Source organism: Rahnella selenatireducens, assembly GCF_046449555.1.
Classification (GTDB): Bacteria; Pseudomonadota; Gammaproteobacteria; order Enterobacterales; family Enterobacteriaceae; genus Rahnella; species Rahnella selenatireducens.
Genome location: NZ_JBKEZJ010000003.1, coordinates 171526 through 229196, shown reverse-complemented (window position 1 = coordinate 229196; position 57671 = coordinate 171526). Strand labels below are relative to the sequence as shown.

The following is a 57671-nucleotide window of genomic DNA, read 5'->3' as shown; positions in this document are numbered from 1 at the left end:
CTGCCGTACGGATCAGCGTCACACCCTGGGTGTTACGACCAACGGTACTGACTTCAGAAACACGGGTACGCACCAGCGTACCGGCGTCGGTGATCATCATGATCTGATCCGCTTCATCTACCTGAATCGCGCCAACAACCGGTCCGTTACGCTCGCTCACTTTGATGGAGATAACGCCCTGCGTTGCACGGGATTTGGTTGGATATTCGGTGGATTCAGTACGTTTACCGAAACCGTTTTGCGTCACAGTCAGAATACAACCGTCGCCGCGCGGGATAATCAGGGACACAACGCTGTCGCCTTCGCCCAGACGGATACCGCGAACACCGGTCGCTGTACGGCCCATCGAGCGGACGGCTTCTTCAGAGAAGCGCACCACTTTACCGGCTGCAGAGAACAGCATGACTTCGTCTTTACCGTCGGTCAGGTCAACACCAATCAGCTCATCACCCTCGTTCAGGTTGATGGCGATGATGCCGGCACTGCGCGGACGGCTGAAATCGGTCAGAGCCGTTTTCTTCACGGTACCGCTGGCGGTTGCCATAAACACATGGCGGCCTTCTTCGTACTCGCGTACTGGCAGAATGGCGGTAATACGTTCGTTCGGCTCAAGCGGCAGTAAGTTGACGATCGGACGGCCACGGGCACCGCGGCTGGCTTCCGGCAACTGATAGACTTTCATCCAGTACAGACGTCCGCGACTTGAGAACATCAGAATGGTGTCATGTGTGTTAGCCACCAGCAGACGGTCGATAAAGTCTTCTTCTTTAATACGTGCGGCTGACTTGCCTTTACCACCGCGACGCTGCGCTTCATAGTCGGTCAGAGGCTGATATTTCACATAACCCTGATGCGACAAGGTCACCACAACGTCTTCCTGATTGATCAGATCTTCGATATTGATGTCAGAAGAGTTTGCGGTAATTTCGGTACGACGCGGATCATTATACTGATCGCGGATCGCTTCCAGCTCTTCACGAATGACTTCCATCAGACGGTCAGGGTTGTTAAGGATGTACAAAAGCTCGGCGATTTGTACCAGCAGCTCTTTGTATTCATCCAGCAGTTTTTCGTGCTCAAGGCCGGTCAGTTTCTGCAAACGCAGATCCAGAATCGCCTGAGCCTGCTGTTCAGTCAGGAAGTATTTTCCGTCGTGAATACCAAACTCAGGTTCAAGCCATTCAGGACGTGCCGCATCATCACCGGCGCTTGCCAGCATTGCAGCAACGTTACCCAGATCCCATGAACGCGCAATCAGGCCCGCTTTCGCTTCAGCCGGAGATTGTGCAGCACGGATCAGTTCGATAATAGGATCGATGTTTGCCAGCGCGATCGCCAGTGCTTCAAGGATATGCGCACGGTCACGGGCTTTACGCAGTTCGAAAATAGTACGACGCGTCACCACTTCACGGCGGTGACGAACAAACGCGGACAGGATTTCTTTCAGACCGAGAATTTTCGGCTGACCTTGGTGCAATGCCACCATGTTGATGCCGAAAGAAGTCTGTAGCTGAGTCAGTGAATAGAGGTTGTTCAGAACCACTTCACCGACGGCGTCGCGTTTGATTTCAATGACGATACGCATACCGTCTTTGTCGGACTCATCACGCAGTGCACTGATGCCTTCGACACGTTTTTCTTTCACCAGCTCGGCGATCTTTTCGATCAGACGGGCTTTGTTCACCTGATACGGGATCTCGTGAACAATGATGGTTTCGCGACCGGTTTTGGCATCTGCTTCCACTTCAGCGCGGGCACGGATGGAGATTTTGCCACGGCCAGTACGGTAAGCTTCTTCAATACCACGACGACCGTTGATGATCGCCGCCGTCGGGAAATCAGGCCCTGGGATGTGTTCCATCAGCCCTTCAATGCTGATGTTTTCATCTTCGATGTACGCCAGACAGCCGTTGATCACCTCAGTGAGGTTGTGCGGCGGAATGTTGGTCGCCATACCGACCGCGATACCTGACGAGCCGTTAACCAGCAGGTTAGGAATACGCGTTGGCATTACCGCAGGAATTTGTTCGGTGCCGTCATAGTTTGGCACGAAATCGACAGTTTCTTTTTCTAAGTCTGCCAGCAATTCGTGTGCAATTTTTGACATGCGGATTTCGGTATAACGCATGGCGGCGGCGGAGTCGCCATCCACAGAACCGAAGTTACCCTGCCCGTCCACCAGCATGTAGCGAAGTGAGAATGGCTGAGCCATACGAACGATGGTGTCATAAACTGCGGTATCACCGTGTGGGTGATATTTACCGATAACGTCACCGACCACACGGGCCGATTTTTTGTAGGCTTTATTCCAGTCGTTACCGAGGACATTCATTGCGAAAAGTACGCGGCGGTGCACCGGTTTCAAACCATCGCGCACATCTGGTAACGCACGCCCGACAATAACGGACATCGCATAATCCAGGTAAGAGTTTTTCAGCTCTTCTTCGATGTTAATCGGTGTGATTTCTCTGGCAAGGTCGCTCATGGAGCTGCTATCCCTCTACTGATTATTCATGGCCGCTGCCCACGTAGGCATATATAGCGCAAAGGTGTAAAACTATACCACAAACCAGCCAAACGTGGAAAACAACCGCCCCCTTTTGCGCAGTATTATCCAACATGATTCAAACCTTTGCGCAAAGCGTGTGAATTCGTACAAAGATTAGCCAGCGGCGACAAAACTGAACCAAACCGGACGGAATATGTATAATCCGCTCATCAGGACATAAGGAGTTCATCACGCTCATGACAACCACACCGGCCGCTAAGGCACAGAATATTGACCACGAAGAAATCGCCAAGTTTGAGGCCGTCGCCTCGCGCTGGTGGGATCTGGAAGGCGAATTCAAACCCCTTCACCGCATTAATCCACTTCGTCTTAATTACATTCTTGAGCGCGCCGACGGCCTGTTCGGGAAGAAGGTTCTCGACGTCGGCTGCGGCGGCGGAATTTTAAGTGAAAGCATGGCGGTGGCCGGCGCAGACGTGACCGGTCTGGACATGGGCGGCGAGCCGTTGCAGGTCGCGCGTCTGCATGCGCTGGAAAGCGGTGTGAAAGTCACTTACGTGCAGGAAACGGTTGAAGCCCACGCCGAAGCCCATCCGCAGCAATACGATGTGGTCACCTGTATGGAAATGCTGGAGCACGTACCGGATCCGGCGTCTGTGGTTGCTTCCTGCGCCCGTCTTGTCAAACCTGGTGGTCATGTTTTCTTCTCGACCATCAATCGCAATAACAAAGCCTGGCTGATGGCGATTTTCGGCGCGGAATATGTGCTGAAGATGGTGCCTAAGGGCACGCATGACATCAAAAAGTTCATCAAGCCGTCTGAGCTGCTGAACATGATTGACCGCACGCCGCTGTTTGAACGCCATATCATGGGGCTGCATTACAACCCGCTGACCGACCATTTCAAGCTCGGGCCAAACGTCGATGTGAATTACATGATTCATACCCAGGCTGAAAATAACAGCGCAAGCTGAGTGCGCGAAATCCGCCCGCGTCAAGCCCGGAAGATGCATTCCGGGCTGAAATCTTCAGAGTTCTCCCGAACATCCCTGCTCTTAATGTCACTTAAACCTTAGTTTTTAGGGCGTTGGTTCACCCGGCAGACGCAACATGTTTTTTTAGAATAATTATCCAGATCAATATAGCGTTTTTTTCTAACGTTTAATAAACCGGCAGTCGATCACCTTTCGCAAAAATATAAGAAAATCGTATCTCAGATATTGACAGGTTTGTCGCGCCAGCAATGACGGACTCCTCAGCCGTGGCGCAAAAATTTCTCCCCAACTTATCCACAAAACTGACCATTTTGTTCACTTGCCAAAGGGTCATTCAGTCACTATCTTGTCATCAGAAAATAACAAACCCACAATATATTGTGTTTATATCCTGACCAGCACACAAGGGACTCTTTGTGCTGTCGCGCGTGTTTTCACGGCCAGGTCAGACCCTTTATAAACCTTTAAGGTATCGCACCCAATGAACCAAAGTCTGCTTGTTACTAAACGTGATGGCCGCACAGAACGCATCAACCTTGATAAAATCCACCGTGTCATTGACTGGGCAGCGGAAGGTCTTCAAAACGTATCAGTTTCTCAAGTAGAACTTCGTTCACACATCCAGTTCTATGACGGGATTAAAACCGCTGATATTCATGAAACGATTATCAAAGCGGCTGCCGATCTGATCTCTAAAGATGCCCCGGATTACCAATATCTGGCTGCCCGCCTGGCGATTTTCCACCTGCGCAAAAAAGCCTACGGCCAGTTTGAACCGCCAAAACTGATCGACCAGGTCACCCGCATGGTTGAAATGGGTAAATACGACAAACATCTGCTGGAAGACTACACGGCTGAAGAGTTCGAGCAGATGGACAGTTTTATTGACCACTGGCGCGACATGAATTTCTCCTACGCAGCGGTTAAACAGCTCGAAGGGAAATACCTGGCGCAGAACCGTGTGACCGGCGATATCTACGAGAGCGCACAGTTCCTCTATATTCTGGTTGCCGCGTGCCTGTTCTCCGGCTACCCGCGTGAAACCCGTCTGGACTACATCAAACGTTTTTACGACGCGATTTCTACGTTCAAAATTTCCCTGCCTACGCCGATCATGTCTGGCGTGCGTACCCCAACCCGTCAGTTCAGCTCCTGCGTTCTGATTGAATGTGGCGACAGCCTGGATTCCATCAACGCGACGTCCAGCGCCATCGTTAAATACGTTTCCCAACGTGCCGGTATCGGCATCAACGCCGGTCGCATTCGTGCGCTGGGTAGCCCGATCCGTGGCGGTGAAGCGTTCCACACCGGTTGTATCCCATTCTATAAACACTTCCAGACTGCGGTGAAATCCTGCTCTCAGGGTGGCGTTCGTGGCGGCGCAGCGACGCTGTTCTACCCGATGTGGCATCTGGAAGTAGAAAGCCTGCTGGTACTGAAAAATAACCGTGGTGTTGAAGGCAACCGCGTCCGTCATATGGACTACGGCGTGCAGATCAACAAACTGATGTATCAGCGACTGGTGAAAGGCGGCGATATCACGCTGTTCAGCCCGTCCGACGTGCCTGGCCTGTACGACGCGTTCTTCGCCGATCAGGACGAGTTCGAGCGTCTGTATGAGAAATACGAGCAAGACAGCAACATCCGTAAGCAGAAAGTGAAAGCGGTTGAGCTGTTCTCACTGATGATGCAGGAACGTGCCTCTACCGGCCGTATTTACATTCAGCACGTTGACCACTGCAACACCCACAGCCCGTTTGATCCGTCTATCGCACCTGTTCGCCAGTCCAACCTGTGCCTGGAAATCGCGCTGCCAACCAAACCGCTTGACGACGTTAACGATGAAAACGGTGAGATTGCGTTGTGTACGCTGTCTGCCTTTAACCTCGGCGCGATTGAAAGCCTGGACGATCTGGAAGAGCTGGCGGTTCTGGCCGTTCGTGCGCTCGACGCCCTGCTCGATTATCAGGATTACCCGATCAAGGCCGCAAAACGCGGTGCGATGGGTCGCCGTACTCTGGGTATCGGCGTGATCAACTACGCTTACTATCTGGCGAAAAACGGTGTGCGTTATTCTGACGGCAGCGCCAACAACCTGACGCACAAAACGTTCGAAGCCATTCAGTATTACCTGCTGAAAGCCTCCAACGAACTGGCGAAAGAACAAGGTGCTTGCCAGTGGTTCAACGAAACTACTTACTCGCAAGGCATCATGCCGGTCGATACGTACAAGAAAGATCTTGATGCAATTTGCGACGAGCCGCTGCATTTGGACTGGGATTCCCTGCGTGAAAGCATCAAAACTCACGGCCTGCGTAACTCCACGCTGTCCGCGCTGATGCCTTCCGAGACGTCTTCGCAAATCTCCAATGCCACCAACGGCATCGAGCCACCGCGCGGTCACATCAGCATTAAAGCTTCGAAAGACGGAATCCTGCGTCAGGTTGTGCCTGAGTATGAGCGTCTGAAAGATCAGTACGAATTGCTGTGGGACATGCCAAACAACGACGGTTATCTGCAACTGGTTGGCGTGATGCAAAAATTCATCGACCAGGCGATTTCGTCGAACACCAACTACGACCCGTCGCGCTTCCCGAACAGCAAAGTGCCGATGAAACAGTTGTTGAAAGACCTGCTAACGGCCTACAAATTCGGCGTAAAAACGCTGTACTATCAGAACACCCGCGACGGTGCTGACGATGTGCAGGAAGACATGAAAGCGGAAGTGGCTGACGACTGCGAAAGCGGTGCCTGCAAAATCTAATCGTTTGTTTTGATTTATCATTTTAAACAAAGCCCCTTAACCGGGGCTTTTGTCCGAGGACAATATGGCTTATAGCACTTTCTCTCAGAACAAAAATAACCAACTGCTGGAACCGATGTTTTTCGGCCAGTCAGTCAACGTTGCCCGTTTCGATCAGCAGAAACATGAAATCTTTGAGAAGCTGATCGAAAAGCAGCTGTCCTTCTTCTGGCGTCCTGAAGAGATTGATGTGTCCCGCGACCGTATCGATTTTCAGGCCCTTCCGGATCACGAAAAACACATCTTCCTGAGCAACTTGAAATACCAGACGTTGCTCGATTCCATTCAGGGACGCAGCCCGAACGTGGCGCTGTTACCGCTGATCTCCATTCCTGAGCTGGAAACCTGGGTAGAAACCTGGGCGTTTTCCGAAACCATTCACTCCCGCTCTTATACGCACATCATCCGTAACATCGTGAACGATCCGGCGATTGTGTTTGACGATATCGTGACCAATGAAGAAATCCTCAAGCGCGCGAAAGACATCTCCGGTTACTACGACACGCTGATCGAAATGACCAGCTACTATCATCTGCTGGGTGAAGGCACGCATCAGGTAAACGGCAAAACCGTCGTGGTAAACCTGCGTGAACTTAAGAAAAAACTCTACATCTGTTTGATGAGCGTCAACGCGCTGGAAGCCGTGCGTTTCTACGTCAGCTTCGCCTGTTCCTTCGCCTTTGCGGAACGCGAGCTGATGGAAGGGAATGCGAAAATCATCAAGATGATCGCCCGCGACGAAGCGCTGCATCTGACCGGCACCCAGCACGCACTGAACCTGCTGCGTTCAGGTCAGGATGACCCGGAAATGGTTGAGATTGCCAAAGAGTGTGAGCAGGAATGCCATGATCTCTTCGTGCTGGCCGCGCAACAGGAAAAAGACTGGGCAGAATACCTGTTCAAAGACGGTTCCATGATCGGCCTGAACAAAGACATTCTGTGTCAGTACGTGGAATACATCACCAACATCCGCATGCAGGCTGTGGGCCTGACCGCACCATTCAAAACCCGCTCTAACCCGATCCCATGGATCAATGCGTGGCTGGTTTCTGACAACGTGCAGGTGGCTCCGCAGGAAGTGGAAGTCAGCTCCTATCTGGTGGGGCAGATTGACTCTGAAGTTCACGCCGACGATTTGAGTGATTTCGAGCTTTAAATGACGGACAGGACGATCACACTTTCAGCAAGCGGCCAGCAACTGGCCTGCAAATCCGGCCACCGGAATTTGCTGGAAGTGTTTGAGCATCATCAGGTTGAAGTGGAATATCAGTGCCGGGAAGGTTATTGCGGATCATGCCGCATGAAGCTCGTTCGCGGGACGGTTGAGTACAGTGAAAAACCGCTGGCGTTTGTGGCGGAAGGAGATGTCCTTCCATGCTGCTGCTTGCCGGTGGGGGATATTGAAGTTGAATTTTAGCGGGCTGCTGCCCGTACCCGCTGTTCAGATTGGCTTCCGGTTTAAATTCTAAATCAAAATCAAAATCAAGGTCGTGGGCATCGGCTCACACCGACCAAAGGGCGCGCGCGTTAACGCGCCCTTTGGGCCAGTTTGGGTGGCAACCCAAGGTCTTGATCTTAGCTTTGCAAAGCTAGACCTTCGCCACTCGATCCAACCACGGATAATCCGCCACCACTTCCCATCCGTTCAGATAACGCCTCAGCATATCCATCGCGACCATCGCCATCGTCTCCTGCCGTAACGTCAGACCATGCCGCGTGGCGGTATAACGAATCGTTAATCCGCTCGTACCGGACGGCGTATGCAAGGCAAGGCTAAGCTGATCGCCGGATATTGCGCCGACGGCCAGCGCGAGTTGTGCGCCGGTTTTTTCCGCCAGACCCTGTGCACGCGCCAGCAGGCATTCGAGGGATTTCTCCGGCGAAGCTTCTTCGCTGTGTGCCAGCAGTTCTCCTTCGGCCAGCGGAACGCCTGCGCTTTGCAGCCGCCAGTTCAGCAGGCCGCCGGTGAAACTTTCACTCACCGCAAGACGCAGGTTTTGTGCCAGAAGACGCTCAGCCAGACGATCCGGCAAACTCCCCAGACCTTCAAAAATTGTGCTCTCACCCGCCACTTCGCGGACGCGTTCGAAAGCTTTATGCATCGCCGCTTCCTGCGAACGCGGGCCGGTGACTTTCAGTTCGATAATCGGTGACGATGAGCGATAGCCCATTACCACACCTTCTGGAAGCTCGAGTTTATCCAGTTCGGTGGCGAGATCGCTTTCGCCACGTCCGAAAGTGGTCAGACGCAGACACAACGGTGCTTCGAGTGCGGGGAATTGTTTGTGAAGACGCGGCACAATTTGCTGTTCAACCATCACTTTGAATTCAGAAGGGACGCCCGGCGTGAAGAAAATCTGGCAGCGGTTGAGCCTGACGCTGAATCCGCAGGCCGTGCCGACCGGGTTATCCAGCAGTTCGGCATTGGCCGGGATCTGCGCCTGTTTGCGGTTGGATTCCGCCATCGGGCGGCCACGTTCGTTGAAGAATGCCTCCATGGTTTTGATCCAACCGGCATCTTCCACCAGCTCAACGCCGCAGGCTTTGGCGGCAGCCAGCGCACTCAGGTCATCCGTTGTCGGTCCTAAACCCCCGTTTACGATCAGCACATCGGCGATATGGCTGCGTTCTTTGAGAACGGCTACCAGCGCTTCCAGACTGTCGCCGACGGTTTCGCGGCTGGTCATCGGCAGACCCTGTTCGAACAGATAATTCGCCAGCCACGCGGAATTGGTATCCACAATCTGGCCGTGCAGCACTTCATCACCCGTACTCAGCATCTCAACCCTAAGCATCTCGTTCTCCTTCTGTTTTTTGTCACTCCACTGTAGAAAGGCTCAGGCCGAAACACAATTGCTAAAGCACAAAGTGAGAGTGCGGAAGTGAGCATCAAGACGAAAAAAAAGCCCGCTAAGCAGGCTTTATCAGGCGGTTCCTCGAAAGATGAAGAGGAATTAGAAATTAACAGCGCCGCCGAGATACGCGCCATCGGCTACGATGTTGTCTCGGTTGCCGTCTTTACCGTCCAGCGCCATATAACGGTAACCCACGCTCACGGTCACCAACGGAATCGCCGTCAGACGCACGCCCGCGTTGGCTTCTTTATAGTTGCCAATGCCGCTGGACAGTGAATCCGGAGAGTAATAGTAGTCGCCGTACAGGGTGAAGAGTTTAGCGATGGGTAATTGCAGACCGCCGCCAACTGCCGCTGCGTAACCTTCGTCGCCGTCTTTCGGGTTGGTGTAAAGCCCTTTACCGCCGACGGTGGCCATGAACGGACCCAACGGGATGTTGTAGCCCAGACCCAGACCCGCGACATCGCCATCGTCATCGTTATGCGTCCAGTCACCGCTTAACGCCAGACCCGGAGAAGTGGTGCCGAAGCCCGCGCCCAAATGAGTGTAATGCTCGCCAACTTCACCATTCACGCTGATTGCATTTGCAGAAGCAGCCGCGAACATCAGGCTGGCAGCAATACCAGCGACAAGAAACTTTTTCATTATTTATCCTAAATAATTGCTAAACGACAATAATTCTTCCGCGTGAAGTCTAAAGCAATTCACTCAGTTGTAACAACTTTTTGGAACTTTAAAACATTCGCTAAAAGGCGGTAAATTGTAAGAAACATCGATTTCATTCATGAAACGATGATTTGTTATTGGAATGATAACTCCAGCCAATTTGCCCCTGATCAATATAGGGTTTATTACTAATGGGTAACCTGAATTTCGCTTAGGAAAGCACCCCTCAGACATGGAATGTAAAAAGGCTTACTACACACCTTTTGTCCCACACCCGTTTTAAAACTGGAAGGAATTGTCATGACGAAGAAAGGATTAACAACAGCCGCTGGCGCACCCGTCGTCGATAATAACAATGTCATCACCGCTGGCCGACGTGGCCCGCTGCTTTTGCAGGATGTCTGGTTTCTTGAGAAATTAGCCCACTTCGACCGCGAAGTGATCCCTGAGCGTCGCATGCATGCAAAAGGTTCCGGCGCGCATGGGACGTTCACCGTGACGCACGATATTACGCAATACACCCGCGCGAAAATCTTCTCCGAAATCGGCAAGCAAACCGACATGTTTATCCGTTTCTCTACCGTGGCCGGTGAACGCGGCGCGGCGGATGCGGAACGTGACATTCGTGGTTTCTCCATGAAGTTTTACACCGAAGAAGGCAACTGGGATTTGGTCGGTAATAACACACCGGTGTTTTACCTGCGTGACCCGCTGAAATTCCCGGATCTGAACCACGTCGTGAAACGCGACCCGCGCACTAACCTGCGTAACCCGGCGTATAAATGGGATTTCTTCTCGCACCTGCCGGAAGCGCTGCATCAGTTGACGATCGACGTCAGTGACCGCGGTCTGCCAACGTCTTACCGTCACATTCACGGTTTCGGCAGCCACACGTTCAGTTTTATCAATGCAGAAAACGAGCGTTTCTGGGTGAAATTCCATTTCCGCTGCCAGCAGGGTATTGAAAACCTGATGGACGATGAAGCCGAAAAGCTGGTCGGCACCGACCGCGAAAGTTCACAGCGTGATCTGTATGACGCCATTGAACGCGGCGATTTCCCGCGCTGGAAACTGTTCGTGCAAATCATGCCGGAAGCGGAAGCCTCCCAACTGCCGTACAACCCGTTTGACCTGACCAAAGTCTGGTTGCACAGCGATTACCCGCTGATTGAAGTCGGTGAATTCGAGCTGAACCGTAATCCGGAAAACTACTTTGCCGACGTTGAGCAGGTGGCGATGAGCCCGGCGAACGTGGTGCCGGGCATCGGCTTCTCGCCGGACAGAATGTTGCAGGGCCGCCTGTTCTCTTACGGCGACGCGCATCGTTATCGTCTGGGCGTGAACCATCATCAGATCCCGGTGAACGCACCGAAATGCCCGTTCCACAATTATCACCGCGACGGCGCAATGCGCGTTGACGGCAACAGCGGCAACGGCGTGACGTATGAGCCGAACAGCGCAGGTTTATTCCAGGAACAGCCTGATTACAGCGAACCACCGCTGACGATTGAAGGCGCGGCAGACCACTGGAACCACCACGAAGATAACGATTACTACACGCAGCCGCGCCTGCTGTTCAACCTGCTTGGCGCCGAAGAACATCAGCGTATGTTTGCGCGCATCGCGGGTGAACTCAAACATGCATCGCCTGAAACGCAACAACGCCAGCTCGACCTGTTCTACAATGTCGATCCGGCGTATGGCGCAGGCGTTGAAGAAGCACTAAAAGCCTGATCCGATTTACACCTTAAGCACTGATAAGGGCCGCGCGATGCGGCCCTTTTTACGTCTACGCGTTCAGCGTTTCAACCCACTGCCGGATGCGCAGCCGGGAGATTTTGATACCACCCTGCGCCAGCGTTTCGGGCAGCGCGTGATACGCCACCGGCAATTGGAAATGCGGCAATTTCCGGCTCAGCCAGAGATTCAGTTCCGCATAAACCAGCCCGGCCTGTGCGTCGAGAACCGCCACCGGACGATGTCCGAACTGTTCATCAGCCACGGGAACCACAAAAGCCTGCGAAACCTGAGGATGGCTGACCAGCACCTTTTCGATATCTTCCGGCTGAATGCCTTCGCCACCGCTGAAAAACAGATTATCCAGACGCCCTGCAATAAACAGCTCTTCGCCCTGCCATTCGCCGCGATCACGAGTATGCAGCCAGCCATCGCCATCCGTCAGCGGCATCAGATCACCGTTTTTCCAGTAACCGGCCGCCAGACTGTCGGCACGGATCAGGATTTCTTCGTCAGCAATACGGACGTCTTTTCCAGCCAGCGGCATGCCCACGCCCGCCGACGCATCAGCGCGTTTGGCCGTCACCGTGGACGCCGTTTCCGTCATACCGTAACCGCACCAGCACTGAACGCCAGCCTTTTCGGCCTGCGTGGTCAGCTCCAGCGGGATTTGCGCACCGCCGAGCAGTACGTGTCGCAGGGACGCCGGGAATGCCGGTTGTTGCAGTAAACGCCAGAGCTGCGTCGGTACCAGTGACGCGTGGCTGCATTCCGTCAGCGCGGCCGCGATATTTTTATCCGCAGCCAGCACCAGCGTGGCACCGGCGGTAAGCCATCGCCAGATAATCCCCTGCCCCGAAACATGAAACTGCGGCAGCGAAAGCAGCCAGCTATCGTTGTGCGTAAACGGAATCAGACCCAGAACGCCGCGCGCACTGGCAAGATGAGCAGAAAGGGTATGCGCCGCGGCTTTCGGCAACCCGCTGGAACCGGAAGTGAGCGTCATTGTCGCAATGCGCTCCGGCTGCCATGAAACGCAGCTGACGGAAAACGCGTTACGCAAATTCAGCAACGTCTGGCTCAGGGACAGCGGCTTTCCAGTCAGATCGAGAACAAAACGGATGTCGAGCTGAGGTAATAATTCTTCGCAAAGACTCTGCGGCAACTGCGGATTCAGCGGCAGTAAACGCGCGCCAGCCTGCAACAGCGCCAGATAACTGAGCAGCGCATCCAGACTGTTTTTACTGCGCAGCACAACACCCGCGCCTTCACTGACGCCTTGTTGAATAAATCCGGCGGCCAGTGAATCGACACGATGTTGTAAATCACGCCAGCACCAGGTGATATCCCCGGCTTTCAGCGCCACGGCAAACGGTGAACGTTTTGCCCATTCACGCCACGGCCAGTCGTTGATCATTGGCTCTGCCATACCCTGTCCAGTTGAGAAACATCCATCAGCGGCAGTGCGGAACCCGGCCATTGCCGGACCAGCTGTGCCTGCATCAGATCCAGCGTATCAAGCCCCGGCACGGCATCCGGCGTCAGCCATTGCGCGATACGCGCCAGCTGCGTCAGCCCGAGGCTGGATTCAATTGATGAACTGATGACCGCTTCCAGACCCGCCGAGTGGGCCTGCGCAATCAGCTGGCGGCAGCGCAACAAGGTTCCCGTCAGCGTAGGTTTGATGATGATCGCCGCCAGACCGGGTTCGGCCTGAACGGTAAAACCAGGTTCGCGCACGCTTTCGTCCCAGGCAATGTTGATGCCAGTGGTACGTGAAAAGTCGCGGGATTGTTCACGTGTCAGGCAGGGTTCTTCGATAAACGCGATACGCGAACGCAGCTCTTGTGCGACGTGACGGGCAAACCCTTCGGCTTTGACCGGCGTCCAGCTGCGGTTAGCGTCGAGGCGTAAACGTAGCTCCGGCAAAGCTTCCAGCAACATGCTGACATTCAGCCCGTCGCCTACCGATTCATACAAACCGACTTTCACTTTGGCGACTTTCTTGCCAAATAAATCACCCGGCAGTTCACCCAGACGCGCATAGAGTTCATTCGGATCGCCATGACACAGCGGCGCACAGCGCAAACTCATGACTTCCGGCAAGTCACCGCGCAATTCCGCGTCGGCGCAACTGAGGCCAAACGCCACGGAAGGCAAACTGCTGAACGCTGAGGCCACCGCCCTCAGCGAGGCGCCCTGCACCCACTGGCTCAGTCCGTGCTGAACGGCGTCCTGCGCCTGCGGCAACGCTTCCTGACTAAAACCGGGCAGCGGCGCAATTTCGCCCCAACCGATTTTATCGTCCTGCCACAGTGATACCAGCAAACCATCACGCGTTTTCAGACGCTGATTGCGCAGCACCACGCCCGCCTCCATCGGCAGGCTATACCGGTACACCGTGGCGCGGCGCATTACGGATTACGCTTAAATTTGCTGAAGTCCGGCTGGCGTTTTTCGTTAAACGCGTTGCGGCCTTCCTGACCTTCGTCGGTCATGTAGAACAGCATGGTGGCGTTACCCGCCAGTTCCTGCAACCCGGCCTGACCGTCGCAGTCTGCATTGAGTGCAGCTTTCAGGCAACGCAGCGCCATCGGGCTGTTTTCCAGCATTTCACGGCACCAGCGCACGGTTTCTTTTTCCAGATCGGCCAGCGGAACCACGGTGTTGACCAGACCCATTTCCAGCGCGGCTTTGGCGTCGTACTGACGGCACAGGAACCAGATTTCGCGGGCTTTTTTCTGACCCACGATACGCGCCATGTAAGAAGCCCCCCAGCCGCCGTCGAAGGAACCGACTTTCGGTCCGGTCTGACCGAAGATGGCGTTATCCGCAGCAATCGTCAGATCGCACATCATATGCAGAACGTGTCCGCCGCCGATGGAGAAACCGGCCACCATCGCCACAACAGGTTTCGGGCAGGTACGGATCTGACGCTGGAAATCCAGCACGTTCAGATGGTGCACGCCGCTGGCATCCTGATAGCCGCCGTAATCGCCGCGGACTTTCTGATCGCCGCCTGCGCAGAAGGCTTTCTCGCCTTCGCCGGTCAGTACGATCACGCCAATGCCTTCGTCGTTGCGGGCATCATCAAGCGCACGGATCATTTCTTTCACGGTCAGCGGGCGAAACGCATTACGCACCTGCGGGCGGTTGATGGTGATTTTAGCAATGCCGTCGATCGATTTGTGATAGCGGATATCTTCGAATTCGCCGGTACAGTCTCGCCATTCAACCGGCGCATAGAGTTCTTTTTCATCAGGATAAATCATGCTCAACTTCCTTTAAGACAGGTGAATTAATGAACGCCAGCGCCTGACGGGCAAATTCCGTCGGATTGTCACGATGGGCGTTATGCCCGGCATTGGCGACGGTGCGCAGTTCGAAACCGGACTGCTGTGCGAGATGGATAAATTTGGTGTCGGCACTGCCACACAGCCATGCCAGCGGGCGGGGAAGCAGATGCAAATCCGGACGCAAATCCGGCTGCACCGATAGCGACGTGGCAGCCAGCATCGCGGCAACGGCGCGGGGATTATTGCTTTCGCGCAATAACACCAGCTGTGCGCGCTGTTCGTCCGTCAGGCCGGAAAACACCGGCTGCTGATACCAGCTGGCGAGTGTCTGCGGCCAGGACGCTTGCGTGAAACGGGCAGCCCATTGCTGATCGTGATGACGGCGCTGCGCGCGCTCAGCCTGACAGGTCAGCCCGGGATGGGCGCCTTCCACCAGCACGCCCTGCAAGCCGGATGTATCACCGTGACAGGCGTGATACAGGCTGATGCGGCCGCCCAGTGAGTAACCGATCAGCCAGTAAGACGTAATGCCTTGCTCATGCAACGTATCAGTCAGCAACTGGCTGACGTCGGCGAAACCGGCGGAGGTAATATCGGCGGAATGTCCGTGCCCCGGCAAATCCACCCGTAAGCACGACCATCCGGTCAGTGAAGGTAACAGCGGCTGCCAGTCTTCAGCGCTGCCTAACAGGCCGTGGAGAAAGACCAGCCACGGACGCCCTTCGGCTTCGCCACTGAGTCGCGTGCAGGCCAGCGTCATGATGCGCTGACCTCTCTGACTAAATCACGCAGACACTCCGCGCCTTCCGTTTCACTGACTTTCAGCTCGATAAGTTTTACCCCGCCCTGCTGCCAGCATTGGCTGACGGTGTCGCGCAACTCGCTCATGGAATCCGGGCAGGCGTAGTCCAGACCAAACATCGCAGCCGCGTGGCTGAATTCGACATTCTGCGGCATGCAGTAGAAACGCTGACGCTCGGCTTCCGGCGTCGGCAACAAAGAGAAAATCTGCCCACCGTTGTTATTCACCACAATGATGACCGTCGGGGCGGAACACTGACGCATCAGCGCCAGTGCATTTAAATCGTAAAGTGCGGAGATATCTCCGAGAAGCACCAGCGTGGGTTTGCAGGTTGCGCGCTGTACACCGGCGGCGGTCGAGAGCAGGCCGTCAATTCCGCTGGCGCCGCGATTGGCGAAGACCGGATAACCGGCGGGCAACTGCGCGAAAGCGTCCACGAGGCGGACAATCAGGCTGTTGCCGAGGAAGAGCTGGCCATGTTCCGGCAATAAAGCCGGTAACAGCCACGCCGCTGCGGCCTCGCCAAAGGTACCTTCCAGACAATTTTCTACGGCGTTTAACGCGCGCTGAGAACAATGCTCCAGTTCTTCCGCCCAGTCTGGCTGAGGCTGCGCAGGATGCGCCTGCAACCAGCCAGCCACGTCGGCCTGAATGCGACGGCCACGGTGCTGCGCCGGATCCTGTCTGCCCGGCAAGGCGTCGATCAGCCAATATTCATCCGGCTGGCACGCGGCCTGCCATTGCAGTAACCGTTTCCCCGTCAACCCGCCGCCAAACTGAATCACCAGTTGCGAACGCGCCAATACTGCCTGCGCCTGCGGCGATGCCAGCCACAAGTCTGCGCACGGCAGCGGATTGCCGGTTGACGCCTGAACGTCACTGATCAGCGGCCAGCCGAGTTGTTCAGCCCACTGCGCCAGCAACTCACTTTCGCGGGCAGAAATGCGTCCGGCGATGATCACGCCGCGTTTTTGCCGCCATGAAAACCAGTCAGGCTGCACTGCCAGATGCTGTACCAGCGAATAAGACAGCCACGGCTGATTTCCCTGCCACCAGTCACCCAGCGTTTGCAGCCAGTCCTGATGCTCACCGTTATCTTCGCCATAAAGCGGCTCAGCAAACGGACAATTGACATGTAGAGCGCCGTGCGTTTGCTGAGCCAGTGCGTTATCGAGTGCCGACACCAGCCAGCGGGCACTGATTTCCGGCGTCGGGCGCGGCAAATCCAGCGTTTCAACGGGATGGCTGGCAAACATGCCGGTCTGGCGGATGGCCTGATTCGCGCCGCAGTCGATGAGCTCTGCCGGACGATCGGCACTGAGCAACACCAGTTTTTCACCGGTCAGCCCGGCTTCAATCAGCGCAGGATAGAGATTCGCCACGGCGGTGCCGGACGTCACGATCACCGCCACACGTTGCCCACTGGCTTTTGCCAGACCGAGCGCCAGGTGGCCGAGACCGCGTTCATCAAAATGGGTATGGCTGATAAGGTGCGAATGCGCCGCGGCCGCAAGGGTCAGCGGCGTGGAACGGGAGCCGGGGGCGATACAGACGTGCTGCACCTGATGGCGGGTCAGTGTTTCAAGGATCAGCGTCGCCCAGCGACGGTTAAAGACGGCAACAGACATGATGAACTCACTCCGGCAAAGAATTATCCGGCCTGAACGGCAGGCGTGTAATGCTCTTCCAACAAAGTCCGCAATCCTGCGGCCTTGTTTTCAATTTCCTGCCATTCCTCTGCAGCGTCTGAACCGGCGACAATCCCCGCCCCGGCGTAAAGTTCAAGCTGATGTCCTTTTACCACCGCAGAGCGAAGTGCCACGGTAAATTCACTTTGTTCAGTACTGAGATATCCGGCAGAACCGGCATACCACTGGCGGTCAAACGGCTCATAACTGGCGATAAATGCACGCGCGGCCTGGCGCGGTAATCCGGCCACCGCCGCTGTCGGTTGCAGACGTTGCAGGCATCCGGCGTCATCGGCTTCGGCGAGCTCGCCGTGGATGCTGCGGCGCAGATGCTGCACTTTGCGTAAGCGCAAAATCTCAGCGGGCATCACGTCCAGAGAATGCGCCCCGCCCTGCAAACGCTGGCAAATATCATCAACCACCAGCAGGTTTTCACGCTGGTTTTTACCGTCATTCAGCAGCCATTCACCGAGCGTTTGTGCCTCATCATCATCAGGATGATTGGCGACGGTGCCCGCCAGCGCTTCGGTGAATAATTCAGTATGATCGCGCAGGAACAGACGTTCCGGGCTGGAGCCCAGAAAAGCCTGTTGCGGCGTAAACGCCAGCATGAAGTGATAACAGCGATGATTGACTTCGCGGCTGGCGGCGAGAAAAGCGCAGGCGTTCAGCGGCTGGCTGAGCGTTAAGGTCGTTTTACGGGCGAGAACGACTTTGTCGAATTGCTGCTGTTCAATGCAGGTCAGCGCCTGTGAAATCAGTTCGTTCCACTGCGGTTGTGCGGGCAAATGCTGGTGCTGGATGACGCGGGAAGTGATCGGCGGCAAATCCCGGCTGGCGACCAGAGAACGCAGGAACAACCGGGTGCGACGTGCTTCATCGCACAATGAGCGGGTGCTGAAAACGGTACAGCGCAGCCAGTAAGTGGTGCCTTTACGGCAGAGTTCAATGCGTGGCAGAAAGAGTGCGTTGGCGGCAAATGCGGCGTCATCGTTGTCCGCATTGAAGGCGTTCAGCCCCCAGATATGCAGATCGGGAATATGCTGGTGTTCGCGGATAAAATCCTGCGCCTGCGGCAGGTTGCCAAACGCATAGGCATCGCCACACACAGCGGCTTCTTCATTGCCATCTCGCTGCTGCCAGTAGAATTTCGGATAGCACGGTTGTGCGGATAACCATTCAAGCAGGCCGGTGTCAGGCTGTTTTTGCAGGGAATAACTAAACTGCCGGATGCCTGCGGTATCAGGCCATTCGCCTGCAAGCGCTGTATCAAGCTGTTCAATGATTGCTGATATTTGTTTCACCGCTACCTCGGGCCATACCGGATGTTTTGTGACGGGTAGAAATACCCTTCTGGATCAAAAAACGGGTTGGATCAGTTACGGATGAATTATGCGGCGATACGAAAAATGAAAATATGCGACAGATCAAGCCTAAGTGAGTGGCGTTAGCTAAGAAGGAGTATAGGAGGAGAGAAAGGAGTAATCAAACGTGAGGCAGCAGGAGCAGCGAAAACCGCTCCTGCTCAGCGGGATTAGCGACGCAGAAGGAGGCCAACCACCAGACCTACGGCCGCGCCAACACCGACGCCGTGCCATGGATTGTCGCGCACATAGCTGTCAGTTTGTTCTGCAACTTTGCGGGCTTTTTTACAGTAAGAGCGAGCCTGCGGATCAATGCGCGATTTGATATCTTTCAGTGCATTTTCTGCACGCGCTTTGATTTGGACATACTTCTCATCGGCTTTATCACCGGAAGATTTCAGCACTTCTTCCAGAGTTTCAGTCAGCATACGCAAATCGTCATCTAACGAGTTCTGCTGTGTCTCAAATTGGTCAGCCATGTTTATCTCCTTAGGATGTGAAAGTTCACACTGCCTATAACCCTAGCGCAGAACGGGAGTAATTGCCCGCCGGATCCGCATAAACTGCCGTAAATTCGGGAGTTTTAAGAACCTTCTGACCCTTCGGTTTTCGCAAAAACGGCAGATTTTTCCGGCTGCGCACGCGGTTTTTCACGCTGTTTCGCCAGCCATAATCCGCTGTTTTTCATCGCATAACCGAACACCAGACCGACCAGCAGCGAAACGACTACCTGACGCCAGTCGCCCTGCGCGGCAAAGGTCGCACACGCGCCGATGAAGGTGCCTGGCACAAAAGCCAACCATTGTTGCCAGGCCTGAATACACATGAAGAAAGCGACAACGCCGGTCAGCATGTAGCCGAGAATGCTCAGTTCCGGGCGCATCGCACTGCCCGCGATAATGACGACCGCCCAGAAGACGCCGCTCATGCAGGTCAGCGTGCTGATCACGAGCCCGCGCAACCCGCCCTGCGGGCAGGCGAAATACGCCGTGCAGCCCAGAAAACCTGCCCAGCCGATCAGCCCCAGACTGACGGCCACCCAGCCCCAGAGACCGGAGAGGATCCCGGTGGTAATCGCGATCATCACTAAAACATTCATGTTTAAAACCTGCACAAATTTGAACAAGCGCGCAGTTTACGCATTGATGGGAAGAATGGAATGGGTAAGATCACAAATTTGATGTAATGATTCGTTGAACGTACATATAAATGTGATTCACATCACATAATTAAAGCTTATCGATTAAAAAAGCCGCTCAGGTGAGCGGCTTCGTCATTTATTGCGCGGGCTGTCAGAGCAACGGTTGGGCCATCTGCACCAGCGAAATCAGCGGTTGCGGGAAGATACCCAGCAACAACACCAGAATCGCGGAAATCAGAACCACCACGCCGCCTGCCGTTAACGCCCAGTTGTTCGGGGTGTCACGAACCAGCGTTTCCGGCGCACTGAGATACAGGCTCACGGTCACGCGCAGGTAGTAGTAAAGACCAATCGCAGAACCGACAACCACAGCGCCGGTCAGCCACCACAGATGCGCGGTCACACCGGTTGCAATCACGTAGAACTTACCGATAAAGCCGAGCGTCATCGGAATACCGGCTAGTGACAACATCATCACAGTCATTACCGCGGACAGGATCGGTTTATGCCAGAACAGACCACGGTAAGAGAACAGCGATTCTGCGTCCGGGCCTTTGTACGGGCTGGACATTAGGCTGACCACACCAAACGCGCCGAGGCTGCTGAACAGGTAACCGGCCAGATACACACCGACAGTTTCCATCGACAGCTGATGCGTTTGCACGGCAATCAGCGCCACCAGCAGATAACCCAGGTGAGCGATTGACGAGTAACCCAGCAGACGCTTGATGTTGCTCTGGCTGATAGCCATCAGGTTACCGATCAGAATCGAACAGAAGGCGATAATGCCCAGCACAATGCGGATGGCTTCGCTGTCAGCCACCGGTGCGTACAGGAACAAACGCATGACCACGGCAAAGATGGCGATTTTGCTGGCGGTCGCCAGGAAAGTCGAAACCGGTGCGGGTGCGCCCTGATACACGTCTGGCGTCCACAGGTGGAACGGAACCAGTGACAGTTTGAAGCCCAGGCCAACAATCATCATGCCCAGACCGGCCATCAGCAGCGGCTGATGCAGCATCTGTCCGTCGCCCAGATTCTTGCCCAATGACGCGAAGGACAAATCACCGGACTGTGCGTACAGCAGCGCCATACCGAACAGCAGGAATGAAGATGCAGCTGCAGACAGCAGCATGTATTTGATAGCGGCTTCGAGTGAACGTTTCTGGCGATAGGCGTAACCGATCAGGCCAAACAATGGCAGAGAAATCAGTTCGATCCCCAGGAACATTGATGCCAGATGGTTAGAGCAGGCCAGCAGAATGCCCCCCATGGCCGCGATGAGAACTAACAGGTAGAACTCTTCGCGGTTGTCCGGATAACCGGCCAGCCACGGGTAAGCAAACGTACTGGTTGCCAGACTGGCCAGCAACACCAGCCCGATGTAGAACATCGAATAACCGTCAACACGCAGCAGCGGTGTGACGTCCTGCGGCCCGACCTGCCCGACGTAATAAAGGGAAAGTAAGGCAACGTTCAGCCCGATGACTGTCAGTGTGGCATTGAGAAAATGGTCGCGTCGCCACGCAATGGACAGCATCACCACCACCACCGTCAATCCGACGATCATCAGCGGTAATAGTGCGATCAGATTTTGAAGTGTAAATGTCATGGCGAGTTACGGCCTTGTCGTTGAAATAGTGGAAACTGAAGACCCGAACCAGTGCTGAATGTTGCTCATCGCTGCACCCGAAGTATCCAGAATTGGCTGCGGGAACAGGCCCAGCGCCACCAGTAATACCACCAGCAACAGGATGATCGACAGTTCGCGTGAGGTCATGCCTTGCAGCGGCTCATCAGATTTTGCTTTGCCGTAATAAGCGCGCTGCATCATCACCAGGGAGTACACCGAAGCGAACACCAGGCCGAAGGTCGAGATGACAGTGATTACCGGAACAACCGGGAAGCTGCCAAACAAGATCATGAATTCACCCACAAAGTTACCGGTACCCGGCATCCCTAAGGTCGCCACGGCAAAGAACAGCGACAACGCTGGCAGGTATTTAATGCGTCCCCACAATCCGCCCATCTGGCGCATATCGCGGGTATGCAGACGTTCGTACAGTTGACCACAGATGATGAACATACCGGCGGCGGACAGACCATGTGCAATCATCTGAATCACTGCGCCCTGATACGCCAGCTGGCTGCCGGTGTAAATCGCAATCAGCACGAAGCCCATGTGCGAAACCGAGGTGTAAGCAATCAGACGTTTGATGTCGGTCTGGCAGAACGCCATCCACGCACCGTAGAAGATACCAATCACACCGAGCCACATGGCAATCGGCGCGAACTGATGAGAGGCTTCCGGGAACAGTGGCAGACAAAAACGTAACATCCCGTAGGCCGCAGTTTTCAGCAAGATACCCGCTAAGTCAACGGAACCGGCGGTAGGTGCCTGGCTGTGAGCATCTGGCAACCAGCCGTGCAATGGCACAACCGGCATTTTCACCGCGAAGGCGATGAAGAAGCCCAGCATCAGCAGATATTCAACGTTATGCGACATCGGCGTTTTCAACAGATCGGCATAGTTGAATGTCCACACGCCGGTGGCGTTGTAGTGCACAAACACCAGTCCGAGGATGGCAATCAACATCACCAGACCGCTGGACTGCGTATAGATGAAGAATTTGGTTGCTGCGCTGATACGCGTTTTACCGTCTGACGCTTTGTGGCCCCACAAGGCAATCAGGAAGTACATCGGCACCAGCATCATTTCCCAGAAGAAGAAGAACAGGAACATGTCGATGGCAAGGAACACGCCGATAACGCCGCCGAGGATCCACAGCAGGTTCAGGTGGAAGAAGCCCTGATATTTCTGGATTTCACGCCAAGAACAGAGTATCGCCAGCACGCCCAGCAGGCCGGTCAGCACCACCATCAGCAGGGACAAACCGTCCAGCGCCAGATGGAAGCTGATGCCAAAGCGTGGGATCCACGGCACCGAAAACTCGGACTGCCACTGTGGAATACCCGCAGGCGTCGTTAATGAATATCCTCCCTGCAACCACAATTGCACGGAAAGAGCCAGCGTCAGCCCCATCGCAATTAACGCGATCCAGCGCGGTACTTTGCTCCCAAAGCGCTCAGTCTGCCAGCACAGCAGCCCGCCGATAAAGGGGATAAATATTAGCCAAGGTAATAGCATGGCGTGTCGTTCCCTTCTTTTATGCCCGAAGGCTATTTCACTTGCCGACCCGTTACACCAACAGACCGGCATTGATAGTTACACCCGTGATGCAGGCTTAAATCACCAGCAGCAGCGCCAGAACAACCACTGCACCAAGCCCCATTGACGCGACATACCAACGCACCTGACCATTTTCACTCAATGTCAGACCACGGTTCCCCAGACGGGCAAAGATCGCAGGCAGATTCATCATTGAGTTCAGCGGGTCACGTTGCAGAAGTTTCGCCACCAGCAGATACGGTTTGACGAAAATCATGTCGTACAGCCAGTCGAAGCCCCAGGCATGGAACCACCAGGTCGTGAAGAACCGTCCCGGTGCGCTTTTCGCGATGCTGTTAACCAGTGAGCGTTTACCCAGATACAAGGCAGCCGCCAGCAGGATACCGGCAATCGCAATCACGCCAGAGGTGATTTCCAGAGTCAGCACGCTGCCATGCGCCAGCTCAGTGGTTTCTGGCAGAACACCTTTCAGTGGCGGAACAATCATCGCGCCAATAAAGGTGGACAGAACCAGTAACACCAGCAGCGGCAGGTGATGAGTGATGCCTTTACCCGCATGCGCTTTGATTTTCTCTTCACCGTGGAACACGATGAAGATCATGCGGAAGGTGTACAGCGAGGTCATAAACGCCCCAACCAGACCGGCAACCATCAGGTTCAGATGGCCGTTAGCCAGCGCACCCGCGAGGATTTCGTCTTTACTGAAGAAGCCCGCTGTGATGATAGGTAAGGCGGAAAGTGCTGCGCCACCGACCAGGAAGCAGATATAAACAAGCGGAATGGATTTACGTAATCCCCCCATCTTGAAGATGTTCTGTTCGTGGTGGCAGGCCAGAATGACCGAACCGGAAGAAAGGAACAGTAAGGCTTTGAAAAATGCGTGCGTCATCAGGTGGAAGATGGCGGCATCCCACGCCTGAACGCCCAGCGCCAGGAACATATAACCAATCTGGCTCATGGTCGAGTAAGCAAGGACACGTTTGATATCGGTTTGCACCAGCGCCGCAAAACCAGCAAGCACCAACGTCACCGCACCAATAATGCCGACCAGATGCAGAATCTCAGGCGCCATCAGGAACAGGCCGTGAGTACGTGCAATCAGATAAACACCGGCGGTTACCATCGTCGCGGCGTGGATCAGCGCGGAAACCGGTGTCGGACCGGCCATGGCGTCTGCCAGCCAGGTCTGCAACGGAAGCTGCGCAGATTTACCCACTGCGCCACCCAGTAACATCAGGGTTGCCCAGGTGATTGCCGTGTCGCCAACCGCCAGTTTCTGCGGTGCCAGCACCATCAGTTCACGGAAGTTCAGCGTACCCAGTTCGCGGTAAAGGATGAACAGTGCGAAAGCCAGGAACACGTCACCGACGCGGGTCACGATGAACGCTTTCATCGCCGCTGCGCCGTTAGCCGGGTTGGAGTAGTAGAAACCGATCAACAGGTAACTGCACAGGCCGACGCCTTCCCAACCGAGGTACATCAGCAACAGGTTGTCTGCCAGTACCAGAATCACCATGCTGGCGATAAACAGGTTGGTGTACGCGAAGAAGCGTGAGTAGCCTTCTTCACCGCGCATGTACCAGGACGCGAACATGTGGATGAAGAAACCGACACCGGTGACCACGGACAACATGGTCATCGACAAACCGTCGAGGGTAAGCGTCGCGGAAATGTTGAAGTTTCCGACCTGCATCCAGTTCCACAGTGTCTGGTTGAAGATTTCAACGCCCGCCGCTTTCTGGCTGAGGAAGTTGATGCCCACATAAACAGTGGTCAGTGCAGCCAGACCAATGGAACCGACGCCCACTGTAGCTGACGTATTTTCAGACCAGCGACCGCGTGAGAAGGCCAGCAAAATGAAGCCAATCAGCGGGAACAGAATTGTTAAATAGAGTAAGTTCATCCGCGCATCTCACTGACAGTATCAATATTCAGGGTATGGCGACGGCGATACAGTTGCAGCAGCAACGCCAGACCAATACTGGCCTCCGCCGCTGCCAGACTGATGGCCAGAATGTACATCACCTGCCCGTCCGCCTGACCCCAGTAGCTTCCCGCCACGATAAACGCCAGCGCTGCCGCGTTGATCATCACTTCCAGACTGATCAGCATAAACAGCAGATTACGGCGAACCAGCAGGCCGGTCAGCCCGAGAACAAAGAGGATTGCAGCCAGAATCAGGCCATGTTGTAGAGGGATCATGCTCTCTCCTCCGTTTTTCTTTTTGCCATTTCTGTCGTAACCGGTGCGTCACCAAAAACTTCGCCCGGTTTATGTTCACGACCAATATGGAACGCTACCACCAGACCGGCCAGCAGCAACATGGACGCCAGTTCAACCGCCAGAACGTAAGGCCCGAACAGAGCGATACCGACGGCTTTCGCGTCAATCATGTCACCTTTGATGCCGTGTTCATGCAATCCGAGAATCGACATGATCATGACAACCAGAAGGATGACCGACAAAATTGAAGGCCCGATCCAGGTCGCGGGTTTCAGCCACGCGCGTTCCTGTTCCTCGACGTTGCCAAGGTTCAGCATCATCACGACGAACACGAACAAGACCATGATGGCCCCGGCATAAACGATGATCTCCAGAGCACCGGCAAAGTAAGCACCGAGCGAGAAGAAAACCGCAGCAATCGCCAGCAAAGAGACGATCAGATACAGCAATGCATGCACCGGATTGGTGTGCGTGATAACACGCAATGTCGCCAACACGGCCACCAGGGCTGCAATATAAAATGCAAATTCCATGCTTGCGGCTCCTTAAGGCAACAGACCTTTGACGTTGATCGGTTTGGCTTCATTTTCAGCTTCGCCTTTCGGTTTACCGTCAACGGCCATACCGGACATCCGGTAGAAGTTATATTCCGGATATTTACCCGGCCCTGAAATCAGCAGATCTTCTTTTTCATACACCAGATCCTGGCGCTTGAATTCACCCATTTCGAAGTCCGGCGTCAGCTGGATGGCTGTTGTCGGGCACGCTTCTTCGCACAGGCCACAAAAGATGCAGCGGGAGAAGTTGATACGGAAGAATTCCGGGTACCAGCGGCCATCTTTCATTTCTGCTTTTTGCAGAGAGATACAGCCTACCGGACAGGCTACCGCACACAGGTTACAGGCAACGCAGCGCTCTTCGCCGTCCGGGTCGCGCGTCAACACGATACGGCCACGGTAACGCGGAGGTGGATTGACCGGAACTTCAGGGTACATCTGGGTTTCGCGCTTGGCGAAGGCGTGTAAGCCTATCATCCACAAGCTGCGAACCTGGGTACCGAACCCGACCACTATGTCTTTCAATGTCATGGTTTCATCACCCCTTATTGCGCGTTGTACAAGATGACCGCAGCGGTCGCCAGCAGATTAAGCAAGGTCAATGGCAGACAAACTTTCCAGCCAAATGACATTACCTGGTCGTAGCGGGGACGCGGTAAAGCAGCACGGATCAAAATGAACATCACCATGAAGAACGCTGTTTTCAATGCAAACCAGATAACCGGATACAGGAACGGTCCCTGCCAGCCACCGAAGAACAGGGTGACGATCAGCGCAGAGACAGTCACGATCCCGATGTATTCCCCCACGAAGAACAGACCGAATTTCATACCGGAATATTCAATGTGGTAACCATCGGCCAGTTCCTGCTCGGCTTCCGGCTGGTCAAACGGGTGACGGTGACACACAGCCACGCCAGCAATCGCAAAGGTCACGAAACCAAAGAACTGCGGAATGATATTCCAGAGGTGCGCCTGCGAATTCACGATGTCTTGCAGGTTAAATGAACCCGCCTGTGCCACAACGCCCATCAGCGATAACCCGAGGAACACTTCGTAGCTCAGCGTCTGAGCAGATGCACGCATCGCACCCAGCAGCGAGTATTTGTTGTTACTGGACCAGCCAGCAAACAACACCGCATAGACAGTCAGACCGGCCATCATCAGGAAGAACAAGATACCGATGTTCAGGTCTGCGGCGAACCAGGTCGGGCTGACCGGCACGATCGCAAAGGAGATCAACAGGGACGTAAAGGCAATCATCGGCGCCAGCGTAAAGATGGCTTTGTCGGTGAATTTAGGAACCCAGTCTTCCTTGAAGAACATCTTGATCATGTCGGCAACGAGTTGCAGGGAACCGCCCCAGCCGACACGGTTTGGCCCGTATCGGTTCTGGAACAGGCCCAGCAAGCGACGCTCGCCGAAACTCATGAAGGCCCCGCAGGTCACGACGACCAGCAGGATCACAATGGCTTTCAGGATAGCGATCAACGAATCGATCACAACAGGTGTAAACCAACTCATTGTGCTGCCTCCCGCAGATTTTCAACCGTTGCGCCCAGCAGCACCGGTGGAATACCCGGCAAGCCCAGCGGCAGGCCAAGCTGGCCCGGATTGAGGGTTTCACTCAGGCGCACCGGCAATTTGAGCTGCTGACCGGCGCAGGTGAATTCCACCTGAGAACCGGCATTCACGCCTAACAGAGCGGCATCGGCCGGGTTAACCATCACATAAGGTTGTGGCATGCGCTGCTGAATAACCGCAGAACGCTGAGTCATTTCTTCACTGCCGAACAGGTGATAGTAAGGCGCAACACGCCAGTTATCGCTCTGTGCCGTAAAGGCTGCCGGAATACCGGTGAAGTAGTCAAGGTTACCCTCCCCTGCTTCAATCAGACGCACACCCGGATCACCGTGACGCAGACTGCCGCCCACTTCGCTCTGGAATTTGTTCCAGGCCTGCGGTGAGTTCCAGCCTGGTGCCCAGGCGAATGGCACCTGATTGCGGTTGGCTGTCGGGCTGTTGTTCCCTTCCATCGAGAAGGCAAACATGGTGTCTTTATCCTGCGGCTGACGCGGTTCGTGCACGCTGATGTTGGCGCGCATTGCGGTACGGCCACTTGAACGGTGCGGAGAACGTGCCAGTTTCTGACCACGAATACGGAAGCTGGCGTTTGGCGCGGCGTCCACCATGCCTTTCAGCTGTGGAAGGGCTTCAACGCAGGCGTCGATAACGTGATCAAGCTGAGTCCAGTCCACATGACGGCTGTTGATGGTGGAATGCAGCGAGTGCATCCAGCGCCAGCTTTCCAGCATGGAAACGGTGGTGTCGTAGTAAGCCGGATCATAAACCTGGAAGAAGCGCTGTGCGCGGCCTTCCTGATTCACCAGCGTACCGTCGCTTTCGGCAAAACTTGCCGCAGGCAGGATCAGGCTGGCTTTATCCATGATTCGGGTGCGCTGATGGTCAACGACCAGCAGGTTCTGCACTTTCGCTAATGCCGCGTCCACGCTCGCTGCCGGAGCCTGACGGTAAAGATCATTCTCCATCACGATGGCGCTGTCAGCGTCACCACGGGTCAGAAGCTCAAGTGCGTCATCCAGCGTGCCGCCGCCAATCATCGACAAACCGATGCTGTTAGCCGCAGAAGCCACGAAAGTGATGCCGACATTGCTGCCCGCGACTTTCAGTGCTTTCGCGATGTTAGCGGCTGCTTCGATAATCGCATCAGAACCGGCGTTAGAACCGGTGATGATCAGTGGTTTGCGGGCACCGGTCAGCGCCTGCACGATCACGTCGATTTTCTTGTTCAGACCTTCAGCCAGATCACTGACCGCCGGGGCTGAATTATCCAGCGCATGAGCGATGGCAAAGCCGAAACGGGCTTGTTCATCGACCGGCGCGCGGTAATTGTAAGCCGCGATATCATCGAGCTTGGTGTTGTCCACGTTGGTGATGAACAACGGATGCTTGGCGTGCTGGCCAATGTTTTGCACCGCCGCGATTTGCCAGTCGGCAACACGTTGTGCCGCTGCCATCGCGCGCGCTTTACCTTTCACCGCCTGACGGACAGACAGCGCGATACGTGCGCCGGTCTGGGTCAAATCTTCGCCCAGCACCAGAACCGCATCATATTCTTCGATTTCACGCAGCGCTGGCGTGTGAACGCCGCTGTTGCGCAGAACATTGAGCATCAGTTGCAGACGCCCTTGTTCTGCCGCGTTAATGCCGGTGTAGAAGTTTTCTGCCCCGACCAGTTCACGCAGCGCAAAGTTGCTTTCCAGGCTGGCACGCGGAGAACCGATACCGATGGTTTTCTTCGCCTGACGGATGATATCCGCCGCGCCCTGCATCGCCTGTTCGGCGTTCAGTTCGATCCAGTCGTTGCCACGCAATTGCAGTGGTTTCTTCGGACGATCTTTCAGGTTCACGTAGCCGTAACCGAAACGACCACGGTCACACAGGAAGTAGTGGTTTACGGTTCCGTTATAACGGTTCTCGATACGACGCAGTTCGCCATAACGCTCACCCGGGCTGGTGTTACAGCCAACAGAACATTGCTGGCAGATGCTTGGCGCAAACTGCATGTCCCATTTACGGTTGTAACGTTCGGAGTGCGTTTTATCGGTGAACACGCCTGTCGGACAGACTTCTACCAGGTTACCGGAGAACTCGCTTTCCAGCGGGCCATCTTCCGGGCGACCGAAATAGACGTTGTCGTGCGCGCCATAGACACCCAGATCGGTGCCGTCCGCGTAATCCTTGTAGTAACGGACACAACGGTAGCAGGCGATACAGCGGTTCATTTCATGCGAGATGAACGGCCCGAGATCCTGGTTGTTATGGGTACGTTTGGTAAAGCGGTAGCGGCGCATACTGTGGCCGGTCATCACCGTCATATCCTGAAGGTGACAGTTACCGCCTTCCTCACACACCGGACAGTCGTGTGGGTGGTTGGTCATCAGCCATTCCACGACGCTTTCACGGAATTCTTTCGCTTCTCCGTCGTCGATGGAAATGAAGGTGCCATCAGACGCTGGTGTCATACATGACATCACCAGACGACCGCGCGTGTCTTCCGCATTTTGGTATTGCTTAACCGCACATTGGCGGCAAGCGCCGACGCTTCCCAGCGCCGGATGCCAGCAAAAATAAGGAATATCGAGGCCGAGAGAGAGGCAAGCCTGTAACAGGTTGTCCGCTCCGTCTACATCGTATTCTTTGCCGTCTACATGAATCGTAGCCATAGTCAGCATGCTTCCACGTGGCCCACCTGACGGCGGGCGTTAATCAAAAATTCTTGCCGGGTTGGCGTCTGTCCTGTTGGCAGCGCGTCCCTTGTTCCGGGAATTCGCGCACAGCGGGCTCACGTCCGCCGTCTGTTGCCTTCACTACCAGCGTTGTTTGAGCAGGTTGTTTGGCTGAATACCGCCAATCGCCCGCGCATTGTTGTAATGCTGTTTGGCGATACCCGCCTCGAACTCTTCCCGGAAATATTTAATCGCACTCTGCAATGGCTCCACGGCACCCGGCGCATGTGCGCAGAAGGTTTTGCCCGGACCCAGCTGGCGGCAAAGCTGCTCGAGGGTTTCGATATCCCCTGGCTGGCCTTCGCCACGTTCCAGCGCGCGCAGAATTTTCACACTCCACGGCAAACCGTCGCGGCACGGTGTACACCAGCCACAGGATTCACGGGCGAAGAACTCTTCGAGGTTACGCACCAGCGGGACCATGCCGATTTCGTTATCCACCGCCATTGCCAGCGCCGTACCCAAACGGCTTCCGGCTTTGCCAATACTGGCAAAATCCATCGGCATGTCGAGATGGTCAGCGGTCAGGAAGTCAGTCCCTGCCCCGCCCGGTTGCCAGGCTTTGAAAGTCAGACCATCGCGCATACCACCGGCATACTCTTCGAGGATTTCACGCGCCGTCGTACCAAACGGCAGTTCCCATACGCCCGGATTTTTTACCCGGCCAGAGAAGCCCATCAGTTTGGTCCCGGCATCTTCACTTTTGCCCGCAGAAATACCTTTGTACCAGTCCACGCCGTGCTCAAGAATGGCAGGCACGTTACACAGGGTTTCGACGTTGTTGACACAGGTCGGTTTACCCCAGGCACCGGCAGAGGCCGGGAACGGTGGTTTGGAACGCGGGTTGGCGCGGCGGCCTTCCAGCGAGTTAATCAGCGCGGTTTCTTCACCACAGATGTAGCGACCTGCACCGGTGTGAACAATCAGTTCGAAATCAAAACCGGTGCCGAGGATGTTTTTACCCAGCAGCCCCGCCGCTGTGGCTTCTTCGATCGCACGACGCAGGTTCACGGCGGCTTCGATGTATTCACCACGCAGGAAGATGTAGCCACGGTAAGATTTCAGCGCGAACGCGGAGATCAACATGCCTTCCACCAGAAGGTGCGGCATTTGCTCCATCAGCATGCGGTCTTTGTAAGTACCCGGTTCCATCTCATCGGCGTTGCACAGCAGATAGCGGATGTTCATGCTTTCGTCTTTCGGCATCAGGCTCCACTTCAGACCCGTGGAGAAACCTGCACCGCCGCGGCCTTTCAGGCCGGCGTCTTTCACCAGATTGACGATTTCTTCCTGCGCCATGCCTTTCAGCGCTTTTTCTGCACCGACGTAACCGTTTTTGCTACGGTATTCGTCAATCCAGACAGGCTGTTTGTCATCGCGCATACGCCAGGTCAGCGGATGCATCTCCGGCGTGCGTTCGATATGTCGGGGTGTATAGGTCATGCGTAGCGCTCCAGTAGCTGGCCGATCGCTTCTGGCGTCAGGTGGCTGTGCGTGTCCTCATCAATCATCATTGATGGGCCTTTGTCACAGTTACCGAGGCAGCAGGTCGGCAGCAGGGTGAAGCGTCCGTCTTCGGTCGTTTCGCCCGGCTTGATGTGCAACTGTTGTTCAAGAGCAGCCTGGATCCCCTGATAACCGGTGATGTGGCACACCACGCTGTCACAGTAACGGATCACATGGCGGCCCACCGGCTGGCGGAAGATCTGGCTGTAGAATGTCGCCACACCTTCAACGTCGCTGGCGGGAATGCCCAGAACATCGGAGATCGCGTAGATAGCACCGTCTGGCACCCAACCACGCGCTTTCTGCACGATTTTCAACGCTTCGATAGAGGCCGCGCGGGCATCTTCGTAGTGATGTTTTTCGTGTTCAATCGCTTCACGTTCAGCATCGCTCAGCACGAACATCGGCGGCGCAACAGGCTCGCTGATGTTGATGTACTGAACTTCTGAGTCTTTATTGATATCTGTCATCGTTAGCGGTCCACATCTGACATTACAAAATCGATACTGCCCAGATACACGATCAGGTCGGATACCAGGCTGCCACGGATTACGGACGGGATCTGCTGCAAATGCGGGAAGCTCGGCGTACGGACGCGCGTGCGGTAGCTCATGGTGCTGCCGTCACTTGTCAGGTAGTAGCTGTTGATCCCTTTGGTTGCTTCAACCATCTGGAAAGATTCTTGCGCAGGCATGACCGGACCCCACGACACTTGCAGGAAGTGCGTGATCAGGGTTTCGATATGTTGCAGCGTGCGCTCTTTCGGTGGCGGCGTGGTCAGCGGGTGATCCGCCTTGAACGGGCCTTCCGGCATGTTTTTGTAGCACTGCTCCAGAATGCGCAGACTCTGACGAAGCTCTTCCACTTTCAGCATCACGCGGGAATAGCAGTCACTGACGCCATCGCCGGTCGGGATTTCAAAATCGAAGTTTTCGTAGCCAGAGTATGGACGCCATTTACGCACGTCGAACGGAATACCCGTTGCGCGCAGGCCAGCACCGGTGGTGCCCCAGGCCAGAGCGTCGTCAGCGTTATACGCCGCAACGCCTTTGGAACGGCCAATCAGAATGGTGTTTTTCAGTGCCGCTTTGACGTAGGAATCCAGACGTGCTGGCATCCAGTCAAGGAACTCACGCAGCAGACGATCCCAGCCTTTCGGCAGGTCATGTGCAACGCCACCAATACGGAACCAGGCCGGGTGCATACGGAAACCGGTGATCGCTTCCACCAGATCGTAGATTTTCTGACGGTCGGTAAAGGCGAAGAACACCGGCGTCATCGCGCCCACGTCCTGAATAAACGTAGAGATGTACAGCAGATGGCTGTTGATGCGGAACAGTTCAGACAGCATCACGCGGATGGTATTAACGCGATCAGGCGTGACGATACCGGCCAGTTTTTCAACCGCCAGAACGTAAGGCATTTCGTTAACACAGCCGCCAAGATATTCGATACGGTCGGTATACGGGATGTAGCTGTGCCAGGACTGGCGTTCGCCCATCTTCTCAGCACCACGGTGGTGGTAACCAACGTCCGGAACGCAGTCGACAATTTCTTCGCCATCAAGCTGCAATACGATACGGAACGCACCGTGCGCAGATGGGTGGTTCGGCCCGAGGTTAAGGAACATGAAGTCCTCATTCTCGGTCCCGCGCTTCATGCCCCAGTCTTCCGGCTTGAAGGTCAGCGATTCCATCTCGAGTTCTTCTTTTTGCCGGGTCAGCTCATAAGGGTCGAACTCGGTGGCGCGCGCCGGATAATCTTTACGCAGCGGGTGACCTTCCCACGTCTGCGGCATCATGATGCGCGTCAGATGCGGGTGGCCATCGAAGGTAATACCGAACATTTCCCAGGTTTCACGCTCGTACCAGTTGGCATTCGGGAACACCTTGGTGACGGTCGGAACATGGAGATCGTTTTCTGACAACGCCACTTTGATCATGATGTCGCGGTTACGCTCGACAGAGATCAGGTGGTAGAAAACGGAAAAATCCGCAGCCGGTAAACCGTCGCGGTGAGTACGTAAACGCTCATCAAAGCCATGCAAATCGAAAAGCATGACATAAGGTTTTGGCTGTTTTCGTAAAAAAGTAATCGCTTCCAGTACCTGTTCGCGCTTGAACCATACCACGGGAATTCCGGTACGGGTTGCCTGAACAGTAAAGGCCTCTGGCCCAAAACGGTTACGCAATTCGCCGATCACCGGATCATCGAGATGATCACGGGTATGCCATGCTGGCAGGGCTGAATCTTGCGTCGTCAAATCTGTCATATTTTTTTCACCACACTAAATGGTCATTTATGCCGTAAGGGGGACACCTCACCCCTCAGGGTTGACTCTCAGACCGCAGTGTTAAATCTCGTCCGGCGAACGCAGATTTGTCACGGCAATACGCTCAGCACGTTTACGCTCTTTTTCAGACTGCATATTCGCGCGGTAAACACCCTGGTCGCCGACAACCCATGACAATGGGCGACGTTCTTTACCGATAGATTCCTGCAGCAGCAGTAATGCCTGCATGTACGCTTCCGGACGCGGCGGGCACCCCGGGATATACACGTCGACAGGCAAGAATTTATCCACACCCTGTACCACAGAATAAATATCGTACATGCCGCCGGAATTCGCACAGGCGCCCATCGAAATCACCCATTTTGGTTCCAGCATCTGGTCGTAAAGACGCTGAATAACCGGAGCCATTTTGGTGAAGCAGGTACCTGCAACCACCATGAAGTCCGCCTGACGGGGAGATGCACGCAGTACTTCTGCGCCAAAACGCGCAACGTCATGCACCGCAGTGAATGACGTCACCATTTCAACGTAACAGCAGGAAAGGCCGAAGTTGTAGGGCCAGAGGGAGTTTTTACGGCCCCAGTTCACCATGCCGTGCAATGATTCCTGGAGATTCCCCATGAAAACGCTGCGCTTAACCTGCTCCTGAAGAGGATCGCCGACGACCTCCTGAGACTGCAGAGGGTAACGGTCGTTCTCACCGTCCGGGTCTATGCGGGTGAGCGTATAGTCCATCTTAATGCCTCGCTATGACTACTTACTGAGGGTGATTGTTGGTATTAATTGCCGGGCTTGGTTTCACAGGTCCTTTCGAACGAGTTGGGGTCCAGTCGAGCGCGCCAATTCGCACCAGATAGAACAAACCGGCCAGCAGTACCAAAATGAAAATGGTGGCTTCAACGAATCCCGTCCAGCCGCTTTCGCGGATTGACGTTGACCATGCGTAGAGATACAGGGCTTCAACGTCGAAAATGACGAAAAACATTGCGACCAGATAGAACTTTGCGGAAAGGCGCAGACGGGCAGTGCCCACCGAGGCGATACCTGATTCAAAAGGCGTGTTTTTGTAGCGTGCTCTGGCTCTCCCGCCAAGAAACGCGGCGCCCAGTAACATCAGGCAGCACAGCCCAACGGCAACGATAAGAAAAACGGCGAACGCCCAATGTTGAGCGATGACTTCAGTGGCTGTTGACATACTCATTGCTTACTCATCAAAAGTGGCACTTTGGCATCTGCTCTTAGGGTCGGCAGTTTGCGTACCACATCGATTCAAGGGAAGGATTAATAACCACACAGTTCACGGCTCAACAAGGCATTAAGCCAGTGATTTGTTGTGGGCTTTTTACCCTTTTCTATAACCTTTTGTCAACTTTGACAAAAGTATCTCCACATTAGTTTACATGCTTAGCATTTAATTAACATATCATGCGACGGTACTTAAGCTAAATCGTGTCAGTTAAATACCGTGATAAAGCATGAGCCTGGGATGGGAGTTATTACATCTTTCGGGCTTTCCTATTGTCGCAGGAATATCCGGCTCTTCCACTCTCTTAATAGGGGTATTTTTTTGATCCATGTCAGAGTTCTGTCAATTTTGAGAGAAAAAAGGCCACACATTTAACAAGTTTTGTTGATTTTCAAAAAACGACAAGCGATTTGCGGAAAAATTTGATGCATTTTTTTAACCTGGAAAATTCAGGTTTTTGCGTCATTTAGTGTCGTGATAGTGAACGGGAATGACAGTCGTAGCGGGAAAGTAAAAAGGCTAATGCAGAAAAATTCGTATTTGGAGGGAGTTAGTAAAGTAAACCGCTAAAAACACAACTTTACCACCTCTAAAGAGGTAGAAACCTTTACCCCCGCCCCGTTGGACGGAGGCGGAAGGTAAAGCGGGGTTATTTTTAACTTTGAGAGTCTGCCAGGAACTCATGATCGTCATCCACAACGGGACGCGGACCATAGGCACTGAGAGAGTACGGATCATTGCCTTGTTCAACGGCATTGAAAATCGCCATCGCCAGTTCATTTTCACAACGGGCGTTTTTGTACAGCACGTACTGAGTGTCCGGCAATCGTGGCAGACCATCCTGCTCACCCAAAACGCGCAGTTCCGGGCTCATCATTTCAATGGGCCGAGCGGTCACGCCTAATCCGGCACGAACGGCGGCACGGATTGCAGACAATGTTGACGCGACGTAAGCAATACGCCATGGGATTCCAGCCTGATTAAGATGATCTATCGCCATCATACGATACGGGCTGGGTTCATCAAGAACCACCAGCGGCACACTGTCCCCTGACGGATAGGCGAAATCAGCCGAGCAATACCATAATGTTGGCGATGTACGCAGGACAATATGCGGATGATCGGTAGTGGTCATCGTGGTGATGGCCAAATCGACTTCCTCACTTTCCAGCATTGACAGCATAAACGGGCTGCGTTTCACGCGCACATCAATAGACAACTTCGGATAGACCGAGGTCACGCGGCTGAGCAGGAAAGGTAAGATGGTGTCAGCAGTATCATCTGACGCACCAATCGTTATCCCGCCCTGAACATTGCTGTACATCAAGGAGGTGCACGCTTCGTCGTTGAAACGAAGAATTTTACGTGCATACCCCAATAACTGAATACCGTGTTCAGTTAATAATTTATTGCGTCCATGTCTGGCAAACAGTTCTTTTCCAACGAGTTGTTCTAGACGTTGCATCTGTTGGCTAACCGCCGACTGAGTACGACACACGGCAGCAGCAGCCGCAGCGAACGTATTTAAATCGGCAACAGCTACAAATGTCCTCAACAGGTCAAGGTCGAGATTGAGGATTGGACGATTTGCAATTGTCATAGTTTTTCTTCACTTTATAGAATCTAATAACAAGCTACCCTGATGGTGCGTCAAAGTACCCGCAAAAAGCAGAATACCAGATATGGCCGATACTCACTCATTTGATAAGTGAAATTGAGAAATATTTGTGCACGAAAGTTTTCCACTTAGTGAGCATCGAACCATTAAAAGCACGCACTGTAATTCCGCACAAGGCAGGAATGATTAGAGCGTCTTAATTAATATAGTCCGTTCCGTAAAACCCTTCCACATGCCTTACATACCGGCCTGCTGCTGACAAAACCCTGACAATCGGCAATCTGCCCGAGAAAAAACATAAGCTAAATTAACTAATAAAAGTAAGGTATGAAAATATAACCCATTAAATTCATTGGCTCAAACGAATAACCATTTAATACCACTGGTCATTAGTTAATGGATCATTAAGATTTTTCTTGTTTCATCAAATTTTGTTTATAGCGATTTTTATTATATATATGCCAGTAAAGCATTCACTTATTCAAAAAAGAATAGGTTTCAGATATTGCCCCGACATGATCATTCATCCAGCACTCACTATTAATCATTAGTTAAATAAAACTAATTCTCATCAGACTTTTTCCCTTGTTAATCATCCGCACACAATTTTTTTTCAGAATTTGTCGAGCTTTGGTAAGTTTTCATGATGTTCTGCCCAAAAAGAACACAGTCGCTAAGCCGAAAAGGCAATCGTAGTACAGCAATAACAGTGAAATTACCGGTTATAAAACCACCATTTGCAAAATAAAAAATCACACAAATGACATTTACAAGAATTAAAAACCATTTACTGTCCTGTAAGCCATGGGAAAGAACCACCTCCGGCCGCATTAATGCTGTTTTTCACCAAAACGGTGCGTAGCCCTTCTCACACCCGCTCCGGGGTAGTAAATTGACTCCCTCGCACTGTTCTACGGTCGCCTGGCGCCAGGGAAGAACAGGCTTTACTGCAAAAGGCTCCTATTTACATGTCCCCGATTGAAAAATCCCACAAACTGGACAACGTCTGTTATGACATTCGCGGCCCGGTGCTTAAAGAAGCAAAACGTCTTGAAGAAGAAGGCAACAAAGTCCTCAAACTGAACATCGGCAACCCTGCCCCGTTCGGTTTCGACGCGCCTGATGAAATCCTGATCGACGTAATCCGCAATTTGCCGACTTCACAGGGCTACTGTGATTCAAAAGGCCTGTTTTCTGCACGTAAAGCGATCATGCAGCACTATCAGGCGCGAGACATGCGCGATATCACGGTTGAAGACATTTACATCGGTAACGGTGTTTCTGAGCTGATCGTTCAGTCGATGCAGGCATTGCTGAACACAGGCGACGAAATGCTGGTACCAGCGCCAGATTATCCGTTGTGGACCGCCGCAGTTTCTCTGTCCGGCGGTAACGCGGTGCATTACCTGTGCGATGAAGGAGCCGACTGGTTCCCGGATATCGCTGATATTCGTGACAAAATCACGCCTCGCACCCGTGGCATTGTGATCATTAACCCGAACAATCCGACCGGAGCGGTGTACAGCAAGGAATTGCTGATGCAGATCGTCGAGATCGCGCGTGAACACAACCTGATCATCTTTGCCGACGAAATCTACGACAAGATCCTGTACGACGAAGCCCAGCACATTTCCATTGCGTCACTGGCACCGGATCTTCTGACCGTAACCTTCAATGGTCTGTCAAAAACCTACCGCGTTGCCGGTTTCCGTCAGGGCTGGATGGTGCTGAACGGACCGAAAAAACACGCCAAAGGCTATATAGAAGGTCTGGAAATGCTGGCCTCGATGCGTCTGTGTGCCAACGTGCCGATGCAGCACGCCATTCAGACAGCACTTGGCGGTTACCAGAGTATCAGCGAATTCATTCAGCCGGGTGGGCGCCTGGTTGAACAGCGTGACCGCGCGTGGGAACTGATTAACCAGATCCCTGGCGTGTCCTGCGTGAAGCCGAAAGGCGCGCTGTATATGTTCCCGCGTATTGATGCCAAGCGTTTCAATATTCAGGATGACCAGAAAATGGTGCTCGATTTGCTGTTACAGCAAAAAGTTCTGCTGGTTCAGGGCTCTGCTTTTAACTGGCCTTATCCTGACCACGTCCGTATCGTGACGCTCCCGCGCGTAGACGAACTGGAAATGGCAGTGAATAAGTTCGGTCGTTTCCTCGAAACCTACCGTCAGTAATGATCAGGGCGCAGACATCTGCGCCCTTTTTTCTTTCTGCGCATTTCCGCATTTGCATAACGGTTTCGCACTGCTCACAATGGACTCTCATTCACCGTTGTTATTGAGAGTGCTATGAGTCAGAGCCATTTTTTCGCCCACCTTTCCCGCCTTAAACTGATCAGCCGCTGGCCGCTGATGCGCAACGTCCGCACCGAGAATGTGTCCGAACACAGCCTCCAGGTCGCCTTCGTGGCTCATGCCTTAGCCGTGATCAAAAACCGCAAATTTAACGGCAATCTGAGCGCCGAACGCGTTGCCCTTCTGGCGATGTATCACGATGCCAGCGAAGTGCTGACCGGCGATATGCCGACGCCCATCAAGTATTACAATCCGCAAATTGCCCATGAATACAAAAAGATCGAGAAAATTGCTCAGCAAAAACTGATCGAAATGCTGCCGAAAGAATTGCAGGAGGATTTCCGTCCGCTGATTGACGAACACTACTATACGGAAGATGAAAAACTGACGGTAAAACAGGCCGATGCTTTGTGCGCGTACCTGAAATGCCTGGAAGAATTGTCTGCGGGTAATAACGAATTTACGCTGGCAAAAGCGCGTCTGGAAAAGACACTGGCCGACAGAAAAAGCCCGGAAATGGACTACTTCATGGAAGTCTTTATCCCGAGCTTCAGTCTGTCACTGGATGAAATCAGCCTCGATTCTCCGCTCTGATCGCCTTCTGCGCGTCAGAACGGGAAAAGTACCGGCACCAGAAAAATGCTGACGACCATCACCAACAGCGTAAAAGGCACGCCGATACGGATGAAATCGCCGAACTTGTAGTTGCCGGGCACCATCACCAGCGTATTCACCGGTGATGAAACCGGCGTCATGAACGCCGCCGAGGCTGCAATCGCGATAATCATGGTAAACGGGTAAGGCGAAACGCCCATCTGATGCGCCGCCGCAATGGCGATCGGCGCCATCAGTACGGCCGTTGCAGTATTGGAAATAAATAACCCGATACCGGCGCAGAGCACAAACAAGCTCAGTAGCATCATGTGCGGCCCGTATCCCCCGCTCACTTCCATCAGACCTTTTACAATCAGCGCAACGCCGCCGGTTTTTTGCAGCGCCAGCGCGAAAGGCATCATCCCGACGATCAGCAGCAAGCTCGGCCAGTGAATGGCTTTATACGCGCCTTCCATCGTGATGCAGCGGAACTTGCCCATCAGCATGCAGGCAATAATGGCTGCGATGGCATTTGGCACGTCGTCGGTAAGCATTAGCGCGACCATCAGCGCCAGACAAAACAGCGCATGGGGTGCCTGGCTGAGTGCGGGCGCGACTTCATCCACTTCGGCGGGCAGATTCAGCACAATGAAATCATGCATTTGCTGTTGTAACTGGCGGATGAGTTTCCAGTTGCCAATCACCAGCAACATATCGCCCAGTTGTAAGACTTCATCAACCAGTTTGCCTTCCAGCGCTTCGCCCTGCCGGCGAATGCCGACCACGTTCAGGCCGTACGTTGAGCGGAATGCCACGTCGCGCAGCGTTTTACCCAGCAGTTCGGAATCGGGGATCAGTGAAACCTCCGCCATACCGACATCCCGCGACTGCTCGGAAAAATATTCGCCACGTAAAACCATCGGCTCAAGCATTTCATCGGTACAGAACTGGCGGACAGAAACGTCGGGATCGGCCATATCCAGCAGCAATACATCCCGTGCAAACAGCTCGGTATTACCGGTGGCGCTAACCATGACACGACGGAACTTGCGCCAGCGCTCAATGCCCACCACATTTGCGCCATAACGGGAGCGCAAGTGCAAATCGTCCAGCGTGCGTCCTACCAACGGAGAACCGGGGCGAATCGTCATCCGGCGCGCACGTCCGGTCAGGTGGTAATCGCGGATAAGATCACGAAAAGTGCGGCGTTTCCAGCGCTGTTTGTCCTGCGATGCGTCTTCGGAGGAGAGCCAGCGGCGGGCGAGCAGCATATATCCCACGCCCATTACCAACACGACCAGCCCCACAGGCGTCACGCCAAAGAAGCCAAAACCGTCAAAACCCTCGCGCAGTAATTCGCTGTTAACGACCATGTTGGGTGGCGTCGCGACAAGCGTCATCATTCCGCTGATCAACCCCGCAAAACTCAGCGGCATCATCAGGCGGGCTGGAGAAGTTTTCATTCGGGCAGAAACGCTGATAACGACGGGAATGAAAATCGCCACCACGCCGGTCGAACTCATAAATGCGCCTAATCCGGCAACGGTCAACATTAATAACACCAGCATACGGGTTTCGCTGTTACCCGCGACCTTCATGAGCCAGTCACCCACCTGATAAGCCACGCCGGTTCTGACCAACCCCTGCCCGACAACAAACAGCGCAGCAATCAGAATCACGTTCGGGTCGCTGAATCCGGCAAGCGCTTCATTGATGGTCAGCGTTCCGCTCAGCACGAAAGCAATGATGACAAGTAACGCCACGATATCCATCCGCAGCGTATTGCGCGCGAACAACACCATGGCAATCACAAGCAGTATCACTACCCAGATTAATTCACCGGTCAAAACAAACTCCTTTTGCGTTGAGATGGCGGAAATATGCTCAATGAGGCTATTTGAAGTATGACGGGTATCAGGATGGCATAAAAAAACCCCGCTGCTGCGGGGTTTATATCAATTAAAAGGCGTTAATTGTACTTTTTATGCGCTTAGCGAAGGCTGACGGTCACGCCGTTATCGGAAGGATGAAGCAGTAAATCTTTCAGGGAGGAAAGATCGAAATCTACATCTTCGATTCCCGGTGTGTCAGACGGCGCGTTAACCGCTATCACTTTACAACCGGCCGCAAGACCGGACATTACGCCCGCTGCGGCATCTTCCACCACGACACAATCTTCCGGCGCCAGGCCCAGACGTTCTGCTCCCAGCAGATAAGCATCCGGCTTAGGCTTGCCGTGTTTAACCTGTTCTGCCGTGATGAACACTTCCGGCTCAGGCAAATTCGCGGCTTTATGACGTGCACTGGCCACAGGCATGGAACCCGAGGTCACAATCGCCCACGGAATGTTCATGCGGTTGAGTTCGCTTAAAATAAGATGAGCGCCCGGCAGAGCTGTAACACCTTCAGTGTCAGTGGCTTCGATCTTTTCCAGTTTATCGAACTCTTCCTGAATCTTTTCTTCGCTTGCGCCTTCCATAAAATGACGTAAAGAAGTGATTGCCTGTTTGCCATGAATAAAGGCCAGAACATCCTGCGGGTTGGCCCCCCAGCTGAGTGCCCAGTTAATCCAGGAGCGTTCTACGGCGGGCAGTGAATCCACTAACGTTCCATCAAGGTCGAACAAGAAACCTTTGCACTCCACAGGCAATTCCTCTTTAGTTATCTCAATTTAGGCATTTATGATTTGCGCTATCTCGACGGCACTCAAATGGTACTGACGAGGACAAGATTGCCAGACGGCCAACATGCGCTGGTATTTATCCCACATTTTGGTCTGCGCGTTAAAGCCGTGCGTCCCCGCATCAAAATCAGTGTAACGTCCTTCGGTGTTCACCATAAAGCGGACATAGCTTAAATAGCGGGATTCTGTTGCAGCATCAAAACCGAGGAAATCAATACGGCGGCGATCCAAATCCTGAGTGTCTTTCAGGTTGGTCCATGAAACCTGCATAGCATGATGCATTTCCATAATGTTAATTACGGTGCGGCAGGTTTCTTCCGGCAATTCGCCAAAGTCTCTGTCCAGCTCGCGCATTTGCAAACCAAAACCACGTTCGATCACCGTTTGTAACCGGCGATAACGCTCCGCGTTATCGGGATCCAGCATAGTCATCATTTTATATTGATTCGACAAAATCAGGCGTTGAGCGTTCGTCATTTCCATCGTGAAAATCCTCATGTCTGCATAATGAGCAAAGCATGGCATAGCGCAAAGTTCTGCGAAATCGCAAGCACACCATTCTTTGATTTGGGTCTGGATCTCATCTGAAATAATCACCGGAGGAGACGTTCCTCCGGTCAAAATGCGGCGTAAAACGATGTTAATGACGGGACGGGCAGAATTACAGATCGTCTAAGAAGGTTTTATCGAGCTGCTTGAAAGCCCGCTTGAGAACATCGGCCAGCGACTGATACGTCGGCGTGCCTTCAATCGGGGCTAATGCCTGCCCGGCTTCGACGAGTTTATTGCGCACATCGTGGAACCAGTTCATCAGCGTGGGCGGCAGCGGCGTCAGGGAACGACGGCCAAGCCACCACAACCCTTGCATCGGCAGGCTACAGGCAAAAATAGCGGTCGCCACGGCCGGCCCCAGTTGTCCGCCCATGGCAATTTGCCAGCTTAGCGTGAAAACGGCCACGGCGGGCATTACGCGTACAGCAAATCGGGTGGCACTGGAAATCCGGTTCTCAGGGAATACCGGAGCCAGACGCTTATCTGACGGCCATGTCTTCATGTAGTGCTGCCCGCGCTGGAAAACCTGGAACCAGCCTACGGAGCCTGTTGGCTTACTCGTCATAGATGCACCTCAACTTCACGTATAAAATTTAAAAAATATTTGTAAAACACAAACTGGAGTTTACCACGATAAAATATATTTTGTTTTTGCTGGCACCTGTCGGTATTCTATCGCAGCCTTGCATACCTCTCAGCCGACAAGGTTAATATAAAGTTGGGGCGGAAACGCGAAATTGCAATGTTTTCTCCCTACATTAAGCATAGTGCCTTGCGTCGGGTGGTTTTGTAATTAGTTATTGTATTTTTTGTTAGTGTTTTTACTTATTAGCAACATTCTGAAGAAGCATAACAGGAACGTTTTCATCTGCAAGACGGACGTTTCACCGTTATCCGGGAGATTAAAAAATCTGTTCCCCGCGATTCTTCAGCTTTTTCATCGTCATGCCTGTTATGGCTCTCTGGCATGATGTTAATCATAATTGTCACCGCCATTATGCGCTACGCTTGATGTCAGACTGACGATTTATTAACCACGTGTATTGTTTTTTTTAAACAGCACCAACAATAAATAGGTACTTCCATGTCGAGTAAGCTTGTACTGGTTCTTAACTGTGGTAGTTCTTCCCTTAAGTTTGCCATCATTGATGCAGCAAACGGTGAAGAACACATTTCAGGTTTAGCCGAATGTTTCCATCTGCCAGAAGCACGCATTAAATGGAAAATGGACGGTGGCAAAGAAGAAGCCGCTTTAGGTGCGGGTGCCGCACACAGCGAAGCGCTGAAATTCATTGTTAACAATATTCTGAGCAAAAAACCTGAGCTGTCCGCAGAGCTGGTTGCAATCGGCCACCGTATCGTTCATGGCGGCGAGAAGCTGACTAAATCTATGCTGATCAACGACGCGGTGATCGAGGGTATCAAAGAATCTATCCCGTTTGCACCGCTACATAATCCGGCTCACCTGATCGGTATCGATGAAGCACTGAAATCTTTCCCTAAACTGGCTGACAAAAACGTTGCTGTTTTCGACACCGCGTTCCATCAGACCATGCCTGAAGAATCTTACCTCTACGCGCTGCCGTACAGCCTGTATAAAGATCACCACATTCGTCGTTACGGCGCACACGGCACCAGCCACTTTTATGTGACTCAGGAAGCCGCGAAAATGCTGAACAAACCCGTGGAAGAAGTGAACCTGATCACTTGCCACCTGGGTAACGGCGGTTCTGTCAGCGCAATCCGTAACGGTAAATGCGTTGATACTTCTATGGGTCTGACCCCGCTGGAAGGTCTGGTCATGGGGACCCGCAGCGGTGACATCGACCCGGCAATCATCTTCCACCTGCATGATTCTCTGGGCATGAGCGTTGATCAAATCAACAAAATGCTGACCAAAGAATCCGGCCTGCTGGGCCTGACTGAAGTCACCAGCGACTGCCGCTATGTTGAAGACAACTACGCCACCAAAGCTGACGCTAAACGTGCAATGGACGTGTTCTGCCACCGTCTGGCGAAATACATCGGTGCGTATACTTCACTGATGGAAGGCCGTCTGGACGCTATCGTGTTCACCGGTGGTATCGGCGAAAACGCGGCAATGGTTCGCGAACTGTCTTTGGACAAACTGGCTCTGCTAGGCTTTGAAGTTGACCACGAGCGCAACCTGGCTGCACGCTTTGGCAAATCCGGTGCTATCAACAAAGAAGGCACCCGTACCGCTCTGGTTATCCCAACCAATGAAGAGCTGGTGATTGCACAAGACGCCGCGCGCCTGACCGCATAAAACGACCCTAAACTGCCAGCGAAAGCTGGCAGTCATTTTTCTACTATCATCAAAGGCAAACGCCGCCCGTTTGGACGCACCGCGCAGGATAATCATCGCGCTTATGCTGATCATTATCCCCTCTGCACAAACCTGCGAATGTTCTTGCCTGGCAACCGTCAAAGAGGTTTAGCCGTGTCCCGTACAATTATGTTGATCCCAACAGGCACCAGCGTAGGTCTGACCAGCGTCAGCCTGGGTGTGATCCGTGCAATGGAACAAAAAGGCGTCAGCCTGAGCATCTTCAAGCCTATCGCGCAACCGCGTACCGGCGGTGATGCACCTGACCAGACCACCACCATCATTCGTGCCAACTCCACCGTGACCGCAGCGGAACCGCTGAAAATGAGCCACGTTGAAACCTTGCTGAGTTCAAACCAGCAAGACGTGCTGATGGAAGAAATCATCGCGCGTTACCACGAAAACACCAAAGACGCTGAAGTCGTTCTGGTTGAAGGCCTGGTTCCTACACGTAAGCACCAGTTCGCGAATGCCCTGAACTATGAAATCGCCAAAACCCTGAACGCAGAAATCGTCTTCGTTCTGGCGCTGGGTAACGATTCTCCGGCACAGCTCAAAGAGCGCATTGAACTGGCGCGCAGCAGCTTCGGCGGCAGCAAAAACAAAAACATCACCGGCGTTATCATCAACAAACTGAACGCACCGGTTGACGATCAGGGTCGTACACGTCCTGACCTGTCTGAAATCTTTGATGATTCCACCAAAGCCAGCGTTGCCAACGTTGACCCGACTCAACTGTTTGCCAACAGCCCGCTGCCGGTTCTGGGCTGCATTCCGTGGAGCTTCGAGCTGATTGCCACCCGCGCAATCGACATGGCGAAACACCTGAATGCCCGCATCATCAACGAAGGTGACGTCAAAACCCGCCGCGTGAAGTCCGTGACTTTCTGCGCACGCAGCATTCCTCATATGCTGGAACATTTCCGTCCGGGTTCACTGCTGGTAACTTCCGCAGACCGTCCTGATGTGCTGGTTTCAGCCTGTCTGGCCGCGATGAACGGCGTTGAGATCGGCGCAATCCTGCTGACCGGCGGTTATGAAATTGATGACCGCATCAACCAGCTCTGCGAACGTGCTTTCCAGACTGGCCTGCCGGTCTTCATGGTAGACACCAATACCTGGCAGACGTCCCTGAGCCTGCAAAGCTTCAATCTTGAAGTGCCTGCGGACGACCATCAGCGCGTTGAAAAACTGCAACAATACGTGGCTTCTCACATCAACGCAGACTGGATCAACTCCCTGAGCGCGCACTCCGAGCGTTCGCGTCGTCTGTCTCCTCCGGCCTTCCGTTATCAGCTGACCGAACTGGCCCGCAAAGCCGGCAAACGTATCGTTCTGCCAGAAGGCGACGAGCCACGTACCGTGAAAGCGGCCGCGCTGTGTGCTGAACGTGGTATCGCGGAATGCGTTCTGTTGGGTAACCCTGACGAAATCAAACGCGTTGCTGCCGCTCAGGGCGTGACGCTGGGTAAAGGCATCGAAATCGTTGATCCAGTTGCCGTGCGTGAAGAATACGTTGCCCGTCTGGTTGAACTGCGTAAAAGCAAAGGGATGACCGAAGTGGTTGCCCGTGAACAGCTGGAAGACAATGTGGTTCTGGGCACACTGATGCTCGAACAGGGTAACGTTGACGGCCTGGTTTCCGGTGCTGTTCACACCACCGCAAACACCATCCGTCCTCCGTTGCAGTTGATCAAAACCGCACCGGGCAGCTCACTGGTTTCTTCCGTGTTCTTCATGCTGTTGCCTGACCAGGTTCTGGTTTACGGTGACTGCGCGATCAACCCGGATCCAACCGCTGAACAGCTGTCAGAAATCGCAATCCAGTCTGCGGATTCCGCGGCGGCATTCGGTATCGAGCCGCGCGTTGCGATGATCTCCTACTCTACCGGTAACTCTGGTGCAGGCAGCGACGTTGAGAAAGTGCGTGAAGCAACCCGTCTGGCGCAGGAAAAACGTCCTGACCTGATCATCGATGGCCCGCTGCAATACGACGCCGCTATCATGGCTGACGTAGCGAAATCCAAAGCACCAAACTCACCGGTTGCCGGTAAAGCTACCGTGTTCATCTTCCCTGACCTGAACACCGGTAACACCACGTATAAAGCGGTACAGCGTTCTGCGGACCTGGTCTCTATCGGGCCGATGTTGCAGGGTATGCGCAAACCGGTTAACGACCTGTCCCGTGGCGCACTGGTTGACGATATCGTCTACACCGTTGCCCTGACTGCGATTCAGTCTGCTCAGGCAGAAGCGGCGGTTCCGGCTAAATAAGCCAGACCCTCTGAACGCAAAACGCCGGTCTTGATGACCGGCGTTTTTTTTAGCGCAAAGGAAATTACAGCAACGCTTTTGCGGCTTCCAGAATATGCTCCGCCGTCAGGCCATATTCCTGCTGTAAAAATTCCTGCGTTCCCACCTGACCGTAACGCTCTTTCACGCCGACACGACGCATCGGTACAGGGTGATTCTCTACCAGCACTTCAGCTACCGCCGAACCCAGACCGTTATGAATACTGTGGTTCTCACAGGTCACGATTTTACCCGTTTTCGCGGCGTACTTAATGATGATGTCTTTATCGATAGGTTTGAGTGTAAACATGTCGATCACCGCGGCGCTGACACCTTCGCGCTCCAGCATTTCTGCCGCCTTCAGCGCTTCCGCCACCATAATACCGTTGGCAATCAACGTGACATCGCTGCCGTCGCGCAGCAGATTTGCCTTACCAATGGTGAATGTCGAACCTTCCTTGTAAACCTGCGTGGCCTGTTTACGGATAGTCCGCACCCAGTAAAACCCTTTCAGATCCATCAGCTGCAACAGGATATTGCGGAACATCACCGCGTCGGTCACTTCCATCACCACCGAGCTTGCCAGCCCGCGCACAATGCCCATATCTTCAAAAGACATATGCGTGCCGCCATTGTGGCAGGCGCTGACGCCCGCATCCGAAGCGATGATTTTGACGTTATTCTTCTGGTAATCCAGCGACATAAACAGCTGATCGAAACAGCGGCGGCTGGCAAAAGCGGTAAATGTATGCACAAACGGCACACGCCCGGTTAACGATAAACCGGCCGCCACGCCAATCACGTTGGCTTCCATGATGCCGCAGTTAATCACGTGTTCCGGGTGGTCTTTATGCACGCCGTCCATTGCCATCGAGCTCATCAGATCCGCTTCCAGCGCGATAATCGGCGTGTTCTCGACAATCTTCTCGCGCACGGTATTGGCATAGACTTTACGCATCTCAACCGCATCTTTCTGCAATTCCAGCGTGACTTCAAACATGGGCGGCCTCCAGCTCAGCGATAGCGTTTTCAATTTCCACTTTTACATCAGGTGTTAAGCGCAGGTGATGGGAGTTCGCCAGTTGTTCGAGATACTGCACGCCCTGCCCTTTTATGCTGTCGAGGATCACCACCAGCGGACGCTGCTCTGCATGGCGAACCGGCGTAACGGCTTCACTGATAGCCACCACGTCATCACCTTTAATGGTCTGAACATCAAATCCGAATGCACTGAATTTTCCTGCCAGATCAAACGGCTTAATCACTTCGTCCAGCGTGCCGTCGAGTTGTTGTTTGTTGTAATCGATGAACAGCGTCAGGTTGTGCAGATTGTGGTGAGCGATGAACTGGAAGGCTTCCCAACACTGCCCTTCATTGAGTTCGCCATCGCCAAGGATGCAGAAAACGCGGTTGGAACGGCCTGCCAGTTTATGGGAGAGCGCCATGCCCGCCGCGATGGAAACGCCCTGCCCGAGTGATCCGGTTGTGGCATCCACACCCGTGGTGCGCAGACGATCCGGATGGCTCGGCAAACGGGTGCCGTTTTGGTTCAGCGTTTGCAATTCACTGACCGGGAAATAACCTTTCAGTGCCAGCGTGGCGTACAAAGCCGGGCCCGCGTGGCCTTTGGAAAGCACGAAATAATCGCGCTCCTGCCAGTCCGGTTTATTCGGGTCGATACGCATCACATCACCGTACAAAACAGCCAGTGTTTCCACCACTGACATACTGCCGCCGTAGTGCCCGAACCCCAGACCGGTCAGCATTTTCAGCGTCTCGATGCGGATATGGCGGGCCAGTTCACGAACCTCCTGGACATCTTTCATCTTGATGGGTCCTTATTTTAGTGAGCACTTATCCTGGCCTGTTATTGCTAACATGCAGGACAGTGTTTCCCGGATGGATTGAAGAAACGTATTGATGCAGGGAATTACTTCTCAGTGACTTCTTTATCAGCCACCGGTTTTTTGCCGAGATAGTTCCAGGCAACCAGTACCGCGAAGATGCCGACAATCAGCGCCATGATGCCTTCCTTCGACATGAAGCGGGCCAGATTACCCAGCAGAATGCCGATAACACCGAAGTCCGCATCAGAGAAGGTTGCGTTGGCAAAGCCCAGTGCGCCAAGCACCGGTAACAGCAGAACAGGCAGGAAGGTAATCAGCACGCCGTTGGCAAAAGCACCCACCATCGCGCCGCGGCGGCCACCGGTTGCATTACCAAACACGCCCGCCGTTGCACCGGTGAAGAAGTGCGGTACGACGCCCGGCAGGATCAGCACCAGATGCATCTGACCTAACAGGAACAGACCGACAAGACCGCCGAGGAAGCTGAACAGAAAACCAATCAGCACAGCATTCGGTGCGTACGGATACACCACCGGGCAATCCAGCGCCGGACGTGCATTCGGCACAAGTTTTTCGGAGAAGCCGACGAACGCCGGAACAATTTCCGCCAGAATCAGACGCACACCTTGCAGGATGATGAACACACCGGCCGCAAAAGTAATCGCCATGATGATGGAGTACACCAGATAGTTCTGGCCTGCGCTGTAGGTTTGCTCGACGAAAATCTGCCCGGCAAACACCGCCATAATCAGGTAAATGATGATCATGGTCAGCGAGATGGAGATCGAACTGTCGCGCAGGAAGCTGAGGTTTTTAGGCAGGTTCATTTCTTCGGTTGAGCGTGAGCCCTTCCCGACTTTACTGCCGATCCAGCCGGATAACACATAACCGATGGTGCCGAAATGGCCGAATGCCACATCGTCGCTGCCGGTGATTTTGCGCATATAACGCTGCGCCAGTGCCGGGAAGAACGCCATGATCAGACCCAGCGTCAGGGAACCGGTGAAGACCAGTGCAACCCCTTCAAAACCGGCAACGGTCAGGATAACGCTGATCATACAGGCCATATAAAACGTGTGATGTCCGGTCAGAAACACATATTTCAGACGGGTAAAGCGCGCCACAATCAGGTTTGCCACCATACCGAATGCCATAATTAAGGCCGTCGGTGCACCAAACTTCTCAAGTGCGATGGAAACAATGGCTTCGTTATTTGGAATAATACCCTGGATATTAAAAGCGTGTTCAAACATGCCGCCGAGTGGATTTAATGCACCCACTAATACGGTGGCGCCGCCGGCCAATACTAAAAAGCCCAGTATTGTTTTAACGGTTCCCTTGACGACATCTGAAAAGTTTTTCTTTTGCGCGACCAGGCCAATTAATGCAATAAGCCCGACCAGCACAGAAGGCACTTTTAATATATCAACCACAAACTTGAGCGTTTCCTGGATAAACATATCCACCTCGTTATTCCCCGCCATACTTCGAACTGCAGATGCATTGGCTGCGTTCACTCACCCGAATCACTTACAGTAGTAAGCTCATCGGATTCCTTCACTTGCCGCCTTGCTGCAATTCGAATTATTTAGGGGAAATATTGATTTTATTAGTAAGGTATTTTCAGTGCCAATCAGGACACCGGATGCTTTTCAAAATAAGCGACTAATTTAGTTTCCAGCTCATTGATATCCACAATATTAGTAATGACGACTAACTGATTTTCAGGGATGTTCGCGCTGGTGGCAATGTCCTTCGCCATGACAAACAGATCCGCTTCCCCCGGGATCGCCGATGACAAATCAGAGTGTTGAACATCTGCCTGAATGTTTAATTTTTTCAGGACTTTCTTTATATTGATTTCTACCATAAAGCTGCTGCCTAAACCGGAACCGCAAATCGCCATAATCTTCATAAATTCACCTGATTTTTATCTGTTTTGAAAGGCGTAGGGTACACATATCCGCTACGCAGGATAATGCATATGAAAAACACCATTTTTCTGAGAGTGAAATCGTCAGCCTGTTAATAAGCGAAATAACACTTAACCTAAATTAATAACGGGCGATGACTTCCTGTATTTCATCTAAGGCTTTGGCCCGGAATATCTTCTGCATATCTTCTTCGCTGGAGAACAATTCAGCCAGTTCGGAAATAAGCTCAATATGACTGTTCTTATCCGGTGCAGATAACATCACAACCGTATACACCGGGTCGTTATCTTCCGAATTAAACTTCACCCCGTGCGGTAATGTCAGTAAAGACAATCCTAATCCGTTAGCGCCCTCTTCCGGCCTGGCATGTGGCATCGCAATGCCGGGTGCAAGAACAAAATACGGGCCCAGTTTTTCACGCTGAGCAAAAATTGCCGTCAGATAGTCGGGCGTAATCGTCCCCTCTTTAAGCAACGGTTCAGCACTCACTTCCACGGCCTCACGCCAGTCAGTGATATCTGTTCTGATCTGAATCCTCTCAGAAGTCAGCCAATCATTCAGCATAGTTATGGCTCCGGTTTATTATTTTAAGATGGCGGGTCGAATTTCCCCCAGACACCACCAACGATCCAGACTCTACTTCAGCGGTAGCGTTAACATCTGTGATACAAATCACAAAGATAGCGCTACCAACCTTCTATCATTGAGAACTGTGATAGCGCTATCAAAAATAGTCCCGTAGCGGAACCATCAGCCCGCTGGCCGCACAAATAACGGTATACTTTGTCTGGAAATTGCCGATAATTTACCGAATTCTGCCGTGGTTCCTGTTCGATACCGGTCCTGCTGCGGCCTGTTTTTTTCGCTATGCCTGCGGGTATAATTTGTGCGCAAGATGCGCAGTCAGGATCGTGAATGTCCATTAACAAAAAAAGACGCAGTACCGGAAGAGTGACGCTGGCCGATGTCGCGCAACTTGCGGGCGTGGGAAGCATGACCGTTTCCCGCGCGCTGCGAACGCCGGATCAGGTCTCCGATAAGCTGCGGGAAAAGATTGAAGAAGCGGTCAGCCAGCTGGGATATCTGCCCAATCAGGCCGCCAGTTCGCTGGCCTCCGCGTCCTCCAATACTATTGCGATGATTGTGCCAAGCCTTTCTGAATCCGGTTGCGCCGAGATGTTCGCCGGTCTGCAAAAAGTGCTGCAACCCGCCGGATATCAGATCATGCTCGCCGAGTCTCAGCACCGGATCGAGCGTGAAGAAAAGCTGCTGGAAACCCTGCTCTCTTATAATCTGGCGGCCGCCATTTTGCTGTCGGTCGAACACTCTGCCAACGTGCGCCAGTGGCTGGATAATCTGACCATTCCGGTTCTTGAAATTGGTGCGTTGACCGACTCCCCGATAGACATGAACATTGGGATTGATTACGTCGAAGCCATGTTACAGCTCACGCAAACTGTGGTGGCAAAGGGGTATCAGAACATCGGCATGCTGTGTGCCAATCAGGAACAATGGATTTTCCAGCAACACCTGCAAGGCTGGCGTAAAGCGATGCTCAAGGCGCACATGTCGCCGCACCGCGTGATTAACGCCGCCGAACCGGCCTGCTTCTCAACCGGCGCACAACAGTTGCCGGAATTCCTGCTCGCCTGGCCGGAAATTGACGCACTGGTGTGTGTTTCCGACGATCTGGCCTGCGGTGCACTGTACGAATGTCAGCGCCGTCGCATCAAGGTGCCGGACGATCTGGCCGTTGTCGGATTTGGTAACGCAGATGTGAGCAAAGTCTGCCAGCCGCCGCTGACAACGATTGCGATCCCGCACAAAGAAATTGGAATACGCGCCGCGCAGGCACTGCTGGCGAGGATTAATGACGAAGAGTGGGAAGAAGTGACGATCGCATCGTCATTGTGTAAGCGGGACAGTTGCTAAAAAAGCGGCGGACGACTCAACATCGCCCGCCGGCTGCCTTACTCCCCGTCACCTTCAGAGTGGGCGCTGTCTTCATCATGCACGCTTTCCGGGGCTAACGCAGACGGTTCACGCGTCAGCGGTTTACCGTGTTCTTTTTCGTTGTTACGCGTCATCCACAGGGACAATGCTTTCAGGGAATCCGGGGTGAATTCGTCACAACGTGCCGTGATTTCTTCCGGCGTCATCCAGCGAACGGCATCAATCTCTTCTTCCTGCAAGGCAAATGGCCCGTGAGATACACAGCTGAACAGCGCGCCCCAGACGCGGCATTTATTCTCTTCTTCGAAGTAGAACTGCCCGTGTTCAGCAAACGGAACACCGGCGATGCCCAGCTCTTCTTCCGCTTCACGACGGGCAGAATCAAGGATATTTTCACCGCTTTGCACCACGCCACCGGCAGTGGCATCCAGCCAGCCCGGGTAGAAGTCTTTGGTTTCAGTCCGGCGCTGAACCAAAATATTGCCCATGCCGTCATGAACCACAATATAGCTGGCACGGTGACGCAGGACCTGAGCGCGCATTTGTTGTCGGCTGGCCTGGGCAATGACCTCGTTTTCTTCGTTGACGATATCTACCCATTCATCCGTACTGATGTTTTGCTCTTGTTCTGACATCCGATGAACCTTCTCTTTTAAGCGCTGGTCTGTGCGCAATAAGTCTGTGCGCAGTCATTTTGCAACACGTCGATAATGTTCGGAGATTCTATCTGGGTCTGCGGGGTTGCTTCAATAGCTATGGATGCATTGGTGCAAGCTAAAAGCTAAGTTATCACGCAAAGTTTGCCATCAGACAACTCCGACATAGACTGCTATTCACTCACGTTATGATACCCTATTAAGTCAGATAAAAAGCTTGTGATTATCAGTAACACATAGGCGCATTTCGCCCCGCAAATCGCCAAGAGTGATTAAAACAACGCAGGAGGCAATATGATTGATCTTTATTACGCACCAACACCAAATGGTCATAAAATTTCTCTTTTTCTTGAAGAGAGTGGCCTGCAATACCGGCTCCACCGCATTGATATCAGCGCCGGAGATCAGTTCAAACCTGAATTCCTCGCCATATCCCCGAACAACAAAATCCCGGCCATTGTCGACAGCCAGCCTGTTGACGGCGGTGCGCCCGTCAGCATCTTTGAATCCGGTGCCATCTTGCAATATCTGGCAGAAAAAACCGGGAAATTTCTGAGCAAAGAGCTCCGCGAGCGGACATCTACGCTGGAATGGCTTTACTGGCAGGTGGCCGGATTTGGTCCGATGCTTGGCCAGAACCATCACTTCACGCATTACGCCCCGCAGCCGGTGCCTTACGCTATCGAACGTTTCCTTCAGGAAACCCGGCGTCTGTATGGCGTTCTGAACCGCCAGCTGGAAAAAAACGCCTATGTCGCCGGTGACCATTACAGCATCGCGGATATCGCCACGTATCCGTGGGTGGTGGCGCACGAGCGCCAGCGCGTGGATCTGGCTGAATACCCTGCCGTCCGCAACTGGTTCGAACGCGTGAAAGCGCGTCCGGCAACTCAAAAAGCCTACGCGCTGGCCTCTGTGCAATAAGCCCTCCCGCCTCCGGTATCTGCCGGAGGCGTTCTGATTTCCGCTGAATAATTAATTCCTAATTGTGCTCCATATCGCGAGTTAATGGCGATGACTCATCTATGATTAAAGACAGTTCATCCGCGTATTCAGACAGTTAAGGATCACGATATGAAGATCTTGATTACCGGCGCTACCGGGCTCATTGGCCGCAAACTGACAGAGCGCCTTCTTGAGCAATCTCATCAGATTACCGCGTTAAGCCGTGCGCCTGAACGTGCGGCGAAAATGCTGGGACCACAGGTTCAGGTCTGGGAAACCCTTGACGGCAAGACATCGCTGGAAGGTTTTGACGCTGTGATTAATCTGGCGGGCGAGCCGATCGCCGATAAACGCTGGACGAAAGAACATAAAGCGCGTTTATGCGAAAGCCGCTGGCAGTTAACGGAAAAGCTGGCGACGCTGATCAACGCCAGCCAGACGCCGCCTTCGGTCTTCATTTCCGGCTCCGCCGTCGGTTATTACGGCGATCAGGGTCAGGCGCTGGTGCCTGAAGATGAACCGCCGAATAAGCAATTTACCTGGCAGCTCTGCGCCCGCTGGGAAGCGCTGGCGCTGGCCGCCGAAAGCCCGCACACCCGTGTTTGTCTGTTGCGTACCGGCATAGTTCTGGCTCAAAAAGGCGGCGCACTGGCCAAAATGGTGCTGCCATTCCGCGCCGGTCTGGGCGGCCCGCTGGGCGACGGCCAGCAATATATGCCGTGGATCCATATCGATGACATGATTGATGGCATCATTTTCCTGCTGACGCATGAAACGCTCTCCGGCCCGTTCAATATGGTTTCGCCTTATCCTGCCCGCAATGAACAGTTCAGCGCTTTGCTCGGTGAAGTCCTGCACCGCCCCGCGTTTATGCGCGCACCTGCGCCGGTAGTGCGTTTGCTGATGGGTGAATCGGCGGTGTTAGTTCTCGGCGGGCAACGGGCCGTGCCGAAGCAACTCGAAGCCGCGGGATTTGCCTACCGGCATAAGGAACTGAAGGAAGCCCTCGAGGATTTGCTTAAGTGAAGGGCTTGCTGCCCTTCGACCCGCTCGGAGGATTTTTCACTTGCAGTGAGGGTTGGATCGAAAAAGTTTCGGTTTCTCAATTGCGGTGATCGCCCGGACATTCTCGCCGAAACCGCCCAAAAGAGGCCAGGACGGGCCTCTCTTGGATCTCTCGCGTCTTTTCACTGCGCGCTACCGCTCGCTGGCTATGTTTCAGGAACTCCGGCTAGTGCCGCAAACGCCGCCGCTACGCGGTGCTCTCACTTCGGGTTCGAACCTACGCGAAAAAAGACTCTCGCCGTTTCTCACCGCTCATTCGACGCCGTTTTGAAAGCGGCTTGAGGCTATGTAATTCGAAAGATTAATGTTGGCTGATTTTTGATTTGCTCCTTCCCCTCTCACGAGGGGAAGGCCGGGATGGGGTGTGGGTTTTAGCGACTCAGTTGCTTGCCAAACCCCCTCCCGGCCTCCCCCTTGGCAGGGGGAGGAGCAAAGCAAAACATTAGTTATGTTAAAAAAAGCTTCTGGCCGCTTTCAGAAAGCTTGCCGCACGAAGTGTTTCGAGACCAATGGCTCGAAACCGAGGAAGGGAACCGCGTAGCGGCAAGATTTCGCGGCAATAACTGTGATACCTGAAACATAGCCAGCAAGCGATAGCGCGTGTTGAAAAAGCGGGGAGAGCTCCAAGAGAGGGAACGCACTTCCCTCTCTTGGTCGGTTTCTGCACGAACGGCTAAGCGATCACATATATTGAAAAACCGAAACTTTCACAATTCTATATTTAACCGGCCCAGCCGCAGGCCCTACTCTTTTATATCCGTCTGATAAAAGACATGTTTCCCAAACGGGTCAATCTCATATCCACTGACTTCCTTACGAACCGGTTCGAAAATCGTCGAGTGCGCGATCATCACGGCAGGTGCCTGATCATGCATCATCTGCTGAGCCTGCTCATAGAGCGCGACACGCTTCGCATGGTCGGTGGTTTCCTTGGCTTCGGTAATCAGCTGGTCGAACGGCGGGTAACACCATTTCGCGGAGTTTGAACCGCCCTTCGCCGCATTACAGGTAAACAGCGGGCCGAAGAAGTTATCCGGGTCACCGTTGGCCGTTGTCCAGCCCATCAGTGCCGCCATATGTTCACCGTTACGGATACGGGTCTGATATTCGCCCCACTCATAGCTGATGATGTGCGCTTTCACGCCAATCTTCGCCCAGTCGGCCTGAATCATCTCCGCCATACGACGCGCATTCGGGTTGTACGGACGCTGAACCGGCATCGCCCACAGATCGATATCAAAACCGTTCGGCATTCCGGCTTCTGCCAGTAATGCTTTGGCTTTTTCCGGCGAATAATCGTAATCCACCAGCTTATCGTTATAACTCCAGACGCCCGTTGGCAGCAGCGTTTTAGCGACCGTTCCGGTGCCGTGGAAAACAGCGTCGATGATTTGCGGCTTATTGATCGCCATGCTCAGCGCCTGACGCACTTTCACATTATCCAGCGGCGGCTTCTGAGTATTGAACGAAAGAAAGCCAGTATTCAGGCCGGATTTGCTCATCAGGTTGATATCTTTGTTGGCACGCAGACGATCAAGATCGGCCGGATTCGGGAACGGCATCACCTGACATTCATTTTTCTCAAGCTTGGCCATGCGCATCGAGGCGTCCGGCGTGATGGTGTACACCAGACGGTCGATTTTAGATTTGCCCTGCCAGTAATCCGGGAACGCTTTGTACAGCAGACGCGTATCTTTCTGGT

General features: G+C 53.5%; 48 protein-coding genes (2 of these 48 only partly in view). 12 read left to right on the top strand and 36 right to left on the bottom strand.

Features of this window, described 5'->3' with window-relative positions; all coding sequences use genetic code 11:
- Positions 1-2485, bottom strand: partial view of a DNA topoisomerase (ATP-hydrolyzing) subunit A gene (gene gyrA / locus ACLBVC_RS06875; protein WP_410149013.1) — the 5' portion only. The gene continues 164 nt to the left of window position 1, outside the view; the window shows 2485 of its 2649 coding nt (coding positions 1-2485); it begins with the start codon at positions 2483-2485; the stop codon falls past the left edge of the window.
- 260 nt (positions 2486-2745) lie between these two features.
- Here gyrA and ubiG point away from each other — a divergent pair, with 260 nt between their 5' ends.
- The 4 genes from ubiG (at position 2746) to yfaE (ending at position 7724) form a co-directional block, all read left to right on the top strand.
- Entirely contained in the window at positions 2746-3483 is a 738-nt protein-coding gene (gene ubiG / locus ACLBVC_RS06870; protein ID WP_410149012.1) for a bifunctional 2-polyprenyl-6-hydroxyphenol methylase/3-demethylubiquinol 3-O-methyltransferase UbiG, read from the top strand.
- Between the two features lie 502 nt (positions 3484-3985).
- The gene (gene nrdA, locus ACLBVC_RS06865) at positions 3986-6268 is read left to right on the top strand and encodes a class 1a ribonucleoside-diphosphate reductase subunit alpha (protein WP_410149011.1); all 2283 of its coding nucleotides are present in this window, start codon (positions 3986-3988) and stop codon (positions 6266-6268) included.
- A 64-nt stretch (positions 6269-6332) separates the two neighbouring features.
- Entirely contained in the window at positions 6333-7463 is a 1131-nt protein-coding gene (gene nrdB, locus ACLBVC_RS06860) for a class Ia ribonucleoside-diphosphate reductase subunit beta (RefSeq protein WP_104921292.1), read from the top strand.
- A complete protein-coding gene (gene yfaE, locus ACLBVC_RS06855) occupies positions 7464-7724 on the top strand; it encodes a class I ribonucleotide reductase maintenance protein YfaE (RefSeq protein ID WP_101076085.1) in 261 nt (86 codons plus the stop codon). It begins immediately after the preceding gene.
- A gap of 172 nt (positions 7725-7896) precedes the next feature.
- Here the strand turns inward: yfaE and ACLBVC_RS06850 are convergent, their stop codons facing one another.
- Together ACLBVC_RS06850 and ACLBVC_RS06845 are read right to left on the bottom strand one after the other, a co-directional pair.
- Complete coding sequence (locus ACLBVC_RS06850; protein ID WP_410149010.1) at positions 7897-9102, bottom strand: nicotinamide mononucleotide deamidase-related protein YfaY; 1206 nt, start codon at positions 9100-9102, stop codon at positions 7897-7899.
- A 159-nt stretch (positions 9103-9261) separates the two neighbouring features.
- Positions 9262-9807: a YfaZ family outer membrane protein gene (locus ACLBVC_RS06845; RefSeq protein WP_410149009.1), complete on the bottom strand. Its 546-nt coding sequence runs from the start codon at positions 9805-9807 to the stop codon at positions 9262-9264.
- A 321-nt stretch (positions 9808-10128) separates the two neighbouring features.
- Between ACLBVC_RS06845 and ACLBVC_RS06840 the strand changes: the two genes are divergently transcribed.
- Positions 10129-11562, top strand: a complete 1434-nt coding sequence (locus ACLBVC_RS06840) for a catalase (RefSeq protein WP_410149008.1) — start codon at positions 10129-10131, stop codon at positions 11560-11562.
- Positions 11563-11617: 55 nt separating this feature from the next.
- On the opposite strand, the gene menE is transcribed toward ACLBVC_RS06840, so the two are convergent.
- From menE to lrhA, 22 genes are all read right to left on the bottom strand, one after another.
- A complete protein-coding gene (menE, locus tag ACLBVC_RS06835) occupies positions 11618-12994 on the bottom strand; it encodes an o-succinylbenzoate--CoA ligase (protein WP_410149007.1) in 1377 nt (458 codons plus the stop codon).
- Positions 12979-13980 (bottom strand): o-succinylbenzoate synthase, encoded by a 1002-nt coding sequence (gene menC / locus ACLBVC_RS06830; RefSeq protein ID WP_410149006.1) that lies wholly within the window; start codon positions 13978-13980, stop codon positions 12979-12981. The genes menE and menC overlap by 16 nt, the downstream gene beginning before the upstream one ends.
- On the bottom strand, positions 13980-14837 hold the full coding sequence (menB, locus tag ACLBVC_RS06825) for a 1,4-dihydroxy-2-naphthoyl-CoA synthase (protein WP_410149005.1): 858 nt from the start codon (positions 14835-14837) through the stop codon (positions 13980-13982). The genes menC and menB overlap by 1 nt, the downstream gene beginning before the upstream one ends.
- Complete coding sequence (gene menH / locus ACLBVC_RS06820) at positions 14824-15621, bottom strand: 2-succinyl-6-hydroxy-2,4-cyclohexadiene-1-carboxylate synthase (RefSeq protein WP_410149004.1); 798 nt, start codon at positions 15619-15621, stop codon at positions 14824-14826. The genes menB and menH overlap by 14 nt, the downstream gene beginning before the upstream one ends.
- Positions 15618-17291, bottom strand: coding sequence for a 2-succinyl-5-enolpyruvyl-6-hydroxy-3-cyclohexene-1-carboxylic-acid synthase (gene menD, locus ACLBVC_RS06815; RefSeq protein ID WP_410149003.1), 1674 nt, complete (start codon positions 17289-17291; stop codon positions 15618-15620). Before menD ends, menH begins: the two co-directional genes overlap by 4 nt.
- Positions 17292-17314: 23 nt before the next feature.
- On the bottom strand, positions 17315-18655 hold the full coding sequence (menF, locus tag ACLBVC_RS06810; RefSeq protein WP_410149002.1) for an isochorismate synthase MenF: 1341 nt from the start codon (positions 18653-18655) through the stop codon (positions 17315-17317).
- 230 nt (positions 18656-18885) lie between these two features.
- Positions 18886-19194 carry a DUF883 family protein gene (locus ACLBVC_RS06805; protein ID WP_195816361.1) on the bottom strand — a complete coding sequence of 103 codons (309 nt, stop codon included), beginning with the start codon at positions 19192-19194 and terminating at the stop codon, positions 18886-18888.
- A 104-nt stretch (positions 19195-19298) separates the two neighbouring features.
- Complete coding sequence (locus tag ACLBVC_RS06800) at positions 19299-19814, bottom strand: DUF1097 domain-containing protein (protein ID WP_410149001.1); 516 nt, start codon at positions 19812-19814, stop codon at positions 19299-19301.
- Positions 19815-20007: 193 nt separating this feature from the next.
- Positions 20008-21468, bottom strand: a complete 1461-nt coding sequence (gene nuoN / locus ACLBVC_RS06795; RefSeq protein ID WP_410149000.1) for an NADH-quinone oxidoreductase subunit NuoN — start codon at positions 21466-21468, stop codon at positions 20008-20010.
- Positions 21469-21474: 6 nt separating this feature from the next.
- Positions 21475-23004: an NADH-quinone oxidoreductase subunit M gene (nuoM, locus tag ACLBVC_RS06790; RefSeq protein ID WP_410148999.1), complete on the bottom strand. Its 1530-nt coding sequence runs from the start codon at positions 23002-23004 to the stop codon at positions 21475-21477.
- Positions 23005-23101: 97 nt separating this feature from the next.
- Positions 23102-24949: an NADH-quinone oxidoreductase subunit L gene (gene nuoL, locus ACLBVC_RS06785; RefSeq protein WP_410148998.1), complete on the bottom strand. Its 1848-nt coding sequence runs from the start codon at positions 24947-24949 to the stop codon at positions 23102-23104.
- Complete coding sequence (gene nuoK, locus ACLBVC_RS06780; protein WP_004936014.1) at positions 24946-25248, bottom strand: NADH-quinone oxidoreductase subunit NuoK; 303 nt, start codon at positions 25246-25248, stop codon at positions 24946-24948. Before nuoK ends, nuoL begins: the two co-directional genes overlap by 4 nt.
- Positions 25245-25802, bottom strand: coding sequence for an NADH-quinone oxidoreductase subunit J (nuoJ, locus tag ACLBVC_RS06775; RefSeq protein WP_410148997.1), 558 nt, complete (start codon positions 25800-25802; stop codon positions 25245-25247). Before nuoJ ends, nuoK begins: the two co-directional genes overlap by 4 nt.
- A gap of 12 nt (positions 25803-25814) precedes the next feature.
- Positions 25815-26357, bottom strand: a complete 543-nt coding sequence (gene nuoI / locus ACLBVC_RS06770; RefSeq protein WP_120132095.1) for an NADH-quinone oxidoreductase subunit NuoI — start codon at positions 26355-26357, stop codon at positions 25815-25817.
- Positions 26358-26371: 14 nt separating this feature from the next.
- Positions 26372-27349, bottom strand: a complete 978-nt coding sequence (gene nuoH, locus ACLBVC_RS06765) for an NADH-quinone oxidoreductase subunit NuoH (RefSeq protein ID WP_104921275.1) — start codon at positions 27347-27349, stop codon at positions 26372-26374.
- A complete protein-coding gene (nuoG, locus tag ACLBVC_RS06760; protein ID WP_410148996.1) occupies positions 27346-30072 on the bottom strand; it encodes an NADH-quinone oxidoreductase subunit NuoG in 2727 nt (908 codons plus the stop codon). The genes nuoH and nuoG overlap by 4 nt, the downstream gene beginning before the upstream one ends.
- 144 nt (positions 30073-30216) lie before the next feature.
- Complete coding sequence (nuoF, locus tag ACLBVC_RS06755) at positions 30217-31578, bottom strand: NADH-quinone oxidoreductase subunit NuoF (protein ID WP_410148995.1); 1362 nt, start codon at positions 31576-31578, stop codon at positions 30217-30219.
- The gene (gene nuoE / locus ACLBVC_RS06750; protein WP_410149152.1) at positions 31575-32045 is read right to left on the bottom strand and encodes an NADH-quinone oxidoreductase subunit NuoE; all 471 of its coding nucleotides are present in this window, start codon (positions 32043-32045) and stop codon (positions 31575-31577) included. Before nuoE ends, nuoF begins: the two co-directional genes overlap by 4 nt.
- 68 nt (positions 32046-32113) lie before the next feature.
- Entirely contained in the window at positions 32114-33913 is a 1800-nt protein-coding gene (nuoC, locus tag ACLBVC_RS06745) for an NADH-quinone oxidoreductase subunit C/D (protein WP_410148994.1), read from the bottom strand.
- Positions 33914-33994: 81 nt separating this feature from the next.
- Entirely contained in the window at positions 33995-34669 is a 675-nt protein-coding gene (locus ACLBVC_RS06740; protein ID WP_013574590.1) for a NuoB/complex I 20 kDa subunit family protein, read from the bottom strand.
- Positions 34670-34691: 22 nt separating this feature from the next.
- Positions 34692-35135: an NADH-quinone oxidoreductase subunit A gene (locus tag ACLBVC_RS06735; protein ID WP_104921271.1), complete on the bottom strand. Its 444-nt coding sequence runs from the start codon at positions 35133-35135 to the stop codon at positions 34692-34694.
- A 700-nt stretch (positions 35136-35835) separates the two neighbouring features.
- The gene (gene lrhA, locus ACLBVC_RS06730; RefSeq protein WP_410148993.1) at positions 35836-36780 is read right to left on the bottom strand and encodes a transcriptional regulator LrhA; all 945 of its coding nucleotides are present in this window, start codon (positions 36778-36780) and stop codon (positions 35836-35838) included.
- Between the two features lie 986 nt (positions 36781-37766).
- Between lrhA and ACLBVC_RS06725 the strand changes: the two genes are divergently transcribed.
- Both ACLBVC_RS06725 and yfbR read left to right on the top strand, forming a co-directional pair.
- Complete coding sequence (locus tag ACLBVC_RS06725) at positions 37767-38981, top strand: pyridoxal phosphate-dependent aminotransferase (protein WP_152324370.1); 1215 nt, start codon at positions 37767-37769, stop codon at positions 38979-38981.
- Between the two features lie 114 nt (positions 38982-39095).
- On the top strand, positions 39096-39695 hold the full coding sequence (gene yfbR / locus ACLBVC_RS06720) for a 5'-deoxynucleotidase (protein ID WP_152324371.1): 600 nt from the start codon (positions 39096-39098) through the stop codon (positions 39693-39695).
- Positions 39696-39709: 14 nt separating this feature from the next.
- Here yfbR and ACLBVC_RS06715 read toward each other — a convergent pair whose 3' ends face one another.
- The 4 genes from ACLBVC_RS06715 to yfbV form a co-directional block, all read right to left on the bottom strand.
- Complete coding sequence (locus ACLBVC_RS06715; RefSeq protein WP_410148992.1) at positions 39710-41542, bottom strand: SLC13 family permease; 1833 nt, start codon at positions 41540-41542, stop codon at positions 39710-39712.
- Positions 41543-41685: 143 nt separating this feature from the next.
- Positions 41686-42339 (bottom strand): sugar phosphatase, encoded by a 654-nt coding sequence (locus ACLBVC_RS06710; RefSeq protein WP_410148991.1) that lies wholly within the window; start codon positions 42337-42339, stop codon positions 41686-41688.
- Positions 42340-42366: 27 nt separating this feature from the next.
- Complete coding sequence (locus ACLBVC_RS06705; protein ID WP_165058299.1) at positions 42367-42861, bottom strand: YfbU family protein; 495 nt, start codon at positions 42859-42861, stop codon at positions 42367-42369.
- Between the two features lie 178 nt (positions 42862-43039).
- Positions 43040-43495, bottom strand: a complete 456-nt coding sequence (gene yfbV / locus ACLBVC_RS06700) for a terminus macrodomain insulation protein YfbV (RefSeq protein WP_410148990.1) — start codon at positions 43493-43495, stop codon at positions 43040-43042.
- Between the two features lie 519 nt (positions 43496-44014).
- On the opposite strand from yfbV, the gene ackA reads away from it, so the two are divergent.
- Complete coding sequence (gene ackA, locus ACLBVC_RS06695; protein ID WP_195816370.1) at positions 44015-45217, top strand: acetate kinase; 1203 nt, start codon at positions 44015-44017, stop codon at positions 45215-45217.
- A gap of 189 nt (positions 45218-45406) precedes the next feature.
- Positions 45407-47551 carry a phosphate acetyltransferase gene (gene pta / locus ACLBVC_RS06690; protein WP_193333090.1) on the top strand — a complete coding sequence of 715 codons (2145 nt, stop codon included), beginning with the start codon at positions 45407-45409 and terminating at the stop codon, positions 47549-47551.
- A 64-nt stretch (positions 47552-47615) separates the two neighbouring features.
- Here the strand turns inward: pta and ACLBVC_RS06685 are convergent, their stop codons facing one another.
- From ACLBVC_RS06685 to ACLBVC_RS06665, 5 genes are all read right to left on the bottom strand, one after another.
- Positions 47616-48569: a transketolase family protein gene (locus ACLBVC_RS06685; protein ID WP_195825132.1), complete on the bottom strand. Its 954-nt coding sequence runs from the start codon at positions 48567-48569 to the stop codon at positions 47616-47618.
- Positions 48562-49395 carry a transketolase gene (locus ACLBVC_RS06680; RefSeq protein WP_410148989.1) on the bottom strand — a complete coding sequence of 278 codons (834 nt, stop codon included), beginning with the start codon at positions 49393-49395 and terminating at the stop codon, positions 48562-48564. The genes ACLBVC_RS06685 and ACLBVC_RS06680 overlap by 8 nt, the downstream gene beginning before the upstream one ends.
- Positions 49396-49499: 104 nt before the next feature.
- Positions 49500-50876: a PTS ascorbate transporter subunit IIC gene (locus tag ACLBVC_RS06675; protein WP_410149151.1), complete on the bottom strand. Its 1377-nt coding sequence runs from the start codon at positions 50874-50876 to the stop codon at positions 49500-49502.
- A gap of 173 nt (positions 50877-51049) precedes the next feature.
- Positions 51050-51331, bottom strand: a complete 282-nt coding sequence (locus ACLBVC_RS06670) for a PTS sugar transporter subunit IIB (protein ID WP_410148988.1) — start codon at positions 51329-51331, stop codon at positions 51050-51052.
- 139 nt (positions 51332-51470) lie between these two features.
- Positions 51471-51914 carry a PTS sugar transporter subunit IIA gene (locus ACLBVC_RS06665; RefSeq protein WP_410148987.1) on the bottom strand — a complete coding sequence of 148 codons (444 nt, stop codon included), beginning with the start codon at positions 51912-51914 and terminating at the stop codon, positions 51471-51473.
- A gap of 351 nt (positions 51915-52265) precedes the next feature.
- Here ACLBVC_RS06665 and ACLBVC_RS06660 point away from each other — a divergent pair, with 351 nt between their 5' ends.
- Entirely contained in the window at positions 52266-53282 is a 1017-nt protein-coding gene (locus ACLBVC_RS06660; RefSeq protein ID WP_410148986.1) for a LacI family DNA-binding transcriptional regulator, read from the top strand.
- Between the two features lie 38 nt (positions 53283-53320).
- Here ACLBVC_RS06660 and yfcD read toward each other — a convergent pair whose 3' ends face one another.
- Complete coding sequence (yfcD, locus tag ACLBVC_RS06655; protein ID WP_410148985.1) at positions 53321-53938, bottom strand: NUDIX hydrolase YfcD; 618 nt, start codon at positions 53936-53938, stop codon at positions 53321-53323.
- A 315-nt stretch (positions 53939-54253) separates the two neighbouring features.
- Here yfcD and yfcG point away from each other — a divergent pair, with 315 nt between their 5' ends.
- Positions 54254-54883: a GSH-dependent disulfide bond oxidoreductase gene (gene yfcG, locus ACLBVC_RS06650; RefSeq protein ID WP_410148984.1), complete on the top strand. Its 630-nt coding sequence runs from the start codon at positions 54254-54256 to the stop codon at positions 54881-54883.
- A 150-nt stretch (positions 54884-55033) separates the two neighbouring features.
- Positions 55034-55930, top strand: coding sequence for a TIGR01777 family oxidoreductase (locus ACLBVC_RS06645; RefSeq protein WP_410148983.1), 897 nt, complete (start codon positions 55034-55036; stop codon positions 55928-55930).
- Positions 55931-56712: 782 nt separating this feature from the next.
- Here the strand turns inward: ACLBVC_RS06645 and ACLBVC_RS06640 are convergent.
- Positions 56713-57671 carry the 3' portion of an ABC transporter substrate-binding protein gene (locus tag ACLBVC_RS06640; protein ID WP_410148982.1) on the bottom strand. It continues 637 nt past the right edge of the window, so the window shows 959 of its 1596 coding nt (coding positions 638-1596); its start codon lies off the right edge, out of view; it ends in the stop codon at positions 56713-56715.

What these genes read in the sequence shown, in the direction of transcription:
- yfbR (WP_152324371.1), top strand. Translation starts at nt 39,096, where the DNA reads ATGAGTCAGAGCCATTTTTTCGCCCACCTTTCCCGCCTTAAACTGATC.
- nuoL (WP_410148998.1), bottom strand. Translation starts at nt 24,949, where the DNA reads ATGAACTTACTCTATTTAACAATTCTGTTCCCGCTGATTGGCTTCATT.
- pta (WP_193333090.1), top strand. Translation starts at nt 45,407, where the DNA reads ATGTTGATCCCAACAGGCACCAGCGTAGGTCTGACCAGCGTCAGCCTG.
- ACLBVC_RS06645 (WP_410148983.1), top strand. Translation starts at nt 55,034, where the DNA reads ATGAAGATCTTGATTACCGGCGCTACCGGGCTCATTGGCCGCAAACTG.
- lrhA (WP_410148993.1), bottom strand. Translation starts at nt 36,780, where the DNA reads ATGACAATTGCAAATCGTCCAATCCTCAATCTCGACCTTGACCTGTTG.
- ACLBVC_RS06675 (WP_410149151.1), bottom strand. Translation starts at nt 50,876, where the DNA reads ATGTTTATCCAGGAAACGCTCAAGTTTGTGGTTGATATATTAAAAGTG.
- ACLBVC_RS06705 (WP_165058299.1), bottom strand. Translation starts at nt 42,861, where the DNA reads ATGGAAATGACGAACGCTCAACGCCTGATTTTGTCGAATCAATATAAA.
- nuoF (WP_410148995.1), bottom strand. Translation starts at nt 31,578, where the DNA reads ATGACCTATACACCCCGACATATCGAACGCACGCCGGAGATGCATCCG.
- nuoJ (WP_410148997.1), bottom strand. Translation starts at nt 25,802, where the DNA reads ATGGAATTTGCATTTTATATTGCAGCCCTGGTGGCCGTGTTGGCGACA.
- yfcG (WP_410148984.1), top strand. Translation starts at nt 54,254, where the DNA reads ATGATTGATCTTTATTACGCACCAACACCAAATGGTCATAAAATTTCT.
- menB (WP_410149005.1), bottom strand. Translation starts at nt 14,837, where the DNA reads ATGATTTATCCTGATGAAAAAGAACTCTATGCGCCGGTTGAATGGCGA.
- nuoH (WP_104921275.1), bottom strand. Translation starts at nt 27,349, where the DNA reads ATGAGTTGGTTTACACCTGTTGTGATCGATTCGTTGATCGCTATCCTG.
- ubiG (WP_410149012.1), top strand. Translation starts at nt 2,746, where the DNA reads ATGACAACCACACCGGCCGCTAAGGCACAGAATATTGACCACGAAGAA.
- menE (WP_410149007.1), bottom strand. Translation starts at nt 12,994, where the DNA reads ATGGCAGAGCCAATGATCAACGACTGGCCGTGGCGTGAATGGGCAAAA.
- ACLBVC_RS06800 (WP_410149001.1), bottom strand. Translation starts at nt 19,814, where the DNA reads ATGAATGTTTTAGTGATGATCGCGATTACCACCGGGATCCTCTCCGGT.
- ackA (WP_195816370.1), top strand. Translation starts at nt 44,015, where the DNA reads ATGTCGAGTAAGCTTGTACTGGTTCTTAACTGTGGTAGTTCTTCCCTT.
- menH (WP_410149004.1), bottom strand. Translation starts at nt 15,621, where the DNA reads ATGACGCTGGCCTGCACGCGACTCAGTGGCGAAGCCGAAGGGCGTCCG.
- ACLBVC_RS06680 (WP_410148989.1), bottom strand. Translation starts at nt 49,395, where the DNA reads ATGAAAGATGTCCAGGAGGTTCGTGAACTGGCCCGCCATATCCGCATC.
- nuoN (WP_410149000.1), bottom strand. Translation starts at nt 21,468, where the DNA reads ATGACATTTACACTTCAAAATCTGATCGCACTATTACCGCTGATGATC.
- nuoI (WP_120132095.1), bottom strand. Translation starts at nt 26,357, where the DNA reads ATGACATTGAAAGACATAGTGGTCGGGTTCGGTACCCAGGTTCGCAGC.
- ACLBVC_RS06670 (WP_410148988.1), bottom strand. Translation starts at nt 51,331, where the DNA reads ATGAAGATTATGGCGATTTGCGGTTCCGGTTTAGGCAGCAGCTTTATG.
- ACLBVC_RS06740 (WP_013574590.1), bottom strand. Translation starts at nt 34,669, where the DNA reads ATGGACTATACGCTCACCCGCATAGACCCGGACGGTGAGAACGACCGT.
- nrdA (WP_410149011.1), top strand. Translation starts at nt 3,986, where the DNA reads ATGAACCAAAGTCTGCTTGTTACTAAACGTGATGGCCGCACAGAACGC.
- ACLBVC_RS06685 (WP_195825132.1), bottom strand. Translation starts at nt 48,569, where the DNA reads ATGTTTGAAGTCACGCTGGAATTGCAGAAAGATGCGGTTGAGATGCGT.
- yfbV (WP_410148990.1), bottom strand. Translation starts at nt 43,495, where the DNA reads ATGACGAGTAAGCCAACAGGCTCCGTAGGCTGGTTCCAGGTTTTCCAG.
- yfaE (WP_101076085.1), top strand. Translation starts at nt 7,464, where the DNA reads ATGACGGACAGGACGATCACACTTTCAGCAAGCGGCCAGCAACTGGCC.
- ACLBVC_RS06725 (WP_152324370.1), top strand. Translation starts at nt 37,767, where the DNA reads ATGTCCCCGATTGAAAAATCCCACAAACTGGACAACGTCTGTTATGAC.
- ACLBVC_RS06850 (WP_410149010.1), bottom strand. Translation starts at nt 9,102, where the DNA reads ATGCTTAGGGTTGAGATGCTGAGTACGGGTGATGAAGTGCTGCACGGC.
- ACLBVC_RS06805 (WP_195816361.1), bottom strand. Translation starts at nt 19,194, where the DNA reads ATGGCTGACCAATTTGAGACACAGCAGAACTCGTTAGATGACGATTTG.
- nrdB (WP_104921292.1), top strand. Translation starts at nt 6,333, where the DNA reads ATGGCTTATAGCACTTTCTCTCAGAACAAAAATAACCAACTGCTGGAA.
- menD (WP_410149003.1), bottom strand. Translation starts at nt 17,291, where the DNA reads ATGTCTGTTGCCGTCTTTAACCGTCGCTGGGCGACGCTGATCCTTGAA.
- nuoK (WP_004936014.1), bottom strand. Translation starts at nt 25,248, where the DNA reads ATGATCCCTCTACAACATGGCCTGATTCTGGCTGCAATCCTCTTTGTT.
- ACLBVC_RS06845 (WP_410149009.1), bottom strand. Translation starts at nt 9,807, where the DNA reads ATGAAAAAGTTTCTTGTCGCTGGTATTGCTGCCAGCCTGATGTTCGCG.
- ACLBVC_RS06660 (WP_410148986.1), top strand. Translation starts at nt 52,266, where the DNA reads ATGTCCATTAACAAAAAAAGACGCAGTACCGGAAGAGTGACGCTGGCC.
- ACLBVC_RS06735 (WP_104921271.1), bottom strand. Translation starts at nt 35,135, where the DNA reads ATGAGTATGTCAACAGCCACTGAAGTCATCGCTCAACATTGGGCGTTC.
- menC (WP_410149006.1), bottom strand. Translation starts at nt 13,980, where the DNA reads ATGCGCCGCGCCACGGTGTACCGGTATAGCCTGCCGATGGAGGCGGGC.
- nuoG (WP_410148996.1), bottom strand. Translation starts at nt 30,072, where the DNA reads ATGGCTACGATTCATGTAGACGGCAAAGAATACGATGTAGACGGAGCG.
- nuoC (WP_410148994.1), bottom strand. Translation starts at nt 33,913, where the DNA reads ATGACAGATTTGACGACGCAAGATTCAGCCCTGCCAGCATGGCATACC.
- ACLBVC_RS06840 (WP_410149008.1), top strand. Translation starts at nt 10,129, where the DNA reads ATGACGAAGAAAGGATTAACAACAGCCGCTGGCGCACCCGTCGTCGAT.
- yfcD (WP_410148985.1), bottom strand. Translation starts at nt 53,938, where the DNA reads ATGTCAGAACAAGAGCAAAACATCAGTACGGATGAATGGGTAGATATC.
- ACLBVC_RS06665 (WP_410148987.1), bottom strand. Translation starts at nt 51,914, where the DNA reads ATGCTGAATGATTGGCTGACTTCTGAGAGGATTCAGATCAGAACAGAT.
- nuoE (WP_410149152.1), bottom strand. Translation starts at nt 32,045, where the DNA reads ATGTTCGTGCTGAGCGATGCTGAACGTGAAGCGATTGAACACGAAAAA.
- nuoM (WP_410148999.1), bottom strand. Translation starts at nt 23,004, where the DNA reads ATGCTATTACCTTGGCTAATATTTATCCCCTTTATCGGCGGGCTGCTG.